Annotated in this window: 36 protein-coding genes, 1 tRNA gene and 1 pseudogene (1 of these 38 only partly in view); 9 read left to right on the top strand and 29 right to left on the bottom strand. The window is 57.5% G+C overall.

Translation table 11 applies throughout. The features are described 5' to 3' along the window. The 15 genes from ACN0RV_RS13795 to rlmE all read right to left on the bottom strand — a co-directional run. Window positions 1-3,209, bottom strand: a 3,209-nt coding sequence (locus tag ACN0RV_RS13795) for a retention module-containing protein (protein ID WP_417348369.1), incomplete at its 3' end; no start/stop codon positions are given. Window positions 3,210-4,230: 1,021 nt separating this feature from the next. Next, window positions 4,231-5,139 carry a lipoprotein NlpI gene (gene nlpI / locus ACN0RV_RS13790; protein WP_417348368.1) on the bottom strand — a complete coding sequence of 303 codons (909 nt, stop codon included), beginning with the start codon at window positions 5,137-5,139 and terminating at the stop codon, window positions 4,231-4,233. A 224-nt stretch (window positions 5,140-5,363) separates the two neighbouring features. Continuing rightward, window positions 5,364-7,463 (bottom strand): polyribonucleotide nucleotidyltransferase, encoded by a 2,100-nt coding sequence (gene pnp, locus ACN0RV_RS13785; protein ID WP_417348366.1) that lies wholly within the window; start codon window positions 7,461-7,463, stop codon window positions 5,364-5,366. A 192-nt stretch (window positions 7,464-7,655) separates the two neighbouring features. Continuing rightward, window positions 7,656-7,925 carry a 30S ribosomal protein S15 gene (gene rpsO, locus ACN0RV_RS13780; RefSeq protein ID WP_028108592.1) on the bottom strand — a complete coding sequence of 90 codons (270 nt, stop codon included), beginning with the start codon at window positions 7,923-7,925 and terminating at the stop codon, window positions 7,656-7,658. Between the two features lie 88 nt (window positions 7,926-8,013). After that, window positions 8,014-8,958, bottom strand: coding sequence for a tRNA pseudouridine(55) synthase TruB (truB, locus tag ACN0RV_RS13775; protein WP_028108593.1), 945 nt, complete (start codon window positions 8,956-8,958; stop codon window positions 8,014-8,016). Beyond that, entirely contained in the window at window positions 8,958-9,368 is a 411-nt protein-coding gene (gene rbfA / locus ACN0RV_RS13770) for a 30S ribosome-binding factor RbfA (protein ID WP_417348363.1), read from the bottom strand. The genes truB and rbfA overlap by 1 nt, the downstream gene beginning before the upstream one ends. 44 nt (window positions 9,369-9,412) lie before the next feature. After that, window positions 9,413-12,055 carry a translation initiation factor IF-2 gene (infB, locus tag ACN0RV_RS13765; protein ID WP_417348361.1) on the bottom strand — a complete coding sequence of 881 codons (2,643 nt, stop codon included), beginning with the start codon at window positions 12,053-12,055 and terminating at the stop codon, window positions 9,413-9,415. Between the two features lie 26 nt (window positions 12,056-12,081). Next, a complete protein-coding gene (nusA, locus tag ACN0RV_RS13760; protein ID WP_286341774.1) occupies window positions 12,082-13,584 on the bottom strand; it encodes a transcription termination factor NusA in 1,503 nt (500 codons plus the stop codon). 28 nt (window positions 13,585-13,612) lie between these two features. Then, window positions 13,613-14,068 carry a ribosome maturation factor RimP gene (gene rimP, locus ACN0RV_RS13755; RefSeq protein WP_417348359.1) on the bottom strand — a complete coding sequence of 152 codons (456 nt, stop codon included), beginning with the start codon at window positions 14,066-14,068 and terminating at the stop codon, window positions 13,613-13,615. 474 nt (window positions 14,069-14,542) lie between these two features. Then, a tRNA-Leu gene (locus ACN0RV_RS13750) sits at window positions 14,543-14,628 on the bottom strand. 8 nt (window positions 14,629-14,636) lie between these two features. Next, the gene (gene secG, locus ACN0RV_RS13745; RefSeq protein WP_286341772.1) at window positions 14,637-14,939 is read right to left on the bottom strand and encodes a preprotein translocase subunit SecG; all 303 of its coding nucleotides are present in this window, start codon (window positions 14,937-14,939) and stop codon (window positions 14,637-14,639) included. 5 nt (window positions 14,940-14,944) lie between these two features. Then, window positions 14,945-15,727, bottom strand: coding sequence for a triose-phosphate isomerase (tpiA, locus tag ACN0RV_RS13740; protein WP_286341771.1), 783 nt, complete (start codon window positions 15,725-15,727; stop codon window positions 14,945-14,947). Window positions 15,728-15,838: 111 nt separating this feature from the next. Then, window positions 15,839-16,666: a dihydropteroate synthase gene (gene folP, locus ACN0RV_RS13735; RefSeq protein ID WP_417348356.1), complete on the bottom strand. Its 828-nt coding sequence runs from the start codon at window positions 16,664-16,666 to the stop codon at window positions 15,839-15,841. A gap of 62 nt (window positions 16,667-16,728) precedes the next feature. Continuing rightward, window positions 16,729-18,669, bottom strand: coding sequence for an ATP-dependent zinc metalloprotease FtsH (ftsH, locus tag ACN0RV_RS13730; protein ID WP_417348354.1), 1,941 nt, complete (start codon window positions 18,667-18,669; stop codon window positions 16,729-16,731). Window positions 18,670-18,711: 42 nt separating this feature from the next. Continuing rightward, entirely contained in the window at window positions 18,712-19,350 is a 639-nt protein-coding gene (gene rlmE / locus ACN0RV_RS13725) for a 23S rRNA (uridine(2552)-2'-O)-methyltransferase RlmE (RefSeq protein WP_417348352.1), read from the bottom strand. Between the two features lie 128 nt (window positions 19,351-19,478). Between rlmE and yhbY the strand changes: the two genes are divergently transcribed. Further along, window positions 19,479-19,781: a ribosome assembly RNA-binding protein YhbY gene (yhbY, locus tag ACN0RV_RS13720; protein ID WP_051215908.1), complete on the top strand. Its 303-nt coding sequence runs from the start codon at window positions 19,479-19,481 to the stop codon at window positions 19,779-19,781. 57 nt (window positions 19,782-19,838) lie between these two features. On the opposite strand, the gene greA is transcribed toward yhbY, so the two are convergent. The 9 genes from greA to dnaK form a co-directional block, all read right to left on the bottom strand. Beyond that, entirely contained in the window at window positions 19,839-20,315 is a 477-nt protein-coding gene (gene greA, locus ACN0RV_RS13715) for a transcription elongation factor GreA (RefSeq protein WP_417348350.1), read from the bottom strand. 166 nt (window positions 20,316-20,481) lie between these two features. Further along, window positions 20,482-23,703, bottom strand: a complete 3,222-nt coding sequence (carB, locus tag ACN0RV_RS13710; RefSeq protein ID WP_417348348.1) for a carbamoyl-phosphate synthase large subunit — start codon at window positions 23,701-23,703, stop codon at window positions 20,482-20,484. Window positions 23,704-23,725: 22 nt separating this feature from the next. Further along, a complete protein-coding gene (gene carA / locus ACN0RV_RS13705) occupies window positions 23,726-24,865 on the bottom strand; it encodes a glutamine-hydrolyzing carbamoyl-phosphate synthase small subunit (protein ID WP_417348346.1) in 1,140 nt (379 codons plus the stop codon). Between the two features lie 173 nt (window positions 24,866-25,038). Continuing rightward, the gene (gene dapB, locus ACN0RV_RS13700) at window positions 25,039-25,848 is read right to left on the bottom strand and encodes a 4-hydroxy-tetrahydrodipicolinate reductase (protein ID WP_417348344.1); all 810 of its coding nucleotides are present in this window, start codon (window positions 25,846-25,848) and stop codon (window positions 25,039-25,041) included. A 145-nt stretch (window positions 25,849-25,993) separates the two neighbouring features. Beyond that, window positions 25,994-26,605: an FKBP-type peptidyl-prolyl cis-trans isomerase gene (locus tag ACN0RV_RS13695; RefSeq protein WP_417348342.1), complete on the bottom strand. Its 612-nt coding sequence runs from the start codon at window positions 26,603-26,605 to the stop codon at window positions 25,994-25,996. Between the two features lie 129 nt (window positions 26,606-26,734). After that, entirely contained in the window at window positions 26,735-27,526 is a 792-nt protein-coding gene (locus tag ACN0RV_RS13690) for a M48 family metallopeptidase (protein ID WP_417348340.1), read from the bottom strand. 68 nt (window positions 27,527-27,594) lie between these two features. Continuing rightward, window positions 27,595-29,541, bottom strand: coding sequence for an alpha/beta hydrolase family protein (locus tag ACN0RV_RS13685; protein WP_417348338.1), 1,947 nt, complete (start codon window positions 29,539-29,541; stop codon window positions 27,595-27,597). A gap of 102 nt (window positions 29,542-29,643) precedes the next feature. Further along, entirely contained in the window at window positions 29,644-30,777 is a 1,134-nt protein-coding gene (gene dnaJ, locus ACN0RV_RS13680; RefSeq protein WP_286341759.1) for a molecular chaperone DnaJ, read from the bottom strand. Window positions 30,778-30,863: 86 nt separating this feature from the next. Further along, window positions 30,864-32,780 (bottom strand): molecular chaperone DnaK, encoded by a 1,917-nt coding sequence (dnaK, locus tag ACN0RV_RS13675; RefSeq protein WP_417348336.1) that lies wholly within the window; start codon window positions 32,778-32,780, stop codon window positions 30,864-30,866. A 253-nt stretch (window positions 32,781-33,033) separates the two neighbouring features. Between dnaK and ACN0RV_RS13670 the strand changes: the two genes are divergently transcribed. Continuing rightward, window positions 33,034-33,960, top strand: coding sequence for a DMT family transporter (locus tag ACN0RV_RS13670; protein ID WP_417348334.1), 927 nt, complete (start codon window positions 33,034-33,036; stop codon window positions 33,958-33,960). Here the strand turns inward: ACN0RV_RS13670 and ACN0RV_RS13665 are convergent. Further along, window positions 33,946-34,794 carry a LysR family transcriptional regulator gene (locus ACN0RV_RS13665; RefSeq protein WP_417348332.1) on the bottom strand — a complete coding sequence of 283 codons (849 nt, stop codon included), beginning with the start codon at window positions 34,792-34,794 and terminating at the stop codon, window positions 33,946-33,948. The two genes, ACN0RV_RS13670 and ACN0RV_RS13665, sit on opposite strands and share 15 nt — an antisense overlap. A 116-nt stretch (window positions 34,795-34,910) precedes the next feature. On the opposite strand from ACN0RV_RS13665, the gene ACN0RV_RS13660 reads away from it, so the two are divergent. Continuing rightward, window positions 34,911-35,633, top strand: a complete 723-nt coding sequence (locus ACN0RV_RS13660) for an SDR family oxidoreductase (protein WP_417348330.1) — start codon at window positions 34,911-34,913, stop codon at window positions 35,631-35,633. Window positions 35,634-35,906: 273 nt separating this feature from the next. Next, window positions 35,907-36,494, top strand: coding sequence for a L,D-transpeptidase family protein (locus tag ACN0RV_RS13655; RefSeq protein ID WP_417348328.1), 588 nt, complete (start codon window positions 35,907-35,909; stop codon window positions 36,492-36,494). Here ACN0RV_RS13655 and grpE read toward each other — a convergent pair. Continuing rightward, entirely contained in the window at window positions 36,484-37,074 is a 591-nt protein-coding gene (grpE, locus tag ACN0RV_RS13650; RefSeq protein ID WP_417348326.1) for a nucleotide exchange factor GrpE, read from the bottom strand. The two genes, ACN0RV_RS13655 and grpE, sit on opposite strands and share 11 nt — an antisense overlap. Window positions 37,075-37,194: 120 nt before the next feature. Between grpE and nadK the strand changes: the two genes are divergently transcribed. Further along, entirely contained in the window at window positions 37,195-38,079 is an 885-nt protein-coding gene (gene nadK, locus ACN0RV_RS13645; protein WP_417348324.1) for an NAD(+) kinase, read from the top strand. A 62-nt stretch (window positions 38,080-38,141) separates the two neighbouring features. On the opposite strand, the gene ACN0RV_RS13640 is transcribed toward nadK, so the two are convergent. Further along, entirely contained in the window at window positions 38,142-38,834 is a 693-nt protein-coding gene (locus ACN0RV_RS13640) for an SDR family oxidoreductase (protein WP_417348322.1), read from the bottom strand. Window positions 38,835-38,978: 144 nt separating this feature from the next. On the opposite strand from ACN0RV_RS13640, the gene recN reads away from it, so the two are divergent. From recN to ACN0RV_RS13620, 4 genes and pseudogenes are all read left to right on the top strand, one after another. Then, window positions 38,979-40,643 (top strand): DNA repair protein RecN, encoded by a 1,665-nt coding sequence (recN, locus tag ACN0RV_RS13635; protein WP_417348321.1) that lies wholly within the window; start codon window positions 38,979-38,981, stop codon window positions 40,641-40,643. Window positions 40,644-40,946: 303 nt separating this feature from the next. Continuing rightward, window positions 40,947-42,098: an L-threonine dehydrogenase gene (gene yiaY, locus ACN0RV_RS13630; protein ID WP_417348320.1), complete on the top strand. Its 1,152-nt coding sequence runs from the start codon at window positions 40,947-40,949 to the stop codon at window positions 42,096-42,098. Between the two features lie 181 nt (window positions 42,099-42,279). Beyond that, window positions 42,280-42,642 (top strand): annotated as a pseudogene (locus ACN0RV_RS13625) (outer membrane protein assembly factor BamE); the annotation flags it as partial. A 112-nt stretch (window positions 42,643-42,754) separates the two neighbouring features. Beyond that, window positions 42,755-42,946 (top strand): hypothetical protein, encoded by a 192-nt coding sequence (locus tag ACN0RV_RS13620; protein ID WP_417348319.1) that lies wholly within the window; start codon window positions 42,755-42,757, stop codon window positions 42,944-42,946. A gap of 43 nt (window positions 42,947-42,989) precedes the next feature. Here the strand turns inward: ACN0RV_RS13620 and ACN0RV_RS13615 are convergent, their stop codons facing one another. Together ACN0RV_RS13615 and ACN0RV_RS13610 are read right to left on the bottom strand one after the other, a co-directional pair. Next, a complete protein-coding gene (locus ACN0RV_RS13615; RefSeq protein ID WP_417348317.1) occupies window positions 42,990-43,286 on the bottom strand; it encodes an RnfH family protein in 297 nt (98 codons plus the stop codon). Next, window positions 43,279-43,443 carry the 3' portion of a type II toxin-antitoxin system RatA family toxin gene (locus ACN0RV_RS13610; RefSeq protein ID WP_417348315.1) on the bottom strand. The gene runs 270 nt beyond the window's last position, so only the last 165 of its 435 coding nucleotides appear in the window; its start codon lies off the right edge, out of view; the stop codon is at window positions 43,279-43,281. The genes ACN0RV_RS13615 and ACN0RV_RS13610 overlap by 8 nt, the downstream gene beginning before the upstream one ends.

Below are 43,443 nucleotides of genomic sequence, written 5' to 3'. Positions count from 1 at the left end.
ACGCTGATGCCGGTGATGTCGTCCGCGCCATCCTCATCGCTGAAGTTGTCTTTGACGTTGAAGGAGATCCCGCCCTGGCCGTCCTCGAACGCCTTGTCGCCTTCGGCGTCGCTCACCACAGGGGCGTCGTTGACCGGGGTCACGGTGATCTGCAGCTCGGCAGTCTGATCGGTGTCGGTGGTATATATGATGGTCGGCACACTGCCGTTCCAGTCATCCACCGGGTCGAACACGTAGTCACCGTTGGCGTCGATGGTGATGGTACCGACGTTCTCCAGGGTTATGGTCTCCCCGGCGGCCACAGTCTGCTCTCCAACGCTGAAGCTCTTCACACTCAGCGCCGCGTCGTCCGCCAGGTCGTTGCTCAGCACGTTGCCGGTGGCATCAATGTCTTCCGCCACCGTCTTGCTGTCATCGGCGAGTACCGCGTCGGCGTTGTCTGGGGTCACGGTGATGGTCACCGTCTGAGTGCTGCTCTCGCCACTGGCGGCGTCAGTCACCGTGTAAGTGAAGCTGTCGGTGCCGTGGTAGTTGGCGTTCGGGGTGTAGGTGTAGGTGCCGTCGGCGTTCATCACCACGCTGCCGTTGGCGGCATCGGTTGCCAGAGCAAAGGACAGATCGCCACCGCTGGTGGTGCTGTCGTTACCGGCCACAGAGCCGGACACCGCTGTGTCCTCGGTGGTGCTGTTGCTGTCATCAGCTGAAGTCAGGTCGTCCACCGAACCGACGGTGATGGTCACCGTCTGAGTGCTGCTCTCGCCACTGGCGGCATCGGTCACCGTGTAAGTGAAGCTGTCGGTGCCGTGGTAGTTGGCGTTCGGGGTGTAGGTGTAGGTGCCGTCGGCGTTCATGGTGACAGAGCCGTTGGCCGCATCATCCGCCAGGGCGAAGGACAGGCTACCACCGCTGGTGGTGCTGTCGTTGCCGGCGACGGTGCCGGAGACCGCGCTGTCTTCCTGGGTGCTGTTGCTGTCGTCGCCGGCAGTCAGATCGTCCACCGACCCCACGGTGATGGTCACCGTCTGGGTGCTGCTCTCGCCACTGGCGGCGTCGGTCACCGTGTAGGTGAAGCTGTCGGTGCCGTGGTAGTTGTCGTTCGGCGTGTAGGTGTAGGTGCCGTCGGCGTTCATCACCACGCTACCGTTGGCGGCATCGGTCGCCAAGGCGAAAGATAGATCGCCACCGCTGGTGGTGCTGTCGTTGCCGGCCACAGAGCCGGACACCGCGGTGTCCTCGGTGGTGCTGTTGCTGTCATCAGCTGAAGTCAGGTCATCCACCGAGCCGACGGTGATGGTCACCGTCTGGGTGCTGCTCTCGCCACTGGCGGCATCGGTCACCGTGTAGGTGAAGGTGTCGGTGCCGTGGTAGTTGGCGTTCGGGGTGTAGGTGTAGGTGCCGTCGGCGTTCATCACCACGCTACCGTTGGCGGCATCGGTCGCCAGGGCGAAAGACAGATCGCCACCGCTGGTGGTGCTGTCGTTACCGGCCACAGTGCCGGACACCGCGGTGTCTTCCTGAGTGGCGTTGCTGTCGTCGCCGGCACTCAGGTCGTCCACCGAACCGACGGTGATGGTCACCGTCTGGGTGCTGCTCTCGCCACTGGCGGCGTCGGTCACCGTGTAAGTGAAGCTGTCGGTGCCGTGGTAGTTGTCGTTCGGGGTGTAGGTGTAGGTACCGTCGGCGTTCATGGTGACAGAGCCGTTGGCGGCATCGGTGGCCAGGGCGAAGCTCAGGCTACCGCCGCTGGTGGTGCTGTCGTTGCCCGCCACAGAGCCGGACACCGAGGTGTCTTCCTGGGTAGAGATGGAATCATCTGCCGCAGTCAGATCATCCACGGCCCCGACATCGATAGTGACCGTCGCAGTATCGAAGCCGCCGTTGCCGTCACTGATGGTGTATTCAAAGGTTGCCTGGCCATTGAAATTGGCATCTGGAGTAAAAGTCACTGTGCCATCGGCGTTCAGCACGACTGAACCGTTGGTGGCATTAGCCACGCCGGAGATAACCAGGCTGTCGCCATCAAGATCCGTATCGTTGGGATCAACGAGGTCACTCAGCCCCAGAGTGACCGCACTGTCTTCCTGAGTTGAGGCTGTATCGTCATCGGCCACCGGCGCATCGTTTACCGATGCGACGTTAACAACCACAGTGGCGGTATCCGTGCCGCCATTGCCATCACTGATGGTGTATTCGAAGCTAGCCTGGCCATTAAAATTGGCGTCCGGAGTAAAGGTAATGGTGCCATCGGCATTCAGAGTCACTGTTCCATTGGTGGCGTTGGCCACACCGGTGATCACCAGGCTGTCGCCGTCCACATCAGTGTCATTGGGGCTAACGATGTCGGATACCCCAAGGGTCAGTGGCGTATCTTCCACGGCATTGAGGGTGTCATCTTGAGCATCAGGGGCATCGTTGACCGGGGTGACAGTGACGTCGATGGAAGTCGTTGTGGTGTTGCCAACCGCATCGACCACATCATAAATCAGCTCAAATTCACCATTGGTGTTATCAGCAGGAACAAAAGTCCAGGTTCCATCGCCATTGTCAACCAAGGTCCCTGCAGAAGTATCAGCGAGGCGCAGCGAACCCACAGACAACGCATCACCCTCGGGGTCGGTGATATGGCTGAGCAGTTGCTCACTGGTGATCCGGATGCTGGTATCTTCAGGGGTAACTAAGGTTGGAGCAGATGCACTTAGAGCAATCGGGGCTTGGTTAGTAGTGATGTCTTCAGGGGCGTCGTTTACCTCAGGCTGATCATCTGGCGCAGCGGTGTCATAACCGCTGGTGGCGATCACCTCTTCTGCCTGGCGGTCAATGGAAGCAACCTGTGAAGAACCGGAGCTCTGCGGCTCGGCATCTGGCGTTCCGCCTGCTGCAGCCGCTTCAAAAGCCTTAGTTGGGTCGACCCCTGCCAAAATGCTCTCCTGCAGCGCTGCAATCTCATCCTCGGCAGAGGTGTCAGACTCCTGATTCGGCTCCTTTGCCTCAGCAAACTGCGCCTGCAGTTCCATGAAGGAGAACTCCCCAGACTCAACAAAGAGAGGAAGCTTATCGGGATCCTGCAGTATCACCTCTTGGCCATCCGGCACCAGAAGGGTATCCGTCTCCAGAAGAAGGTCTCCGGCTTTCGCCTCCCGACGAGTGCCATCTTCTGACAAGACCCAAGCACCCTTGGCGGATGCCGCGATAACTAAGCTAATAGCCATACTGTTCCCCGATGATTCCTTGCTGTTTGTAATTTCCTACACATGTCCCGCCAGTAGCCCGGCAACCGAATATCTGCAATAGCCGGCCCCGAAAGGACAAATATCTAATCCAGGACCCTATTGCGGGCTTTATCTCTTAATCCCCAAAAGATATAGCTGATCCCCAAAGCCAAAAAATGACCGCCCCATGGCAGTCATTAAGTCCTGAAAATCTATTTCATATTGAGCCCAAAAGCATTCGAACATGAATTCAGTTGAGATACGAATGTAGGTAGAACTAGACTACCAACCCAAGGTGTCAAAAACAAGACAGCGTCAACTATCTGACCACAGTTCAGGATATTCGAAAGACGTTCGGCACTTTTTCATGTCTCATCCGACCTCGTCAGGGTAAAAGCATTGGCATAAAGTCAGAGGGCGGAGCAATGACTCACTGTTTTGAGGCAGAAAAAAGCAGAATCAACCTTAGCTAGCCTACAGTCTCAGACAAAGCTGCGCTTAGCTGGAAAAGTAAGGAAATAGAGGGACTGGCAACACCATTGGTTACCCGAACCAGACAGCAGTAGTACAAGCTTCAACAGTACAATAATCCATCCGCGCCGTTTTCCGGCAGAACATGTCTCTGCCAATTGGCTCATATTTTTTGCTCACTCAAAGAAACGGAATAAATAAGCAGTCAACCTGCATTTTTGGTGAAGGTACATATTCAACCCAACATTAAAGCCCTTGCCTCATCCCAATAATGAGGCCACTTCTCTTCCTAAAAGGAGTTGACCGCTCACAATTCCAGTAAGACCTAATCTGTATTTGGCCACCTTTCTTCACCCTCCCATTTTCGCATGAACTTGCTTTCTCGCCCCATTAAAAATTAACACTTCTGGTAGTGCTAAATCCCCCCTTCAGAGCAACCACTCAGGAGTGGTGAGACTGACAAGCCAGTTCTGACACCGGCATCAATCGCGACAAGAGCTAAAAAGAAAGGGGTCCTACTGGACCCCTTTTCTCTTTCGGTTTCGCAGCCTTAATTGGCTTGTTCCGCTTGCTCCGCCTCTTCCATCAGCTGCTCGGCTATCTGACGCATCTCCATGATGGAGTAGCGATGCTCAACAAACTCATAGACGTTGGTGGCCAGCGACAATTTGAACAGGTTCAGAGCTCGCCTTGGTTGACCATCCATCCGGGCTTGCTTGCCCATATAGAAGTAAGCCTCACACAGACGCTCTGCCAGCTGCTTCTGATGACTCAGGTCCTGCCTGGCGGCAGCCAGAAGCTGCCCTTCGTCCAGTTCACCCAGGTAGTAGGCGACCAGAGCAGCCCCCCAACCATCCTGAATGCCCTGACTGCGAGCCTTTAGCCCAACCAGCGCCTGCTCAGGGTTCCCCTGTCTCTCGGCCAGGTAGAGCCACAGGGCACGATAAGCATCTCCGGTGTCCCGGAGGTAGAACTCCTCCAGGTCAGACATCGCCAGCTGTGGGCGACTGCCGTAGTAGAGGGCAATACCGCGATTGAGGAAGGCAAAGTCATACTCAGGATCGAGCTCCAGCACCGCGTCAAAGGCTTCATAAGCCTGGTCAAACTCCATCGCCTGGGTCAGGTAGATCCCCATGAAGTTGTAGGCATCGGGCAGGTCCGGGCGCAGCTTCAGTGCGCGGGAGAAATCGATGCGAGCCAGGGTACGCAGACCAACGCTGTCGTACAGCACACCACGGTCATAGAGGAAGCGGGCACGCTGCTCCTCGGTCAACTCGGCGGTCACCAGCACTTCGCTGATCTTGGCCAGGGCCAGTTCCAGGTTGGCATCTGGCTGCAATGGCGTCACCAGCATCATCTGGCCACCGCCCTGCTCCTTGGGTGCCTCTGGGGTTGCGGCGCAACCGGTCAAACCGAGGCAGAGGACCCCCAGGGCCAGCCAGTATTGTCTTAATCTCATAGAACCATCCTTTTGCCACCGCTAAAGCAGCGGCGTGCCATGTATGCTCTCATTGTAGAGGGGGACCATAGCAAACGCATTAACTATTTGTACAACGTCAAAAAACTAAGGAGTTAGAGACTCAATAGCCCCCAGGGTTCCCCAAGCATCCAGAGGAACTTCAAAGCACCAGAAAAACAAAAGGGAGCCCTGAGGCTCCCTTTCACTATGGGTGAAGACCGGACTTATTCGCCCTTGGCTTCACCTTCGATAGCGTCTTTGATGGAAAGACGGATGCGGCCCTGACGGTCCACTTCCACAACCTTCACTTTCACTTCCTGGCCAATGGACAGGTGGTCAGCCACGTTGTTTACGCGCTCTGCGGTGATCTGAGAGATGTGAACCAGACCATCTTTACCAGGCAGGATGTTCACGAAGGCACCGAAGTCAACGATACGAACAACCTTACCGTCGTAGATGCGACCCTCTTCCACGTCGGCGGTGATCGCTTCGATGCGACGAACCGCTTCGGCAGAAGCCGCGCCATCGCTGGAGGCGATCTTCACAGTACCATCGTCTTCGATCTCGATGGTGGTACCGGTCTCTTCGGTCAGAGCACGGATGTTCACGCCGCCCTTACCGATCACGTCGCGGATCTTGTCAGGGTGGATCTTGATGGTGGTGATGCGAGGTGCATGCTCGGACAGCTCTTCACGAGCGGAAGGCAGGCTCTCATCCATCACGTTCAGGATGTGAATACGGGCCTCGTAGGCCTGCTTCAGGGCAACCTGCATGATCTCCTGGGTAATACCGGCGATCTTGATGTCCATCTGCAGGGCGGTAATACCGTCACGGCTACCGGCAACCTTGAAGTCCATGTCACCCAGGTGGTCTTCGTCACCCAGGATGTCAGACAGAACCACGTAGTTGTCGCCTTCCTTCACCAGACCCATGGCGATACCGGCTACGGAGGCCTTAATTGGCACACCGGCGTCCATCAGGGCCAGAGAGGTACCACATACAGAAGCCATGGAGGAGGAACCGTTGGACTCGGTGATCTCACTTACCACACGGATGGAGTATGGGAACTCTTCAGCAGACGGCATAACCGCCATTACACCACGCTTGGCCAGCTTACCGTGGCCGATTTCGCGGCGCTTGGGAGAACCGATCATGCCGGTCTCGCCCACACAGTAGGGAGGGAAGTTGTAGTGCAGCATGAAGCGATCGGTGCGCACACCGGTCAGCTCATCGATCATCTGAGCATCGCGCTCGGTACCCAGGGTGGCGGCAACCAGGGCCTGAGTCTCACCACGGGTGAACAGGGCAGAACCGTGAGTACGGGGCAGAACACCTGGAGCCACGGACAGAGCGCGGATCATCTTGGTGTTACGGCCATCGATACGAGGCTCGCCGGCCAGAACACGGCCACGAACCACGGTCTTTTCCAGGCTACCCAGAACGTCGGAGATCTCCTGACCATCCAACTCTTCGTCTTCGGCCAGCAGCGCTTCTTTGGCTTTGGCTTTAACGGCGTCGACGGCGTCCTTACGCTCCATCTTGTCGGTGATGCGGTAGGCATCGCCCATGTCGGCTTCGGCCAGCTCGGCCACCTTGGCGATCAGGGCTTCGTTCTTCTCAGGGGCAGTCCAGTCCCAGGTAGGCTTACCCGCTTCGGCTTTCAGCTCGTTGATGGCAGCGATCACTTTCTGCTGCTCCTGGTGACCGAATACTACGGCACCCAGCATCACGGACTCGGACAGCATGGCGGCTTCGGACTCTACCATCAGTACCGCGTCGGCAGTACCGGCAACCACCAGGTCCAGATCGCTCTCTTCCAGATCGGTGATGGAGGGGTTCAGCAGGTAGTCACCATCTTTGAAACCTACACGGGCACAACCGATGGGGCCAGCGAAGGGGATACCGGACAGGGCCAGGGCAGCGGATGCACCAATCATGGCAACCACGTCAGGCTGGATCTCAGGATCTACAGACACTACGGTGGCAACAACCTGAACCTCGTTCTTGAACCCTTTAGGGAACAGAGGACGGATAGGACGGTCGATCAGGCGAGCAGTCAGAGTCTCACCTTCGGAAGGACGACCTTCACGCTTGAAGAAACCGCCTGGAATCTTGCCCGCTGCGTAAGTTTTCTCCTGGTAGTTCACCGTCAGAGGGAAGAAGTCACGACCGGGATCGGCCTGCTTTTTACCAACAACGGTAACCAGCACGGTGGTATCACCCATGCTTGCCAGTACGGCGGCGTCAGCCTGACGAGCGATGACACCGGTCTCCAGAGTGACCGTGTGACGGCCATACTCAAAACTCTTAATGACGGGATTCACGTTATGTGTTCCTTAGCAGTATTTTTAACCTTAAATTTCGCGGATTAGTATACTGCAATGCTGGGGGAATGACAGGCGTCAAGGGGGAAAAGGTGGAAAAATCGCTCACTTAGGTTGAGGAACTTAACGAACTGGCAACCAAATACAAAAAAGGGGACCCCAAAGGGTCCCCTCTCTTTCGGATTGCATCTATTAGCGACGCAGGCCCAGCTTGGCGATCAGCTCAGCGTAGGAGGTGTGGTTCTTACGCTTCAGGTAGTCCAGCAGCTTACGACGCTGGGAAACCATGCGCAGCAGACCACGACGGCTGTGGTGATCGTGGATGTGCTTCTTGAAGTGACCTTGCAGATGGTTGATCTGGTGGGTCAGCAGAGCAACCTGAACCTCAGGAGAACCGGAATCGTTCTCGCCGCGGCCAAACTCAGCCAGAATCTTTGCTTTCGCTTCAGTGCTTAGTGACATAATAATCTCCGAATTTACAAATAGGCTGGGCCGATCACTAATTCAGCTCCAGCAGGACGGGGTATTCTAGCGGCTGTGTCCCCTGGACTCAACCCTGGCTGACGTTAATCAGCCTCTTTGGTGCCACCAGGCCGTCTGCGTCGATTTCACCGACACCGACAAACACCCGCTGGCTGCCCACGGTCAGGCGTACCGCACCCTCTTTGGGCGCCTTGGGAACCTGAACAGGCTGGCCCTGCATGATGTAGCTGGCCACCACCTCGTTCATGTTCACTTCAGGCAGAGTCATCACCGCAGTGTCCATTGGCAGCAGCAGGGGATCCAACAGCTCCTTAGGCTTACGGCCCTGGTCCAGGGCCTGTTGCAGCAGGTTTTCCAGCTGTTCCAGGTTGACCATACGCTCATAGGGGTAACCGGCCACTTGGGTACGACGCAGCACGGTAACGTGCGCTCCGCAGCCCAGCAGCTCGCCCATGTCGTCGACAATGGTGCGGATGTAAGTGCCCTTGGACACGTGCAGTTCCATCTCCACTTCATCGCCTTCGAATCGGATCAGCTCTGCTTCGTAGACGTTGATGGGGCGGGCCTCACGGGGCACCTCGATGCCCTGGCGGGCATACTTGTACAGTGGCTCACCCTGATACTTCAGGGCGGAGTACATGCTGGGGATCTGCATCGACTCACCACGGAAGTGGTCAATGGCCTTGTTAATCTCTCCCAGGCTGATGTTCACCGGGCGCTCCTCAACCACTTCACCATCGGCGTCCGAGGTGGTGGTGCGAACACCCAGCTTAGCAACAACGCGATAGCGCTTATCCGCCTCCAGCAGGTACTGGGAAAACTTGGTGGCTTCACCAAAGCACAGAGGCAGCATCCCGGTCGCCAGAGGGTCCAGGGCACCGGTGTGCCCCGCCTTGGCGGCGTTGTAGATGCGTTTTACCCTCTGCAGGGCATCGTTAGAGGTGATGCCCGCCGGCTTGTCCAGCAGGACAATGCCGTCAACCAATCGGCCGCGAAAACGACGTCTGGCCATTACTTCTGATCCTCATCTGACTCTTGAGTGCCGTGCTTTTCGGCCTTAGCCTCATCCTGGGCAACCGCCTTGTTCACCGCATTGGTCATGCGGATCCCCTCCACCAACGACTTGTCGTAGGTGAAGCGCAGCTCAGGAATGGCGCGCATATTGCGCAGGCTGGAGGCCAGCAGTGAGCGGATGTAGGGCGCCAGCTCAAGCAGCGCGTCCATCTGGCTCTTAACCTGCTCTGGCTCGTCGTCCAGGAAGGTCACAAACACCTTGGCATAGTTGAGATCCCGGGACACCTCAACGTCGTTGATGGTGGTCATCCCCAGGCGGGGATCCCGGATCTCGCGCATCAGGATCATCGCCAGCTCGCGCTGGATCTGCTCATTGACACGCCGGGTTCGACTGAATTCTCTCGCCATAACACCTAAATCCGGGGAGGGTTTCCCCTCCCCTACTCAATTGCTTACAGGGTACGCTTCACTTCGACGGTTTCGAAGACTTCGATCTGATCGCCGACTCTCACGTCATTGTAGTTCTTCACGCCGATACCACACTCCATGCCGTTACGCACTTCGGCAACGTCGTCCTTGAAGCGACGCAGGGACTCCAGCTCGCCTTCGTAGATAACCACGTTTTCGCGCAGTACACGGATGGGGGCGGAGCGCTTAACGATACCCTCGGTAACCATACAGCCGGCAACCGCACCAATCTTTGGCGACTTGAACACGTCACGCACTTCGGCCAGACCGATGATCTGCTGCTTGAACTCAGGGGCCAGCATTCCGCTCATGGCCGCCTTCACCTCGTCGATGAGGTCGTAGATCACGCTGTAGTAGCGCAGATCCAGGTTCTCGTTCTCCACAGTGCGACGGGCAACGGCATCGGCACGGACGTTGAAGCCCACCATGATGGCGTTGGACGCTGCCGCCAGAGAGGCGTCGGTCTCGGTGATACCACCCACGCCACGACCGATGATGTTCACCTTCACCTCGTCGGTGGACAGCTTCATCAGGGAGTCGGCAATGGCTTCCAGGGAGCCCTGTACGTCGGCCTTCAGTACCACGTTCAGTTCGGACACATCGCCTTCCTGCATGTTGGCGAACATGTTCTCCAGTTTCGCCTTCTGCTGACGGGCCAGTTTCACCTCGCGGAACTTACCCTGGCGGTGCAGGGCAACTTCACGGGCTTTCTTCTCGTCACGAACTACGGTGGCTTCATCACCGGCAGCAGGTACCCCGGACAGACCCAGGATCTCTACAGGGATGGACGGACCGGCAGACTTGATCTCTTTACCGTTCTCATCGCGCATGGCACGAACACGGCCATACTCCAGACCACAGAGAACGATGTCGCCCTGGTTCAGAGTACCTTCCTGTACCAGGATGGACGCGATAGGACCGCGCCCCTTATCCAGACGGGACTCGATCACCACGCCGCGGGCCATGCCCTCTTCGCGTGCGCTCAGCTCCAGTACTTCAGACTGCAGCAGGATGCCTTCCAGCAGTTCGTCGATGCCCATACCGGACTTGGCGGACACGTGAACAAACATGTGCTCACCACCCCAGTCCTCTGGGATCACTTCGTGCTGAGACAGCTCGTTCTTAACACGATCCGGATCGGCGGACTCTTTATCCATCTTGTTCACGGCAATCACTAGGGGCACACCGGCCGCCTTGGAGTGCTGAATCGCTTCGATGGTCTGAGGCATTACGCCGTCATCGGCCGCCACCACCAGAACTACCAGGTCGGTAGCCTGGGCACCACGGGCACGCATGGAGGTAAAGGCTGCGTGGCCAGGGGTATCCAGGAAGGTGATCATGCCGTTACCGGTTTCTACGTGGTAGGCACCGATGTGCTGGGTAATACCACCGGCCTCACCATCGGCCACCTTGGCACGACGGATGTAATCCAGCAGAGAGGTCTTACCGTGGTCAACGTGACCCATGATGGTCACGACTGGCGCGCGAGGACGCACTTCCGCTTCGGTGTCACGATCGGACAGTACGGAATCTTCCAGCTCATTCTCGTTGCGCAGAATCACCTTGTGACCCATCTCTTCACATACCAGAACGGCAGTTTCCTGATCGATCACCTGGTTGATGGTCGCCATGGCGCCCATCTTCATCATCACTTTAATCACTTCGGTGGCTTTCACGGCCATCTTGTTGGCCAGCTCACCTACGGTGATGGTTTCACCCACTTCAACGTCGCGAGTCACCTTCTCAACAGGCTTCTGGAAGCCGTGCTGATTGGCAGCAGTTTTGCCACGGCCACGACCGCGACCACGCTGAGGACCGCGAGCGGTGCGATCGTCGGCAGGCTTCTTCTTCTTACGACGACGGCCGCGCTCGGCCTGGGCGTCGGAAGCGTCTTCTGCTGCACGGGCGGCGGTAGAGGTGGTCACGTGGTAATCCGCCTGTTCGCGGGCCTTACGTTCTTTCTCTTCCGCTTCCCAGCGCTTGGCGTTCTCTTCTGCCAGACGCTTGGCCTCTTCGGCCTTGGCTTTGGCTTCCTCTTCCGCTTTACGGGCGGCTTCGGCTTCCTGGGCTGCCTTCAGTTTCTCCGCTTCCTGACGGGCGGTATCATCTTGGGCCTTATCTTTCGCCATCAACTTCTCTTGCTCCTCGCGCTTGGCTTTGTCTGCTGCCTGTCGCTTGGCCTTCTCCTCGGCGTCACGTTTGGCTTTCTCTTGTGCTTCGCGCTTGGCTATCTCTTCGGCTTCACGTTTGGCCCGCTCCTCCGCCTCTCGGCGTGCCGCGTCTTCTGCGGCCTTACGGGCTTCCTCTTCCTGACGTTGCTGCTCTTCAATCGCGCTGCGCTTCACATAGGTGCGCTTCTTGCGCACCTCAACCTGTACGTCCTTTGATTTGCCTCCACCGGCGTTCACGCTCAGAGTTGAGCGCTTCTTGCGTTGCAGAGTCATGCGGGTGGGCTCCGTGCCGCCCCCGTGCTGGCCAGACAGGTGGTTCAGCAGGGTCTCTTTCTCCTGCTGAGTCACGTTGTCGCTAGCACCTTTCTTGATGCCGGCTTCGGCAAACTGGGCAACCAAACGATCAACCGGCTTACCTACTTCTTTGGCGAGTTGTTCTACTGTCAAATCTGCCATATTTCTTGAATCCTCCGTTGATCGACTCAGGCCTCGTCACTGAACCAGCAAATGTTGCGGGCGGCCATAATCAGTTCGCCGGCCTTTTCTTCGGTCAGCTCTTCAATTTCACTCAGGTCATCGATACCCTGCTCGGCCAGATCTTCCAGGGTGATGACACCCTTGGAAGCCAGCACATAGGCCAGGTGACGATCCAGGCCCTCCAGACCCAGCAGGTCTTCAGCAGGCTCGGCACCGTCCAGGGCTTCTTCGCTGGCCAGGGCCTTGGTGGTCAGGGCGGCTTTGGCGCGCTCTCGCAGCTCCTCAACCATCTCCTCCTCCAGCCCTTCGATCTCCAGCAGCTCCTGAATTGGCACGTAGGCGATCTCTTCCAGGCTGGTGAAGCCCTCATCAACCAGTACTTCGGCGAACTCGTCGTCGATGTCCAGGCCGTCTACAAACAGGGTGATCAGACGATCAGACTCTTCCTGGTGCTTGGTGGCCATGTCGTCGGTGGTCATCACGTTCAGTTCCCACTCGGTCAACTGAGACGCCAGACGTACGTTCTGACCGTTACGGCCAATGGCCTGGGCCAGGCTGTCAGGCTCTACGGCAACGTCCATGGAGTGGGCGTCTTCGTCCACCACAATGGAACCGACATCCGCAGGCGCCATCGCCTTGATCACGTACTGAGCCACGTTGTCGTCCCACAGGACGATGTCGATACGCTCACCACCCAGCTCACCGGATACCGCCTGAACACGCGCACCGCGCATGCCCACACAGGCACCTACGGGGTCGATACGCTTATCGTTGCTCTTCACGGCGATCTTGGCTCGGGAGCCTGGATCACGGGCGGCGCCCATAATCTCGATCATCTCTTCACCAATCTCCGGCACCTCGATGCGGAACAGCTCGATCAGCATCTCTGGCTTGGTCCGGCTCAGGAACAGCTGGGCACCACGGGACTCGGGGCGCACAGAGAACAGCAGAGCACGAACGCGGTCGCCGGGGCGGAAGTTTTCGCGGGGCAGCATCTCTTCGCGATACAGGATCGCGTCGGCGTTGTTGCCCAGGTCCAGGATGACGGAGTCGCGATTCACCTTCTTCACCACACCGGTCACCAGCTGTCCCTCTTTATCGCGGAACTGCTCGATGATCAGGCCACGCTCGGCTTCACGTACCTTCTGCACGATTACCTGCTTGGCGGTCTGGGTGGTGATGCGGTCGAACTTCACAGACTCGATCTGCTCTTCCACGTAATCACCGGCTTCGATGCTCTCATCTTCGTACATGGCACGGGCCGCGGACAGGGAGATCTCCTTGGTAGGCTCCTCCATCTCCGCGTCGTCTTCCACTACCAGCCAGCGGCGGAAGGTGTCGAACTCACCGGTTTTCTGATCGATCTCGACGCGAACCTCGATCTCAATCTCATACTTTTTCTTAGTGGCAGTCGCCAGGGCCGTTTCCAGGGCCTCGAAAATCTTCTCACGCGGCAGTGCTTTTTCGTTAGATACCGCTTCGGCGACTAATAAAATCTCTTTGCTCATGGGTCAGCCTCGTTTCACCCTGAAACTCTCAGAATTTAGCTACCAGGTGGGCTTGCCGCACGTTAGCTAAAGCCACTTCCTGATCCTTACCTTGCACTGACAGGGTGATCATTTCGCCTTCTACAGCCTTGATCTCGCCCTTCAGCTTGCGTTTACCCTCCATCGGCATGTTGAGCAGGACATTCACCTCCTCGCCGATGAAGCGTTGATAATGGGCCGGCGTAAACAGCGGACGCTCGATACCGGGAGAAGAAACCTCCAGGTTGTACTCGGTGCTGATGGGGTCTTCCACATCCAGCACCGCGCCTACCTGGCGGCTCACCTCGGCACAGTCATCCACTGTGATGCCGTTTTCGTGGTCGATAAACACCCTAAGAGTGGAGTGCGAACCGGCACGAACATACTGAATACCAACCAGCTCGTAGCCCAGGGCCACAACTGGTTCTTGCAACATATCGGTTAAGCGTTGCTCTAACGTAGCCATTGCGCCTCCCCCTACAAACGAAAAAAGGGCCTAAAGCCCTGTTATCAAAGTGACAATTACGATAAACACAATCAGATGGCCTGTTCTCTACAGCCCCATGTGATTGCGCTATCGTCTCCATCACAGTGGTTCAGATAACAAAAAGCCCCGAGCAAAACGGGGCTTAAAGTGCGCTGGACCCTGTTTAGGATGACTTGGGTCATCGAACCATTCCAGGGGAACAGCTCACCGCCTCCGTCGCGGCCTTCTCGGTAGTACAACATCACCTTGCGGTGATTACGGAGATCTGCGGTTTGCCCTCAGCACCGGACAACAACCGCGAGATTACCCTCAACAGTTTAGTCCATCGCTACCCCTTGGGAGGGGGGTCAAACCAGCGGCCTAGATTATACTGATGCAGCCTTGACCACGCAAGGGCATCACCAAGCCACAAAAAAGAAAAAAGGCCGATTTTTCAATCGACCTTTTTCGGTATGGTGCCGAGAGCGGGACTTGAACCCGCACGTCCATAGGACACTACCCCCTCAAGATAGCGTGTCTACCAATTCCACCACCTCGGCGTATTCTGTTACTGCGGCAGGTTGTCCTGTACAGGCTGCTCTACTTCGATGGTTTCGAAGTCGCTGGTCACCTTGCCCTTATGAGAGGACATGTTACCCAGAACCAGGCTCAGTACAAAGAACAGTACGGCGCAGATTGCGGTGGCACGGGTCAGGAAGTTACCTGAACCTGTGGACCCAAACAGGGTACCGCTGGCACCGGCGCCAAAGGAGGCACCCATGTCTGCACCTTTACCTTGCTGAATCAGCACCAGGCCGATAATGGCCGCGGCGACCAGCAGGTAAGCTACCATCAAAACCGTAAAAAGCATATCGCTTATTCCGCGTTCATTGCGATGCTGCACACTGCCAGGAACTCACTGGCATTGAGGCTCACACCGCCAATTAATCCACCGTCCACATCGGGCTGAGAGAAGAGATCCGCTGCATTGCTGGGCTTAACGCTGCCACCATACAGGATTCGAATCTTCTCGCCGATAAAGGGCGAAACGTCAGACAGTCTCTGTCTGATAAAAGCATGCACCTCTTGGGCCTGCTCTGGGGTGGCACTCTTGCCAGTACCTACGGCCCAGAGGGGCTCGTAAGCAATAATGGCATTATCGAAGGCCAAGGTCCCGACTTTTTCGATTACCGCATCCAGTTCACCGGAGATAACTTCAAAAGTTCGGCTCGCTTCGCGGGCCGCCAGGGACTCCCCGACACACAGAATGGGGGTCAATCCCATCTTCTGCGCTGTGGCGAATTTATCTGCCACGATGTCACTGGTCTCACCGTACATACGACGGCGCTCGGAGTGACCAATGATCACGTATTTACATCCGAACTCGCGCAACATGGAGGCGGAAACTTCGCCTGTGTATGCGCCATATTCGTGGTGGCTAACGTTCTGCGCTCCGAGGCGAACCAGTCGGCCGTCCAGACTCTGCTTGCTCTCTTCCAGCAAGCGGCTGGCACTCTCCAGGAATACAGTCGGCGGACAAATCAGCACTTCGGCGGAATCATCCTTAAGCTTGGCAAACTTTTTGACCAGCTCATCAGCTAACTGACGGGAGCCGTTCATCTTCCAGTTGCCGGCGACCATAGGGCGTCTTAGTGCCATACTTCTCTCCTGTGAAAGCGGGCGAGATAATAACGAACCCCTTTTTAAGTTACAAGTCCTCACCCGTTAAAAACCGTCTTAAGCGGCTTAACTGCTTCTATTTTATCCGTCTTACCACTTCTGTGTCTCTGCCAGCACCTTAAGAACGTCGACCGTCTCACGGACATCGTGCACCCGCAGCACAGAAGCGCCCCCCTGGGCACAGAGCAAGGCTCCGGCAAGGCTGGCGGCAAGGCGCTGATCCACCTGACGTTCCAGCAGATTTCCAAACATGCTCTTTCGGCTCAGCCCCGTCAGCAAGGGCAGCCCCATGGTCAGAAACTCCTTCAGCCTGGCCAACAACTGGTAGTTGTGATCCAGGGTCTTGCCAAAGCCAAAGCCAGGATCCAGCAGCAATCGCTCTCTGGGGATCCCCGCCGCGACACAGGCCTCGATGCGCGCGTCGAAAAAACCACGGATGTCAGTCATGAGTTCGCCGTACACAGGATCCTGCTGCATGGTCCTGGGTTGGCCCTGCATATGCATCAGGCACACAGGCACCTGCAGATCCGCCGCCGCCGCCAGGGCGCCGGGTTCCTGAAGGGCTCGAACATCATTGATCAATCCGGCGCCGGAGGCCACCGCTTCACGCATCACCTGGGCCTTGCTGGTATCCACGGATATCACCACGTCCAGTTCGGAGCTGATTGCCTCTACCACAGGCACCACCCGATTGAGCTCCTCCTGCAGCGCCACATCCGGCGCCCCCGGACGGGTGGACTCGCCGCCCACATCCAGGATGGTGGCCCCATCGTTGACCATCTGTCTGGCCTGCTCCAGGGCCGCATCCAGCCGGTTGAAGCGACCGCCGTCGGAGAAGGAGTCCGGAGTCACATTGATGATCCCCATCACCTGGGGCCGGGTCAGGTCCAGCACTCGGCCGGCGCAATCGAGTCTCATCGTTTCCTCTCTCCATAAAAAAGTCCCGCCGATGGCGGGACTTCGTAGTGTATCAGATTCTGTTACTTGGCGGGGGCGCCGGCACCGTCAATGTCGGTGTCTTTGCTCTCAGGGGCCTTGGGCTCAGACTCCACCTTACTGCCACCAGTAGGCTTGTCGTCGGAGTCGCCACTGGACCAGTCCGCAGGCTCTCGCACGTCGCGACGGGCCATCAAGTCATCGATCTGCTTGGCATCAATGGTTTCGTACTTCATCAGCGCGTCGGTCATGGTGTGGAGGATATCCATGTTGTCCTCCAGAATGCTCAGGGAGCGCTGATAGTTACGGTCGATGATGTCCTTGATCTCTTCGTCGATCATCTTGGCGGTCTCATCGGACATGTGGCTGGCCTTGGCCATGGAGCGGCCCAGGAACACCTCACCATCCTCTTCCGCATAGTTCATCGGCCCCATGCGAGAGGAGAGACCCCACTGGGTCACCATCTTACGGGCGATCTCAGTGGCCCGTTCGATGTCGTTACTGGCACCCGTGGTCACCTTGTCGGCACCATAGATGATCTCTTCGGCGATACGTCCGCCATAGAGGCTGGAGATCATCGACTCCAGGTGCTGCTTGGAGTGGCTCCAACGGTCCTGCTCAGGCAGGTACATGGTGACACCCAGGGCACGGCCGCGAGGAATGATGGAGACCTTATAGACCGGATCGTGCTCAGGCACCATACGACCGACAATGGCATGACCTGCCTCGTGGTAGGCGGTCATCTTCTTCTCCTCCTCGGTCATCACCATGGAGCGGCGTTCCGCCCCCATCATGATCTTGTCCTTGGCTTTCTCAAACTCCTCCATGGAGACCAGGCGACGGTTACCGCGAGCAGCAAACAGGGCTGCTTCGTTCACCAGGTTGGCCAGGTCGGCACCGGAGAAGCCGGGAGTACCGCGGGCAATGAGATCCGCTTTCACGTCTTCTGCCAGGGGCACCTTGCGCATGTGCACCTTGAGAATTTGCTCACGACCTCGCACATCAGGCAGACCCACAGTCACCTGACGGTCGAAACGGCCGGGACGCAGCAGTGCGGGGTCCAGTACGTCAGGACGGTTGGTGGCGGCAATAACGATGATACCTTCGTTACCCTCGAAACCATCCATCTCAACCAGCATCTGGTTCAGGGTCTGCTCACGCTCATCGTGACCACCACCCAGGCCGGCACCACGCTGACGACCCACGGCATCAATCTCATCGATGAAGATGATGCAGGGGGCAGATTTCTTCGCCTGGTCGAACATGTCGCGAACCCGGGAGGCACCCACACCCACGAACATCTCGACGAAATCGGAACCGGAGATGGTGAAGAAGGGTACCTTGGCTTCGCCGGCGATGGCCTTGGCCAGCAGGGTTTTACCCGTACCCGGAGGACCGACCATCAAAACACCGGTGGGAATCTTGCCGCCCAGCTTCTGGAACTTGGTGGGGTCACGCAGGTAATCCACCAGCTCCGCCACCTCCTCCTTGGCTTCGTCGCAACCGGCAACGTCAGCGAAGGTGGTCTTGATCTGGTCTTCACCCATCAGGCGCGCCTTACTCTTACCGAAGGACATGGCACCTTTGCCACCGCCCCCCTGCATCTGGCGCATAAAGAAGATCCACACGCCCACCAGCAACAGCATCGGGAACCAGGAGATGAAGATCTGGGCCAGCACACTGGGCTGCTCAGGCGGCAGACGGCTGATGTCGACCTTGTTCTTAATCAGGTCATCAATCAGCTTGTCGTCGAACGCCGGCATGTAGGTAATGAACTGGTCGCCGTTGCGGGTCTTGCCCGTAATGGTGACGCCATCCTCCTGGAACTCCACCGCAGGCACCTGGCCATTGCTGTAGGCTTCAACGAAGGCGGTATAGCTGATGGCATTGCCGGTGCTGCTGGCAGGGTTGTAACCCTTAAACACAGACATCAGCACGACAGCGATAACCAGCCATAAAATCAGATTTTTCGCCATGTCACTCAAGGTAGAGAACCTCGCAAATTCCTTTGTTTATTCTTAGCAAGCTTACAACTTGTAGCCGCTTGCCACAATGTAGACCTCTCGGGACCGAGCACGGGAGGAATCCGGTTTACGAATTTTTACAACTTTGAAGGCTTTACGTATGTCAGCCAGGTATTGATCAAATCCTTCCCCCTGGAACACCTTCACGATGAAACTGCCGTTGGGGGCGAGTACCTGGTAACACATGTCCAAAGCCAGCTCCACCAGGTACATGGCGGAGGGTTGGTCCACCGAGGCGTTACCTGAGAAGTTGGGGGCCATGTCCGACAGCACCACGTCCACCTTATCGTCACCCACCTTTTTCAGCAGGGCACCCAGTACCGCCTCTTCACGAAAATCCCCCTGGAGGAAATCGACTCCGGCGATTGGGTCCATCGATAAAATGTCGCAGGCGATCACCTGCCCCTCCAGGCCGATCTCCTGTACCGCGTACTGGGACCAGCCTCCTGGGGCCGCCCCCAGATCCACCACGGTCATCCCGGGCCTGAGCAGTTTGTCCTTGCCCTGGATCTCCTCCAGCTTAAAGACCGCCCGCGAACGCAGCCCCTTCTTCTGGGCCTCCTTCACGAAGCGGTCATCGAAATGTTCTTTCATCCAGCGCGTGGAACTGGCGCTGCGTTTCTTTTTCGGATTACCGGCCATAACTCTCCAGACCGTCAATGTGCCAATGATCTTACCGATAGTGGAACACTACGGTAAGAATTAGTATTACGCTATAGATGGCGTTAGAATACGCGCTTTTCAAGTCCCCAAACGAAATGAGTGGCCTAATGAGTCAATTAACAACCAAGCAGAAGCAGTACCTCAAGGGTCTGGCCCACAGCCTGAAGCCCGTGGTTCTGCTCGGTGGCAACGGCCTGACCGAAGGGGTCATGGCTGAAATCGAACTGTCCCTGGCTCACCATGAGCTGATCAAGGTGAAGGTTGCCAGCGAAGACCGCGAAAACAAGCGTGCCATCATCGATGCCATCGTCCGTGAATCCGGCGCCGCCGAGGTGCAGGTTATCGGTCATATCCTGGTGCTGTATCGTCCTTCTGAAAAACAGAAGATCGAACTGCCCAGAGCCCGATAACAAAAAAGCCGCACACGATGCGGCTTTTTTGTGCGCGGGGCGCCTGGAGACAAGGTATTACTTGTACTCCACCTGAATAATTTCGTACTCAACCTCGCCGCCCGGTGCCTTTACCACCACCACGTCATCCAGCTCCTTGCCAACCAGAGAGCGGGCAATGGGCGAGTTCACCGAGATCATCCGCTGCTTCAGATCCGCTTCGTCGTCGCCCACGATGCGGTAGGTCACCTCTTCATCGGTTTCCACATTGAGAATGGTTACCGTGGCACCGAAGATCACCCGACCATTGTTGGGGATCTTGGTGACATCGATGACCTGGGCTGTGGACAGCTTGCTTTCGATGTCACGGACTCGGGCTTCGCACAGACCCTGCTCTTCGCGGGCGGCATGATACTCGGCGTTCTCTTTTAGATCACCCAGCTCACGGGCCTCAGCGATGGCCTGGGAGATCGCGGGGCGCTTAGTATGTTTCAGATGCTCCAGCTCTTCACGCAGCTGCTGAGCACCCACAACGGTCATAGGAACCTGGGTCATAATCTGCTTCCAATTCAGTTCGGACAAAAGCTCTCCCGGCCAGGACAGATCCTGACCCCTAAAGGCTACTTCCGGGGAGTTTATTCTTACTAGGTGGACCGATTGTAATAAGAAAACGCCGGCGGGTCACCCCTGCCGGCGTCTCAGTTAGGTTAAAAAACCCAGCTTACTTCAAACTGCGTTGATGCAGCTCCTGCACAGAACTGACCTTGCCACGGTCATCGGCCGCGTGGGCCAAACAGGTGGCGAAAGCCGCGTTCATGGTGGTGGTGTAGTTCACCTTGTGCTGCAGGGCGCCACGACGCAGGTGCTTGGAGTCCTCAATCGCCTGACGACCCTCGGTGGTGTTAACGATGTAGGTGTACTCATCGTTCTTGATGCGATCCAGGATGTGGGGGCGTCCCTCATGGATCTTGTTCACCAGGCGAGGGTTGATGCCCGCCTCCCCCAGAGCCACGGCGGTACCATGGGTGGCATCCAGCTGATAGCCGAGCTCGATGAGCTGGCTGGCCAGATCCGCCACCCGGGCCTTGTCACCCTGGCGAACGGACAGCAGAGCCCGGCCGGACTTGGGCACATCCTTGATGGCACCCAGCTGCGCCTTGGCGTAGGCCTCGGCGAAGGTATCACCGACCCCCATCACCTCACCGGTAGAGCGCATCTCTGGACCCAACAGGGGATCCACGCCGGGGAACTTGTTGAAGGGCAGCACCACCTCCTTGACGGAGTAGTAGGGCGGAATCACCTCCTGGGTGAAATCCTGCGCCTTGAGGCTGGTGCCGGCCATCACCCGGGCGGCGATCTTGGCCAGGGGCACGCCGGTGGCCTTGGACACAAAAGGCACGGTGCGGGCAGCACGGGGGTTCACCTCGATGAGGTAGATGGCGTCGTCCTTCACCGCGAACTGCACGTTCATCAGACCCACTACACCCAGCTCCAGGGCCAGCTTACGCACCTGATCCCGCATCCTGTCCTGGATATCCTGGCTCAGGGTGTAGGGAGGCAGAGAACAACCTGAGTCACCGGAGTGAACCCCCGCCTGTTCGATATGCTCCATGATGCCGCCGATGACCACGTCCACACCGTCGCATACGGCGTCCACGTCCACCTCGGTGGCGTCGTCCAGGAAGCGATCCAGCAGTACCGGAGATTCGTTGGACACGCTGACCGCCTCATTGAAGTAGCGGCGCAGGTCCTGCTCGTCATAGACGATCTCCATGGCACGACCACCCAGCACATAGGAGGGGCGTACCACCAGGGGGTAACCGATGCGCTCGGCATCAAGAACTGCCTGCTCCATGGTGGTCACCGTGCTGTTCTCAGGCTGCTTCAGGCCCAGGCGTTCAACCGCCTGCTGGAAGCGCTCACGATCCTCAGCGCGGTCGATGGCGTCCGGGCTGGTGCCGATGATGGGCACACCGGCCGCCTCCAGGGCACGAGCCAGTTTCAGCGGGGTCTGACCGCCATATTGAACGATAACGCCCTTGGGCTGCTCAACACGGGCAATCTCCAGCACATCCTCCAGGGTTACCGGCTCAAAATAGAGTCGGTCGGAGGTGTCGTAGTCGGTGGACACGGTTTCCGGGTTGCAGTTAACCATGATGGTTTCGTAGCCGTCGTCACGCATCGCCAGGGCGGCGTGCACACAGCAGTAATCGAACTCGATGCCCTGACCGATGCGGTTGGGGCCACCGCCAATCACCATGATCTTCTCTTTGTCGGAGGGCTGAGCCTCACACTCCTCCTCGTAGGTGGAGTACATGTAGGCGGTGTTGGTGGCAAACTCTGCGGCACAGGTATCCACTCGTTTGTACACCGGCAGCACCTGCTGACGCTGACGCAACTTACGAATTTCAGACTCGGAGTGAGCCAGCAGCTGCCCCAGGCGGGCATCGGAGAAGCCTTTGCGCTTCAGTTTGCGCATGAAGTCGGCATCCAGGCCGGCGAACCCGTGCTCTTTCACCTGCTCCTCAAGGCTGACCAGCTCTTCCAGCTGCACCAGGAACCAACGGTCGATGTGAGTCAGCTTATGAATCGCTTCCATGGACAGACCGGCACGGAAGGCGTCGCCCACGTACCAGATGCGCTCACAACCCGGCTCCTGCAGCTCATAGCGGATCTTCGACAGAGAGGCGTTCTCCTCCAGGTCGACCACAGAATCCAGACCGTTCATGCCGGTCTCCAGACCGCGCAGGGCTTTCTGCAGGGACTCCTGGAAGGTGCGGCCGATGGCCATCACCTCACCCACAGACTTCATCTGGGTGGTCAGGCGGTCGTTGGCGCCGGAGAACTTCTCGAAGTTGAAGCGCGGCACCTTGGTGACCACGTAGTCGATGGAGGGCTCAAACGACGCAGGGGTGGCGCCACCTGTGATGTCGTTTTGCAGCTCATCCAGGGTGTAACCCACAGCCAGCTTGGCCGCCACCTTGGCAATGGGGAAGCCGGTGGCTTTGGAAGCCAGGGCGGAGGAGCGGGACACCCGAGGGTTCATCTCGATAATCACCAGACGACCATCTTTGGGGTTTACCGCCCACTGTACGTTGGAGCCACCGGTCTCAACGCCGATCTCCCGCAGCACGTTCATGGAGGCGGTACGCATCAGCTGGTACTCCTTGTCGGTCAGCGTCTGGGCTGGGGCGACAGTGATGGAGTCTCCGGTGTGAACCCCCATGGGGTCAAAGTTTTCAATGGAGCAGACGATGATGCAGTTGTCGGCGCGGTCCCGCACCACCTCCATCTCGTACTCCTTCCAACCGATGAGGCTCTCATCGATCAGCAGTTCATTGGTGGGGGAGAGATCCAGGCCGTTGGTGCAGATGTTCTCGAACTCCTCCCGATTGTAGGCGATACCGCCACCGGAGCCGCCCATGGTAAAGGAGGGGCGGATGATGCAGGGGAAGCCCACCTGATCCAGTACCGCGTTGGCTTCCTCCATGGTGTGAGCGATGCCGGAGCGCGGGGTCTCCAGGCCGATGGATTTCATCGCCTTGTCGAAACGGGCCCGGTCTTCCGCCTTGTCGATGGCGTCGGCGGTGGCGCCGATCATCTGAACACCGAACTCCTCAAGGACACCGTGCTTCTCCAGCTCCAGGGCGCAGTTCAGCGCGGTCTGGCCACCCATGGTGGGCAGTACGGCGCAGGGGCGCTCCTTCTCGATGATCTTGCGCACCACCTCCCAGTGGATGGGCTCGATGTAGGTGGCGTCGGCCATCTCAGGGTCGGTCATGATGGTGGCCGGGTTAGAGTTCACCAGAATCACCCGGTAACCCTCTTCCCTCAGGGCCTTACAGGCCTGGGCACCGGAATAGTCAAACTCACAGGCCTGGCCAATCACAATGGGGCCGGCGCCCAGAATCAGAATGCTTTGAATGTCGGTACGTTTTGGCATTGTTCTATCTCTTCACTCCGGACTACTGGGCGGCTCTGGCTTGCATCAGTTCGATAAAGTGATCGAACAGCGGGGCGGCATCGTGAGGCCCGGGGCTCGCTTCGGGGTGACCCTGGAAGGAGAAGGCGGGCTTGTCAGTGCGGTGAATTCCCTGCAGGGTGCCATCGAACAGGCTCTTATGGGTGGCCTTGAGGTTGGCGGGCAGGCTGGCTTCATCTACGGCAAAGCCATGGTTCTGGGCGGTGATCATCACCTGACCACCATCGAGATCCTTCACCGGATGGTTGCCACCGTGGTGACCGAACTTCATCTTCACCGTGTTGGCGCCGGAGGCCAGCGCCAGCAGCTGATGCCCCAGGCAGATGCCAAAGACAGGGATCTCGGTCTCCAGGATGTGGCGAATCGCCTCGATGGCGTAATCGCAAGGCTCAGGGTCCCCCGGGCCATTGGAGAGGAAGATGCCATCAGGGTTCATCGCCAGCACTTCGGCGGCCGGTGTCTGGGCAGGCACCACGGTCACGCCGCAGCCACGATCCACCAGCATGCGCAGGATGTTCTGCTTCACGCCGTAATCGTAGGCCACCACCTTGAACTTCAGCTCCTCGGAAGGCGTGTCACTGGGCAGACCGCCCATCAGCTTCCAGCTGCCTTTACGCCAGCTGTAGGGTTCGCTGACGGTCACCTCTTTGGCCAGGTCCATCCCCTTGAGGCCGGGGAAAGCCTGAGCCAACTCCTGAGCCTTGGCGACCTCAGCTTCGCCAGTGATGATGCAGCCGGCCTGGGCGCCCTTCTCCCGCAGAACCCGGGTCAGCTTGCGGGTATCGATATCGGCGATGCCGACAACGTTATGCTGCTTGAGGTAATCGGAAAGGGTTTGTTCGTTTCTGAAGTTGGATGCCAGGGCTGGCAGGTCACGAATGATAAGGGCGGTAGCATGAATGGCTGAGGATTCAACGTCTTCGGAATTGGTTCCGGTGTTACCGATGTGAGGGTAAGTAAGAGTAACAATTTGACGTGAATAGGAAGGATCGGTCAGGATTTCTTGATAACCAGTCATAGAAGTGTTAAAAACGACTTCTCCGACAGCCTTTCCATCGGCACCTATAGAAGTACCATGGAAAACAGTGCCGTCCTGGAGCACTAATAGGGCAGTTTTGTTCAACTTGACCTCCCACCAGATTATTTATAAGTTATTGTTTTTACGTTGGTACAGAACGTAAACCTCCAACTTGCCAAGGGCAAAAAGTGTATTTTTGGCAAATTCCGGAAATTATAGCGACCAAAGTCTCATTTGTATATAGGCAAGTAGAAAAAAAGGGCTAAAAAGCCCCTTTCTTATTTGAAACCCAATACTTGCTGCATGTCATACAGCCCGTTTTCCCTCGATGACAACCAGAGCGCTGCCCGCATGGCTCCGTTGGCAAAGGTCATTCGGCTGGACGCCTTGTGGGTGATCTCCAGTCGCTCACCGATGTCGGCAAACAGGGCGGTGTGCTCACCGACGATGTCGCCGGCGCGGATGGTGGAGAAGGCGATGGTCTGACGATCCCGCTCGTCCGTAATCCCCTCTCGACCATAGATGGCACACTCTTCCAGATCCCGACCCAAGGTGTCGGCAATCACTTCGCCCATGCGCAGGGCGGTACCGGAAGGCGCATCCTTCTTATACCTGTGGTGGCCCTCGATGATCTCAATGTCGGTGTAGTCGCCCATCACCTTGGCTGCGGTCTCCAGCAGCTTGAACAGCAGGTTCACCCCCACCGCCATGTTGGGAGCCAGTACTATGGGCAGATCCTGGGCCAATTCGGCAATGCGCTCCTTCTGATGGCTGTTGAACCCTGTGGTGCCAATGGCCATGGGCTTGCCGTGCTGGGCACACCAGGCGGCCAGTTCCACCGTGGACTCAGGGTTGGTGAAATCGATCAGCACGTCGAAGTCATCACTCACCAGGTCCGGTTTATCCACCAGGGTAACGCCGACGGAGCCGTGGCCAATCAGGTCACCGGCATCCACGCCCATCAGAGTGGATCCAGAACGCTCAATGGCAGCCCCCAAACGGATCTGAGGATGAGCCAGTGCGGCTTCAATCAGGGTGCGGCCCATTCGGCCGCTGGCACCCACTATGGCAACCCGGACTTTATCCATGGTTTACAGCTCCCTACTCTCTTTAACTATCCGAACCATCATATGCCTAATGGCAGGGGACTTAAAGGGGATGTCACTCTCCCATAACCGGTACCGCGAGAGTCCATAAAAAAAGGGGGAAGCCTTGGCTTCCCCCTGATGTCCCTTACTTAATCTCCAGCAGCTCCACTTCGAAGACCAGAGCGGAGAAGGGAGGGATGGCACCACCGGCACCACGCTCGCCGTAGGCCAGCTGGTGAGGGATGTACAGCTTCCACTTGGCACCCTTGCTCATCATCTGCAGGGCTTCGGTCCAACCAGCGATTACGCCGCTAACGGGAAACTCTACGGGCTCGCCACGCTCTACGGAGCTGTCGAACACGTTGCCGTCGATAAAGGTACCGTGGTAGTGGCAGGCAACAGTGCTGTTCAGGCCAGGCTTATCGCCTTCACCTTCACTGATGATCTCGTACTGCAGGCCGGACTCAGTGGTGATCACGCCATCACGCTTGGCGTTCTCCACCAGGAAGGCGTCGCCTTCAGAAGCGGCTTCCTTAGCCTTGGCTTCGCGGGCTTCCGCCAGACGCTGAGAGATTACAGCAAAAGCCTGCTGCAGCTCAGCCATCTCTACCAGGCTGTCTTTGCCTTCGAAAGCATCGGCCAGGCCCTGCTGAACGGCGGAGATCTCTACGCCTTCAAAGCTGTTGGCGGCCAGTTGCTCACCCAGCTGACGGCCTACGCCGTAGCTGGCCTTCTGTTCTACTGATTCGAACTTCATGGTATTGGTTCCGGTCGGGAAAAACTGTTGCGGAGTGTATCACCTTGGGAAAGGCGTGAACACAGGTGGGAGAGGAAAAGAGCCCGATTCAAACTGGCGGGCTCTTTCGGTTCTGACCATGAAGGTTAGTCAGCGCTTACACCGGGGTGTAATCCCCTGCCCCTGAGCCTGCTGGAACAGCGGCTGTACCTGGGGTTGCAGCGACTTCAAATCGCCAATTCGGGTACTGTGAGAGGGGTGGGTGGAGAGCAGCTCCGGTGGCGCATTGCCACCGCCGGCTTCAGCCATGTTGTGCCAGAGATCCACCGCCTGTCCCGGATCGAACCCGGCTCGGGCCATCAGCTCTGCGCCCATCACATCAGCCTCACTCTCCTGGGTACGGCCATAAGGCAGGGTGATTCCCACCTGCACCCCCAGACCCAGACCCGCCATATACACATCCTTGTTGGCATTGCCCTTAAGGAAGATATCGGCGATCTGCAAGCCCGCGTTGCTGAGCTGAGAGCGAGAAACCCGCTCATTACTGTGCCTGGCCAACACATGAGCCACCTCATGGCCCATCACCGCCGCCAGCTGATCCTGGTTCTTCGCCACCTCCAGCAAGCCGGTGTAAACACCGATGTGCCTGCCTGGCAGAGCGAAGGCGTTCACCTGCTCCGAATCGAACACCACCACTTCCCAGGCCTTGGGGTTATCCCCCAGGGCGGTGATGATGCCATCGGCCACACACTGGACATAGGCGTTGGTGGCCTTGTCGGTGGAGATGGTCTCCTTCTCCTTGATCTGGGCAAAGGACTGATCCCCCATCTGCGCCATCTCCTGGGGAGAGAACAGCAACATCTGATCCCGGCCGGTGGGCGACTGATGAGTCGCACAGGAGGTCAGCAGGCCCAGGAGTGAAAGGGTGGCAATCAATCGCATATCGGTCTCCATAAAAAACTGAGGGGCGCTTGCGCGCCCCTCTAGGTTAACCGAAATCGGCTGTGAAACTACAGCTTCAGGTTGTCGTCCAGGAAACTGAGGATCTCACCATAAACTTCGACCCGGGTTTTCTCGTCAAACACGCCATGGCCCTCTTTATCCAGCTCTACCCACTTGTAAGAGAGCTTGTGCTGATCCAGAGCCTTGCGCAGCGCCTCGGCATGCTCGATCGGCACACGCTCATCCTCACCGCCGTGGATGATCAGCAGCGGGATCTTCAGCTTGTCCACATTGTGCACCGGGGAGAAGGCTTTCATATTGCTGTCATCCTCACCCACCACATCCTTCAGGTAGCGAACGCCGGATTTGCGGGTTGGAATATCCCCCACCTCATACATCAGCTCCAGATCATAGACCCCGGCAAAGCCGATGGCACACTGGAACAGATCCGGGGCCAGAATGGGGGCCTGCAGCGCGGAGTAGCCACCGAAGGAGCCGCCGTAGATGCAGATGTTGTCCTTATCCACCTTGCCCTGCTCAATCATATGTCTGGTGGCATCGATGATGTCGTACTGAATCTTACTGCCCCAGTTGCGGTAACCGGCCACCTCGTAGTTACGGCCATAACCGCCGGAGCCGCGGAAATTCACCTGAAGTACCGCCATGCCCCGGCTGGCCATCATCTGGGCCTGGGAGTCATAGCCCCAGTGGTCTCTTGGACCATGGGGGCCACCGTGGGGGTTGACCACCAGGGGCAGATTCTTGGCCTCCTTACCCGCAGGGACGGTCAGATAACCATGAATGGTCATGCCATCCCGGGCCTTAAAGCTGAAGGGCTCTACCGTAGCCGCAGCCTTTGAGTCCACCCAGCCTCGCTTGGCAAGAAGGGGGCGGACGTTGTTCTTTTTGCGATCATAAAGGTAGTAGGTTCCAGGATTGGTATCGCTATAGGCAAGCACTACGGACAGATTACCATCCAATGTCTGGCTGGTGATGGCTACCTGGTGGCCGGGAAAGGCCTGCAACAGTCCCTTCAGGGTTTGGGCATCTTTACTCTTACCATCGACAAATATGTAGCTGGGATAACCCGGCTCCACCTCCAGGGCATAGAGGTTCTTGCCATCGGCGGAGAACTTCCAGCCGGATGGATTCACCACATCATCGCGATACACCACCTTGCTCTTGCCGGTCTTCAGGTTGACCTTTTTCAGTGCCTGCAGGCTGTGGTCATTGTCATCCAGCACATAGACCTCATCCTTGGAGGCAAAGGAGATAGGGTAGATTTCTCCGTCGTTACTCTCCTCATCGTAGAACAGGGTCCAATCCTCCCCCATCCCTTCCCGGTAGTACATCTTGTAGAAGCCGTCGTTGTTGGTGCCGGCAACAAAACGCACTTCACCATCATGGTCTGTCAGGAAACCTGAGTAAGCCACTGGGGCGTAAGCCACCTTCTTGCGTTTGCCATTGTGGATATTCACCTTGAATACGGTAGCGTTGCGATCTCCTTTGGAGCTCATGGGAGTGGACTTGATCAGCACATAGTCCTCATCCTCAGGCAGGGGATCGATCATATGCCCCCAGGCCTGAATGGGATCAGAGCCCTTGGCCAGGCGGGTGCCAGTGCTGAACTTCCCTGAGTTGTAACCAAACAAATAGAGGGGCTTTTTGCCGTTGAAATCCACGGCCATCAGCTCGCCATAATCCTGAGGCTGAGCAACCCAGCCCTTAAGATACTCCTTGGTGGTCACCAGGCGATCATTGCTGGCCCAGTAGTAGGCGCCGACCTGGCCATTACCCTTATAGCGAATTCCGTGGCGCAGCTTCAGGGTGTCGGTGTCCAAAATCGCCACTACCTGCTTACCATCAGCCTTAGTCAGCATCGCCAGATGATCCCCTTCGGGGGAGATCTTAACTGAATAGGCCTGGCTGGCTTTGGCAAAATGCTCCACCGGCAGCTCGGCCGCCCAGGCGGGCAACGCCAGCAAAATTGCCAGCATGGAAATAAGTCGGGTCACGGAAACGCTCCTTGTTACATAGATGATTCTTATGGGTTTCCGCATGTTAAAGAAAAAGAGCCGCTGTTAAAAGCGGCTCTTTTATAAATGGGATTCAGTCGGTTAACTGGTCAGGTCGTCGAAAAACTTCTTCACACCATCAAAGAAACCTTCCGCCTTGGGGCTGTGTTTCTTGGAAGAACCGGACATGGTCTGCTCCAGTTCACGCAACAGCTCCTTCTGACGCTCGGTCAGATTCACCGGGGTTTCGATGATCACCTTGCAGATAAGATCGCCCACTGCATGGCTGCGTACGGACTTCACACCCTTACCGCGCAAGCGGAACATGCGACCTGTCTGAGTCTCCGCGGCCACCTTGAGGCTGACGCGGCCATCCAGAGTCGGCACTTCGATGTCGCCACCCACCGCAGCGGTAGCGAAGCTGATGGGCACTTCGCAGTAGAGGTTGTTGCCATCGCGCTCGAAGATGGGGTGGTCCTTGACGTGCACCTGTACATACAGGTCGCCCGCTGGCGCGCCCACTTCACCCGCTTCCCCTTCACCGGAGAGACGGATACGGTCACCGGTATCCACGCCGGCCGGAATCTTCACAGACAGGGTCTTGGTCTTCTCGACACGACCCTGGCCATGACACTTGCCACAGGGGTCTTTAATTACCTTGCCCTTACCTCGACAGGTAGGACAGGTCTGGTTTACCGCAAAGAAGCCCTGGCGCATCTGGACCTGGCCCTGGCCATGGCAGGTGCCACAGGTCTGGGCACTGGAACCGGACTTGGCGCCGCTGCCGTTACAGCTGTCACAGGTGGCAAGAACGGGAATGCGGATCTCCTTGGTGATCCCCTTAACCGCTTCCTCCAGGGTCAGCTCCATGTTGTAGCGCAGGTCGTTGCCGCGGGCAGGACCGGCACGGCCGCCCCGGCGGCCGCCGCCAAAGATATCGCCAAACACGTCACCGAAGATGTCACCGAAATCGCCACCGGCGCCACCACCGAAGCCGCCGCCACGGTTAGGGTCTACACCGGCATGGCCGAACTGATCGTAAGCGGCCCGCTTCTCGGAATCGGTGAGGATCTCGTAGGCTTCCTTCACCTCCTTAAAGCTCTCCTCAGCCTTGGCGTCCCCCGGGTTACGGTCCGGGTGGAACTTCATCGCCAGGCGTTTGTAGGCCTTTTTAATATCTCGCTCGCTGGCATCTCTGGCCACCCCGAGCACTTCGTAGAAATCGCGTTTGGACATATCTCTAGCCGTCAGTAGTCTCGCAAAAACGGGCGGTCGGTGGTACCGAACGCCCGTTGTATTGTCAGGTCAAAGGACGTTAAGAATTACTTCTTGTCGTCTTTCACTTCTTCGAACTCGGCGTCTACCACGTCGTCCTGAGGCTGCTCAGCCTGTTGGGCGCCTTCGGCACCACCTTGGGCGGCCTGAGCCTTGGCCTGAGCAATCTCCATCAGCTTCTGGGAAGCCTGGATCAGCTCCTGGGTCTTGGCTTCAATGGCTTCCTTATCGGAACCCTTAGTCGCCTCTTCAACCTCTTTGATGGCCGCTTCAATCTTCTCTTTCTCGTCCGCAGGCAGCTCTTCACCCGCTTCCTCGATCTGCTTACGGGTGGCGTGCGCCAGACCGTCAGCCTGGTTACGGGCCTGAACCAGCTCCTCGAACTTCTTGTCCTCTTCAGCGTGGGCTTCGGCTTCGTTCACCATCTTGCTGATTTCGTCCTCAGACAGACCGGAAGAAGCCTGAATGGTGATCTTCTGCTCTTTGCCGGTGCCCTTGTCCTTGGCGGACACGTGCAGGATACCATCGGCATCGATATCGAAGGTCACTTCAATCTGAGGCAGACCACGAGGAGCCGCCTGGATGCCTTCCAGGTTGAAGTTACCCAGAGACTTGTTGGCGCCGGCTTGCTTACGCTCACCCTGCAGCACGTGAATGGTCACGGCAGACTGGTTGTCCTCGGCGGTGGAGAACACCTGAGACTTCTTGGTGGGGATGGTGGTGTTCTTCTCAATCAGAGAGGTCATCACGCCACCCATGGTCTCGATACCCAGAGACAGAGGAGATACGTCCAGCAGCAGTACGTCTTTCACGTCACCGGCCAGTACACCACCCTGAACCGCAGCACCCATGGCCACAGCTTCGTCTGGGTTAACGTCCTTACGAGGCTCTTTGCCGAAGAAGTCGGCTACCGCTGCCTGTACCTTAGGCATACGAGTCTGACCACCGACCAGAATCACGTCCTGAACGTCGGAAACGGACAGGTCGGCGTCACGCAGGGCCACTTTCAGAGGCTCCAGAGAGCGGGTGATCAGATCTTCAACCAGGGCTTCCAGCTTGGCGCGGGTTACCTTGATGTTCATGTGCTTAGGACCGGTGGCGTCTGCAGTCACGTAAGGCAGGTTCACTTCGGTCTGCTGAGCAGAGGAGAGTTCGATCTTGGCTTTCTCGGCAGCTTCTTTCAGACGCTGCATCGCCAGGGGATCGTTCTTCAGGTCAATGCCCTGCTCTTTCTTGAACTCTTCTACCAGGTAATTAATCAGACGGTTATCGAAGTCTTCACCACCCAGGTGGGTGTCACCGTTGGTGGCCAGTACTTCGAAGGTCTTCTCACCTTCAACGTCGTCGATCTCGATGATGGAGATATCGAAGGTACCACCACCCAGGTCGTATACGGCGATGATGTTGTCACCGGTCTTCTTGTCCAGGCCGTAGGCCAGGGCAGCAGCGGTAGGCTCGTTGATGATGCGCTTCACATCCAGGCCAGCGATGCGACCGGCATCCTTGGTGGCCTGACGCTGGGAGTCGTTGAAGTAGGCAGGAACGGTGATCACCGCTTCAGTCACCTCTTCACCCAGATAATCCTCTGCAGTCTTCTTCATCTTCTTCAGAACTTCTGCAGACACCTGAGGCGCAGCCATCTTCTTGCCCTGGGCTTCAACCCAGGCATCACCGTTGTCAGCCTCAACAATCTTGAAAGGCATGATGTCGATGTCACGCTGTACCACTTCATCTTTGAAACGACGACCAATCAGACGCTTGATGGCGAACAGAGTGTTGTGAGGGTTGGTAACCGCCTGGCGCTTGGCAGGCTGACCGACGAGAATCTCGTCATCGGTGTAGGCGATGATAGAAGGAGTAGTACGATCCCCTTCCGCGTTTTCAATAACCTTAGGCTTGTCGCCATCCAGGATAGCCAGACAGCTGTTGGTGGTACCCAGGTCGATGCCGATGATCTTGCCCATCGAAAGCCTCCAAAAAATACGTTTATATCTAAAGCTAACTAAGCTAATTCTTTCGTTAACCCCTATCTGGGGTTAGCGCCCTGCCCTTTCAAGGGGGCAATTAAAAATTTTTCCCTGTGGATGGCAGGGATATGGGGCCTGCAGAGAAAAAACCAAGGGGGGAGTGCAAAAATTTGATCAAAATCCGTGCCCAGACAGAATTGTATAAAATATAATAATTGCGCCTATTGTATGGTTTCCGTGAAGTTTTCCAATGGTTAAGAATCAACGCCGTGCCCTGATGTACGGCGGCGGGGCGGTGCTGGCCTGGTCCACCGTCGCCTCCGCCTTTAAACTTTCTCTGCAGCACCTGTCTCCCAGTCAGTTGCTGCTCTATGCCGCCCTGGTTTCGACCCTGGCATTGGCTGCCATGGTGGTGGCCCAGGGAAAGGGCGCGCTGGTGAGATGCCAGCTTCGAGCCACGCCGATGCGCTACCTGCAAAGTGGCCTGCTTAACCCTTTCCTCTATTATCTGGTGCTCTTTGGCTGTTACGACCTGCTGCCCGCCCAACAGGCCCAGCCGCTGACCTACACCTGGGCCATCCTGTTCAGCCTGCTGTCCGTCCCCCTGCTGGGACAGAAACTCAAGGCCTGGGATCTGGTGGCCGCGGCGGTCGCCTATGGCGGCGTCGTGGTGATCGCCACCGGCGGACAACTGCTGGATTTCGAGATGGAGTCCCCAATGGGTTATGGGCTGGGAATGCTGTGCACCCTGCTGTGGTCGCTCTACTGGATAGTTAACGCCAGGGACAAGGGCGATCCTGTGGTCAGCCTGCTGCTGAGTTTCCTGATTGGCTTGCCCTTTATCTTTGCCGTCAGCTGGTACAGAGACGGGCTGGCACTGCCCAGCCTGGAGGGCCTGGCAGGCGCAGCCTATGTAGGACTGTTCGAGATGGGCTTTACCTTCGTGCTCTGGCTTAAGGCACTGAAGAGCGCCGAGCGCACCGCCCCCATCACCAATATGGTGTTCCTGGCCCCCTTCCTGTCGCTGTTCTTTATCTCCACCCTGGTAGGAGAGACCATCGCCCCCGCCACCTTCACAGGCCTGGCGCTGATCGTCCTGGGCCTGGTGAGCCAGCAACTGGGCCCCAGGCTCAGACCGTTACGACGCTCCAAGATGGCCGACTCAGGCTCCCTGTGATCCCCAGGCTTCGGCGGCGCCCAGCAGCGCCGCCTGAGCCGGTTTGCCACTGTCGCTGGCGTGCAGAGTCAGGCCGATGCGACGGAACATCCTTGGCGCGTCCAGGGCCACCTGAACCAGATCATCCGCGGTCTCCAGCACGCCCCAGGGCAGAAACGAGATCCCCACCCCGGCACTGACCAGGTGTCTCACCTGAGTCTTATGCTGAGCCTTGGCCACCAGGTTGACCGCAAACCCCTCACTGGCCAGCAGGCTCAGGGTCTGCTGATGAGCCTCGCAGGCCACGCACTCAATAAAATTGAAATCATTGAGATCGGCAATGGATACCCTGCCCCGTCCTGCCAACGGATGTCCCTTGGGAACACAGAGCACATAGTCCTCCTCCCACAAGGGCAGAAACAGTTCATCCTCCCGCTTAAACACATCCAGGGTCACCCTGGCCTGGGCCTGCTCATCCTCATGATCCAGCAGCTCCAGGCTGAGCTGGGGCACCAGTTCGGTACAGTGCCTCAGAAAACGGGCATAGTGGCTGGGACTGACGTCGTGAAAGTTTCCCAGTGACAGGGGCACGCGGGCACTGGCGTCATCAAACAACCGACTCATCTTCTCCATCTGCCCCAAAGCCTGCAGCGCCAAGGGATAGAGCTGATGGGCCTCATCGGTGAGATCCACCCCACGCTTGTGACGACGGAACAAAGTGACCCCCAGTTGCGACTCCAGCTGCTTGATCGACGCCGACAGAGAGGGTTGGGAGATAAACACCCGCTGGGCAGCGGCAGTGATGGCACGCTCCTCGAATACCGCCACGAAGCAGCGTAGCAACCTTACATCCATAGGAAACACCTATCTCTAACAGAGAAAATTAATATTTTAAGGCTATGAAGCCTAGCACTATAGTGAGCGCCATCGCCAGGGCCGTCGCCCTGCATCACCCCCTTGGAGAGAATGTTATGACCAAGCCTCTGGTAATCATCACCGGCGCCAGCTCAGGCATCGGCGAAGCCACTGCACGCACCCTATCCGCCGCCGGCCACCCGCTTTTGTTGTTGGCCCGTCGCCTGGAGAACCTGGAGGCGATGAAGTTGCCCAACACCCTGTGCCGCAAGGTGGATGTCACCGACATCAACAGCTTCGCCACCGCCATTGAGGAAGCCGAAGCCCAATTTGGCCCCGCTGACTGCCTGATCAACAACGCCGGTGTGATGCTGCTGGGCGATGCCCATAGCCAGGATCCCGCCGAGTGGCAAAAGATGCTGGATGTGAACGTGATGGGCCTGATGAACGGCATCCACCTGGTACTGGGCAAGATGCGTGAGCGTAAGTGTGGCACCATCATCAACATCAGCTCCGTCGCTGGCCGTAAAACCTTCCCCAACCACGTAGCCTACTGCGGCACCAAGTTTGCCGTTCACGGCCTGTCTGAAACTCTGCGGGAAGAGGTCTGCGGCGACGATGTCCGGGTGATCACCATCGCCCCAGGCGCTGTAGAGACCGAACTGCTGAGCCACACCACCAGCGACGCCATCAAAGAGGGCTATGGCGAATGGAAGGAGAGCATGGGGGGCGTCCTGGCGGCCCAGGATGTGGCCAACGCCATTGAGTACGCCTACCGCCAGCCGCAAAACGTTCATATCCGAGAGATTGTTTTGACCACCACCCGTCAGCCCGCCTAATCTTCTCTCCGTATTGGAGTCTTGCCCCACGCTTTGTGGGGCAAGCCCCGCCTCCCCAACGCCAACCCAGTTCACGAACAGCGCTCACACCCTTGTGAACCCAGAGCGCAAAAATGCTATGCTCCCCGGCAACCAGACTGCGTTCGGAGAGAGATAATGGCAGCCAGATGGGCACTTTTAACAACAGTTATCACGACTTTATCCCTGGCACCGATCTCCTTATCTCAGGCGCAGGGAAAAGCCGCCGAGCGACTGGAAAGCGCCCTTGCAAGAATGCCTGGCGGCACCTTACCGGTGCAGCTCACTCTGGTGGCCATCAAATCGGACTATCGTCTGGAGGTCTGGGGCGCCGATGTACAGGGTAACTGGCACCCATTGCGCACCTATCCCATCATGGGATTCAGTGGCGGCCCCGGCCCCAAGCTGAAAGAGGGCGATCTGCAGGTGCCCGAGGGTGTCTACCGTCCTGTGGCCCTGAACCCCAACAGCAAATACCACCTCTCGGTCAAACTCAACTACCCCAATGGCCTGGACAAGCACTATGCCAGGGAAGAGGGACGCACCCACCCCGGAGGGGATATCTTTATCCATGGTGACAAGGCCTCCAGCGGATGTCTGGCCATGGGCAACACCGCCATCGAGGAGATCTATCACCTGGTGGAGCAGGTGGGCCTGGGGGACACTCAGGTGGTGATCACCCCGGTGGATCCCCGCACCACCAGGCTGCGTCCCTGGCCCTCCAGCCCGGTGTGGACTGAGCACAAATACCGGCGCATTCGCGACTCATTGGCCAATCTGGGGCACAAAAAAAGCAGCCCGGAGGCTGCTTCTGCGTCAATCATCGCCCCAATCAGGCAGTAGTATCCACTGAGGGCTGATCACTGCCCTTGGAGATCATCACCATGGCAGGGCGCAGCAGGCGGCCGTTCAGCTCATACCCCTTCTGCATCACTGCCATCACGGTGTTGGCAGGAAACTCCTCGCTGGGCTGCATCGCCATCGCCTGGTGCTGGTCAGGGTTAAAGGGCTGGCCCATGGGGTCAATCTCTTTAATTCCAAACTTGTCGACACCGGCCAGGAAGCTCTTGTGGGTCAGTTGCACACCCTCAAGCAGAGGTTTCACCGCTTCATTGTCCGCATCCCCGGTGGCCAGGGCCCGCTCCAGGTTATCGATAACAGGCAGCAGCTCACCGGCAAACTTCTCCAGGGCAAACTTACGGGCCTTCTCCACATCCTGAGCGCTGCGGCGACGGACATTTTCCATCTCGGCGAGAGCACGAACGACGCTGTCCTTCTGCTCTTCCACCTTCGCCTGGGCAGCTGCCAGGGCGTTTTCCAGTTCCTCAATGCGGGCGGCCTGTGGATCCTGCTCGGCATCAGCCTGCTGTTGTTCCATCTCAACCTCTTCTGGCTGCTCCACTTTTTGCTGCTCGTCGCTCATTTCAACTCCGGCTAAAATACTTTATTCCCAAAGGCTCTGAGCCTATTATGGGGACTGATTTACGGACTTCAAGGGCCACAGAGCCACAAGATTCCCGTCCGCCCTACAGATGAGCAGAAGATGCAGACACACTTCAAATCCATTGGCCTTATCGGCAAGCCTCGTCATGAAGGCGCAAACCAGACCCTGGCGCAGCTATTCTATTGGCTGGATAAGCAAGGATATGAAGTACTTATCGAGTCAAACATCGCCCGGGAGCTCGGCTGCACCAAAGCTGAGGCTGTGGAGATCAACGAGATTGGTGAACGCTGCGACCTGGCCATTGTCGTGGGTGGCGACGGCAACATGTTGGGGGCAGCCCGAGTGCTGTCCCGCTACGACATTGCCGTATTGGGGGTGAACCGGGGCAACCTGGGCTTCCTCACCGACGTGGACCCGGACCAGTTCAAGCCCACACTGACCAAGGTGCTGGCAGGCGAATTCGACACTGAAAGACGATTCCTGCTTCGTACCGAAGTGCATCGTCACGGAGAGCAGAAAGCTCACAATGTGGCCGTGAACGAAGCCGTTCTCCACGCCGGCAAAGTAGCCCACATGATCGACTTCGAGGTCTATATCGATGGCCACTTCATGTACAGCCAGCGAGCGGACGGGATGATTGTCGCCACCCCCACAGGATCGACCGCCTACTCATTGAGTGCCGGTGGTGCCATTCTCACCCCCAAACTCAACGCCAACATTCTGGTGCCGATGTTTCCCCACACCCTCTCCTGTCGCCCCATCGTGGTCAATGGCGACAGTGAGATCACCCTGAAAGCCTCCTGCAACAGTCAGTCATCGGAACTGGCCATCAGCTGCGACAGCCAGGTAACCCTGCCCTGTCAGCCCGGTGACGAGATCCGCATTCGCAAGGCGGACGCCTGCCTACGACTGATCCACCCCAAGGGCTACAACTATTTCGAAGTCCTGCGCAGCAAGCTAGACTGGGGCAACAAACTGTTCTAGCCCGCTCCGGGCATGTTGCACTTTCGTGGGGGAACTTGCAGCCCAGGGGCAACCTGCCCTGCCTACCAGGGGATCGATTTACCATCTCGCAAGAAGGCGCCATTGGGGCCCTGGGGATCCAGGGTCGCCGCCCAGGTGATCCAATTGGCTGACTCTGCAGGGTCCCGGCTCGCTTGGGGCCCGCCCATGTCGGTCCTGGCCCAGCCAGGGCAGACGGAATTGACCTTGATCCCCTCATCGGACACCTCGGAGGCCACCACCCGAGTCAACGCATTGAGGGCCGCCTTGGACACCCTGTAGGCCACCTGCAACTCTCCCATCTCCGCCAGGGAGCCATATCCTGAGGAGACATTGACGATCCGGCCATACCCTCTGGGGCGCATCAAGGGCAGAATCATCTTGCACATCAGCATGGCGCCGGTGACATTGGTTGTCAGGGTTTGCTGCCACTGCTCCAGGGTGATGTCAGACAGGGACTGCCCCTGGTCGATGAAAACCCCGGCGTTGTTTACCAGCACCTCAACCCCGCCAAACAGCTGCCCCAACCAGGCCCCCAACGCATTAATCTGCTCGGCATCGCACACATCCAGCATAAAGGGGCTGGCCTCGCCTCCCCGCTCCCGAATGGACTCCGCCACCTGGGTGGCGGCCTCATGGCTTCGGGCACAAGTCACCACATGGTATCCCTTTTCAGCCAACTGATGCGCCACGTGCCACCCCAGTCCTCTGTTACTGCCGGTCACCACTGCTATCATGCTGACACCTCCAAAAATCGTCCTCCATGAAACATAGAAGGCGGTTACCCGCTGTACAACTTTTTGTCTCTGTTGCTTTACTGAGCAAAAAAAAACTCTATACTGTCTTTCCATACAGTATGTCTATTCATACAGGAAACTGAGATGCTGAGCCAACTGACGGTCTCCAATTTCGCCATTGTAAAGTTCCTTGAGCTGGAGTTTTGCTCCGGAATGACCACCATCACCGGGGAAACCGGTGCCGGTAAGTCCATCGCCATCGATGCCCTGGGGCTCTGCCTCGGAGGCCGGGGGGAGGCTGCCATGGTGCGTCCGGGCGCGCCCCGGGCTGAACTGTCGGCCTGCTTTGACATCAGCGCCATTCCCGACGCCATACACTGGTTAAAGGAGAATGAGCTGGACGACGAGGACCAGTGCATCCTAAGGCGCAGTATCAGCAGTGAAGGCCGCTCCAAAGCCTGGATCAACGGTCAACCGGTGCCTCTGGCGCAGCTTAAGGCTCTGGGCCAGATGCTGCTGACCATCCACGGTCAGCATGCCCACCAGGGGCTGCTGCAAAGCCAGACTCAGCAAAACCTGCTGGACAACTACGCCGCCCATCATGGCCTGCTTGAGGCTTGCACCAGCTCCTACCGACGTTGGAAACACCTGGATAATGAACTGGTGCGGCTGCGCGACGAGCAGGAGCAGCGCCAGGCCCGGCGCCAGTTGCTGGAGTACCAGGTTCAGGAGCTGAATGAATTTGGCCTGGAACCCGGAGAATTTCAGGCTATTGAAGCTGAACACAAACGACTGGCCAACTGCACCACTCTGATGGAGCAGAGCCAGCGTGCCTGCTACTTTCTCAGTGAAGGGGAGGAGGTGAGCGCCCTTTCCCTGCTGCAACAAGCCATAGGTGAGGTTGAGGCACTGGCCGAGGAAGATGCCGCCCTGGCGCCGACGGTGGAGCTTCTGCATGAGGGGCTGATTCAGCTGCAGGAGGGAGCCGCCGAGCTGGATCGCTACCATCAGAGCCTGGAGATGGACCCAGAGCGGTTCCACGAACTGGAGGATCGACTCTCCAAAGCCATGACCCTGGCGCGCAAACATCAGGTTAAGGCCGCCGAGCTGGCCGAGTTCCACACCCAGTTGGCCGACGAGCTCTCTGCCATCGGTGCAGGTGAAGAACGCCTTGAGCAGTTGGAGCTGGAGCGTGACCAGGCAAGAGAGGCCTGTGGTCAATCCGCTCAGAGACTCAGCAAGAGTCGCCAGCGATATGCCAAAGAGCTGAATAAACAGATCACCGCCAACCTCAGGGAGTTGGCCCTGCCTCACGCCAAATTCCAGATAGAGGTGAATTTTGAGCCCGAGTCGCTCTCCCCCAGCGGCAGCGACCGGTTGCAGTTTTTGGTCTCCACCAACCCGGGTCAGCCTCTGCAACCCCTGGGCAAAGTGGCCTCAGGGGGCGAGCTGTCCCGAATCAGCCTGGCGATCCAGGTTATCACCGCCCGCAAAGTGGCCACCCCCACCCTTATCTTCGACGAAGTGGATGTGGGGATCTCCGGGCCTACCGCTGCCGTGGTGGGACGGATGCTCCGTACCCTGGGAGAATCCACCCAGGTCTTCTGTGTTACCCACCTGCCTCAGGTGGCCGGCAATGGCCACAACCATATGTTCGTCAGTAAATCCACCAAAGGAAAAGCCACCGAGACTCTGATGGTTACTCTGGCCCAGACTCAGCGTTTGGATGAACTGGCCAGACTGCTGGGTGGAGACAGCATCACTGACGCCACCCTGGCCAATGCCAGAGAACTCCTGGTCAAAGAGTAATCACCCTCTGAAAATCGACCGGTGCCGGCCCATCCGGCACCCCGATCCCACTTTCTCCCCTCATGTGATCCCCAGCAAATCCACTTGCGAGTTTTTTAGTCAGGTTCGCAAGATCTTCATCTAAAAATCTGAGTTTTGCGGATCCAGCCGACGAAACTGCGGCTTTTCCAACAGAGGTAATGTTTCTGTCATATCTCACAAACTTTCAGGAAAAAGTCTGCGAAAAGTCACAAAAGAGGGGTGATGGACGGGTTATTTTGATTCCAGATAGAATTTTAATTTCAAACTTAAAGGAGACAGCCCATGTCCGTAGCGAAGTTTTTTATTCCTTCCGTGAACACTCTGGGCACCGGCGCCGTGGATGCAGCCGCAGACGATATTCTCCAGTTGGGCTTCAAGCGTGCCCTGATCGTCACCGATAAGGTGCTGGTTGAGGTAGGCCTGGTTGCTCAGGTGGTAGACAAACTGGCCACCCGTGGCCTGGAGACCGTTGTATTCGACGGTACCCAGCCCAACCCAACCGTTGGTAACGTAAACGACGGTCTGGCTCTGCTGAAGGAGAACGACTGTGACTTCGTTATCTCCCTGGGCGGTGGTTCACCACACGACTGTGCCAAGGGTATCGCTCTGGTAGCCGCCAACGGTGGCGACATCCGTGACTACGAGGGCGTGGACAAGTCCGCCAAGCCTCAACTGCCTCTGGTTGCCATCAACACCACCGCTGGCACCGCGTCCGAGATGACTCGCTTCTGCATCATCACCGACGAAGATCGTCACATCAAGATGGCCATTGTGGACAAAAACACCACTCCCATCCTGTCTGTTAACGATCCTCAGCTGATGGTTGGCAAACCCAAGTCTCTGACTGCTGCCACCGGTATGGACGCACTGACCCACGCCGTTGAAGCCTATGTGTCTATCGCTGCCAACCCCATCACCGACGCCTGTGCAGAGAAAGCGATCACCCTGATCGCCAACAACCTGCGCAATGCGGTTGCTGACGGTTCTGACATCGAAGCCCGTGACCAGATGGCCTACGCGCAGTTCCTGGCAGGCATGGCCTTCAACAACGCCAGCCTGGGTTACGTACACGCCATGGCTCACCAGCTGGGCGGTTTCTACGACCTGCCACACGGTGTATGTAACGCCATCCTGCTACCGCACGTCCAGGCTTACAACGCCCAGGTGGTTCCCGAGCGCCTGGCCGACGTAGCCCGTTGCATGGGTATCGACACCACCGGTATGACTGCTGCTGACGGTGCCGAAGCGGCTCTGAACGCCATCCGCGAGCTGTCCGAGGACATTGGCATCCCAGCCAACCTGACTGAACTGGGTGTTAAAGAGGAAGACATTCCTACTCTGGCCACCAACGCATTGAACGATGCCTGTGGCCTGACCAACCCCAAGCAGGCCACTCACGAGGAGATCAGCGCCATCTTCCGTGGTGCCCTGTAATAAGGTTATCCGTGTAGTGTGCAAACCAAGGCCGGCCTAGCCGGCCTTTTTTTATCCCTATGTTGCCCCTGGTTACGGGAACCTCCTGAGAGGCGGGCAGTCCTAGTGGTATTGAATTTCCCTTTCTCCCCCGGGCTGGGGTATTATCGCGTTTCACTTACAGGGGATAACGATTAACAGCATGAAGCAGTGTAAGATTTGGTTGGCCGCGGCTCTGACCGCAGCAACCCTCAGCGGGTGTTCGGCGTTTGACAGCCTGGTGTACAAGATCGACATTCCTCAGGGCAACTTCATCGAGCAGTCTCAGGTAGAAAAACTGAGAGTTGCCATGACTCGTGAGCAGGTGGAGTTTATTCTGGGCCGCCCAGTATTGCGGGACTCCTTCGCCGACAACACCTGGTACTACGTTTATCAGTTCAAGAGCGGTCGCACCAATGAGATCACTCGCAAGGAGCTGATCATCAAATTTGAACAGGACAAGGTCGCCTCAGTGAGCGGTGACTACACACTGTCTGAACAGTTTGATACGCCCTTGAGCATCTCTGGTCCTCAGTAAGAAAAAAGCCGGCATCGCCGGCTTTTTTGATCTCTCCCCTGGCATCCGACCCGGAGTCATTGAGAATAGTTCTCGCTATCACCGGTTCAAGGAGATGACTTTGACCCGCATCAGTCTGTTTGGATGTGGCTGGCTGGAGCTCCCCCTGGGAAAACGCCTGGCCGAGGCCGGGTACGGCGTCAGGGGAAGCACCACCACCGAAACAAAATTGTCGCAGCTTCGTCAGGCGGAGATCGACCCTCACCTACTGACACTCACCCCGGCTCCCCTGCTGGCACTGGAAGCAGAATAGAAAACGGGCTCCAATGGGAGCCCGTTTTTCTCTGTCAGATGGCTTATTCGGCCTTGGCTTTGGCCTGTTCGGCCCGGCGCTTACGCACCTCTTTGGGGTCTGCAATCAGCGGCCGGTAGATCTCGATTCGCTCACCGGGCTTCACCTCATAGTCCAGCTTCACCTGGCGGCTGAATACCCCAATCTTATTCTTGGCAAGATCGATGTCCGGATGCCTGGACAGTATGCCGCAGGCCTGAATCAGCGCCTGGGCACTGTTGCCCGGTTCAGCCATGGCCTTGACCACGGTCGCCCCTTGCGGCAAGGCATACACCACCTCAACCTGAAAACTCTTATCCACGGTATACCTCCTTGGCACGCTCGGAGAACGCCATCACCATATTTTGAGCCAGGTCATTGAAAACCTTGCCAAAAGCCTTCTGGGTGACCGGATTATTGAATTCAAAATCCAGGCAGAGCTCCACCTTACAGGCCGCTTCAGTAAGCGCCTTGAAGCT

Origin of the sequence: Ferrimonas sp., from assembly GCF_048263965.1 — a bacterium.
In the GTDB taxonomy this organism is placed as follows: Bacteria; Pseudomonadota; Gammaproteobacteria; order Enterobacterales; family Shewanellaceae; genus Ferrimonas.
The sequence above is the reverse complement of the archived record's forward strand: the minus strand, read 5'-3'. Positions and strand labels throughout refer to the sequence as shown.

Excerpts from the sequence above, each read along its gene's own strand:
- nlpI (WP_417348368.1), bottom strand. The coding sequence starts at position 5,139 with ATGAGATTAAGACAATACTGGCTGGCCCTGGGGGTCCTCTGCCTCGGT.
- rpsO (WP_028108592.1), bottom strand. The coding sequence starts at position 7,925 with ATGTCACTAAGCACTGAAGCGAAAGCAAAGATTCTGGCTGAGTTTGGC.
- truB (WP_028108593.1), bottom strand. The coding sequence starts at position 8,958 with ATGGCCAGACGTCGTTTTCGCGGCCGATTGGTTGACGGCATTGTCCTG.
- rbfA (WP_417348363.1), bottom strand. The coding sequence starts at position 9,368 with ATGGCGAGAGAATTCAGTCGAACCCGGCGTGTCAATGAGCAGATCCAG.
- infB (WP_417348361.1), bottom strand. The coding sequence starts at position 12,055 with ATGGCAGATTTGACAGTAGAACAACTCGCCAAAGAAGTAGGTAAGCCG.
- nusA (WP_286341774.1), bottom strand. The coding sequence starts at position 13,584 with ATGAGCAAAGAGATTTTATTAGTCGCCGAAGCGGTATCTAACGAAAAA.
- rimP (WP_417348359.1), bottom strand. The coding sequence starts at position 14,068 with ATGGCTACGTTAGAGCAACGCTTAACCGATATGTTGCAAGAACCAGTT.
- secG (WP_286341772.1), bottom strand. The coding sequence starts at position 14,939 with ATGCTTTTTACGGTTTTGATGGTAGCTTACCTGCTGGTCGCCGCGGCC.
- tpiA (WP_286341771.1), bottom strand. The coding sequence starts at position 15,727 with ATGGCACTAAGACGCCCTATGGTCGCCGGCAACTGGAAGATGAACGGC.
- folP (WP_417348356.1), bottom strand. The coding sequence starts at position 16,666 with ATGAGACTCGATTGCGCCGGCCGAGTGCTGGACCTGACCCGGCCCCAG.
- rlmE (WP_417348352.1), bottom strand. The coding sequence starts at position 19,350 with ATGGCCGGTAATCCGAAAAAGAAACGCAGCGCCAGTTCCACGCGCTGG.
- yhbY (WP_051215908.1), top strand. The coding sequence starts at position 19,479 with ATGAGTCAATTAACAACCAAGCAGAAGCAGTACCTCAAGGGTCTGGCC.
- greA (WP_417348350.1), bottom strand. The coding sequence starts at position 20,315 with ATGACCCAGGTTCCTATGACCGTTGTGGGTGCTCAGCAGCTGCGTGAA.
- carB (WP_417348348.1), bottom strand. The coding sequence starts at position 23,703 with ATGCCAAAACGTACCGACATTCAAAGCATTCTGATTCTGGGCGCCGGC.
- dapB (WP_417348344.1), bottom strand. The coding sequence starts at position 25,848 with ATGGATAAAGTCCGGGTTGCCATAGTGGGTGCCAGCGGCCGAATGGGC.
- ACN0RV_RS13695 (WP_417348342.1), bottom strand. The coding sequence starts at position 26,605 with ATGAAGTTCGAATCAGTAGAACAGAAGGCCAGCTACGGCGTAGGCCGT.
- ACN0RV_RS13690 (WP_417348340.1), bottom strand. The coding sequence starts at position 27,526 with ATGCGATTGATTGCCACCCTTTCACTCCTGGGCCTGCTGACCTCCTGT.
- dnaJ (WP_286341759.1), bottom strand. The coding sequence starts at position 30,777 with ATGTCCAAACGCGATTTCTACGAAGTGCTCGGGGTGGCCAGAGATGCC.
- dnaK (WP_417348336.1), bottom strand. The coding sequence starts at position 32,780 with ATGGGCAAGATCATCGGCATCGACCTGGGTACCACCAACAGCTGTCTG.
- ACN0RV_RS13670 (WP_417348334.1), top strand. The coding sequence starts at position 33,034 with ATGGTTAAGAATCAACGCCGTGCCCTGATGTACGGCGGCGGGGCGGTG.
- ACN0RV_RS13665 (WP_417348332.1), bottom strand. The coding sequence starts at position 34,794 with ATGGATGTAAGGTTGCTACGCTGCTTCGTGGCGGTATTCGAGGAGCGT.
- ACN0RV_RS13660 (WP_417348330.1), top strand. The coding sequence starts at position 34,911 with ATGACCAAGCCTCTGGTAATCATCACCGGCGCCAGCTCAGGCATCGGC.
- ACN0RV_RS13655 (WP_417348328.1), top strand. The coding sequence starts at position 35,907 with ATGCCTGGCGGCACCTTACCGGTGCAGCTCACTCTGGTGGCCATCAAA.
- grpE (WP_417348326.1), bottom strand. The coding sequence starts at position 37,074 with ATGAGCGACGAGCAGCAAAAAGTGGAGCAGCCAGAAGAGGTTGAGATG.
- nadK (WP_417348324.1), top strand. The coding sequence starts at position 37,195 with ATGCAGACACACTTCAAATCCATTGGCCTTATCGGCAAGCCTCGTCAT.
- ACN0RV_RS13640 (WP_417348322.1), bottom strand. The coding sequence starts at position 38,834 with ATGATAGCAGTGGTGACCGGCAGTAACAGAGGACTGGGGTGGCACGTG.
- recN (WP_417348321.1), top strand. The coding sequence starts at position 38,979 with ATGCTGAGCCAACTGACGGTCTCCAATTTCGCCATTGTAAAGTTCCTT.
- yiaY (WP_417348320.1), top strand. The coding sequence starts at position 40,947 with ATGTCCGTAGCGAAGTTTTTTATTCCTTCCGTGAACACTCTGGGCACC.